The sequence below is a fragment of the Thioclava sp. L04-15 genome (genome assembly GCF_002020275.1).
Classification (GTDB): Bacteria; Pseudomonadota; Alphaproteobacteria; order Rhodobacterales; family Rhodobacteraceae; genus Thioclava; species Thioclava marina.
In genome coordinates this window covers 1-55,980 of the sequence record NZ_MPZW01000006.1, presented here as the reverse complement: position 1 = coordinate 55,980, position 55,980 = coordinate 1, and the positions used below count along the sequence as shown (strand labels likewise).

The 55,980-nt window shown below is 64.3% G+C and carries 52 protein-coding genes (1 of these 52 only partly in view); 34 read left to right on the top strand and 18 right to left on the bottom strand.

Going from position 1 to position 55,980, the window contains the following annotated elements:
• Window positions 1-1,034: the 5' portion of a VPLPA-CTERM-specific exosortase XrtD gene (gene xrtD, locus BMI90_RS13525; protein WP_078530024.1), read on the bottom strand. 547 nt of this gene lie to the left of the window's left edge; 1,034 of the gene's 1,581 nt are visible here — the first part of the coding sequence; its start codon is at window positions 1,032-1,034; its stop codon lies off the left edge, out of view.
• Window positions 1,035-1,178: 144 nt separating this feature from the next.
• Entirely contained in the window at window positions 1,179-3,623 is a 2,445-nt protein-coding gene (locus tag BMI90_RS13520) for a tetratricopeptide repeat protein (protein WP_078530023.1), read from the bottom strand.
• A gap of 232 nt (window positions 3,624-3,855) precedes the next feature.
• Between BMI90_RS13520 and BMI90_RS13515 the strand changes: the two genes are divergently transcribed.
• From BMI90_RS13515 to BMI90_RS13480, 8 genes are all read left to right on the top strand, one after another.
• Window positions 3,856-4,752: an AAA family ATPase gene (locus BMI90_RS13515; protein WP_078530022.1), complete on the top strand. Its 897-nt coding sequence runs from the start codon at window positions 3,856-3,858 to the stop codon at window positions 4,750-4,752.
• Entirely contained in the window at window positions 4,752-6,260 is a 1,509-nt protein-coding gene (locus BMI90_RS13510) for a Wzz/FepE/Etk N-terminal domain-containing protein (RefSeq protein ID WP_078530021.1), read from the top strand. The genes BMI90_RS13515 and BMI90_RS13510 overlap by 1 nt, the downstream gene beginning before the upstream one ends.
• A gap of 16 nt (window positions 6,261-6,276) precedes the next feature.
• Window positions 6,277-7,140, top strand: coding sequence for a CpsD/CapB family tyrosine-protein kinase (locus BMI90_RS13505; protein ID WP_078530020.1), 864 nt, complete (start codon window positions 6,277-6,279; stop codon window positions 7,138-7,140).
• Between the two features lie 136 nt (window positions 7,141-7,276).
• Window positions 7,277-8,155 carry a TIGR01459 family HAD-type hydrolase gene (locus BMI90_RS13500; protein WP_078530190.1) on the top strand — a complete coding sequence of 293 codons (879 nt, stop codon included), beginning with the start codon at window positions 7,277-7,279 and terminating at the stop codon, window positions 8,153-8,155.
• A 135-nt stretch (window positions 8,156-8,290) separates the two neighbouring features.
• Window positions 8,291-8,734: a MaoC family dehydratase gene (locus BMI90_RS13495; protein WP_078530189.1), complete on the top strand. Its 444-nt coding sequence runs from the start codon at window positions 8,291-8,293 to the stop codon at window positions 8,732-8,734.
• Between the two features lie 29 nt (window positions 8,735-8,763).
• A complete protein-coding gene (locus BMI90_RS13490) occupies window positions 8,764-9,699 on the top strand; it encodes a bifunctional riboflavin kinase/FAD synthetase (protein WP_078530019.1) in 936 nt (311 codons plus the stop codon).
• 300 nt (window positions 9,700-9,999) lie between these two features.
• Window positions 10,000-10,449 carry a YcgN family cysteine cluster protein gene (locus tag BMI90_RS13485; protein WP_078530018.1) on the top strand — a complete coding sequence of 150 codons (450 nt, stop codon included), beginning with the start codon at window positions 10,000-10,002 and terminating at the stop codon, window positions 10,447-10,449.
• Window positions 10,446-11,495 carry a low specificity L-threonine aldolase gene (locus BMI90_RS13480; RefSeq protein WP_078530017.1) on the top strand — a complete coding sequence of 350 codons (1,050 nt, stop codon included), beginning with the start codon at window positions 10,446-10,448 and terminating at the stop codon, window positions 11,493-11,495. The genes BMI90_RS13485 and BMI90_RS13480 overlap by 4 nt, the downstream gene beginning before the upstream one ends.
• Window positions 11,496-11,497: 2 nt before the next feature.
• Here the strand turns inward: BMI90_RS13480 and BMI90_RS13475 are convergent, their stop codons facing one another.
• Window positions 11,498-12,040 carry a VOC family protein gene (locus BMI90_RS13475; protein WP_078530016.1) on the bottom strand — a complete coding sequence of 181 codons (543 nt, stop codon included), beginning with the start codon at window positions 12,038-12,040 and terminating at the stop codon, window positions 11,498-11,500.
• A gap of 185 nt (window positions 12,041-12,225) precedes the next feature.
• Here BMI90_RS13475 and BMI90_RS13470 point away from each other — a divergent pair, with 185 nt between their 5' ends.
• A complete protein-coding gene (locus BMI90_RS13470) occupies window positions 12,226-12,657 on the top strand; it encodes a hypothetical protein (protein WP_078530015.1) in 432 nt (143 codons plus the stop codon).
• Between the two features lie 4 nt (window positions 12,658-12,661).
• On the opposite strand, the gene BMI90_RS13465 is transcribed toward BMI90_RS13470, so the two are convergent.
• Complete coding sequence (locus BMI90_RS13465) at window positions 12,662-13,141, bottom strand: RES family NAD+ phosphorylase (protein WP_246831552.1); 480 nt, start codon at window positions 13,139-13,141, stop codon at window positions 12,662-12,664.
• Window positions 13,138-14,088, bottom strand: coding sequence for a thioredoxin-disulfide reductase (gene trxB, locus BMI90_RS13460; protein ID WP_078530013.1), 951 nt, complete (start codon window positions 14,086-14,088; stop codon window positions 13,138-13,140). The genes BMI90_RS13465 and trxB overlap by 4 nt, the downstream gene beginning before the upstream one ends.
• Before the next feature lie 167 nt (window positions 14,089-14,255).
• On the opposite strand from trxB, the gene BMI90_RS13455 reads away from it, so the two are divergent.
• The gene (locus BMI90_RS13455; protein ID WP_078530012.1) at window positions 14,256-14,756 is read left to right on the top strand and encodes an Lrp/AsnC family transcriptional regulator; all 501 of its coding nucleotides are present in this window, start codon (window positions 14,256-14,258) and stop codon (window positions 14,754-14,756) included.
• An 83-nt stretch (window positions 14,757-14,839) separates the two neighbouring features.
• Here BMI90_RS13455 and BMI90_RS13450 read toward each other — a convergent pair whose 3' ends face one another.
• Window positions 14,840-16,066, bottom strand: a complete 1,227-nt coding sequence (locus tag BMI90_RS13450; protein WP_078530011.1) for an MFS transporter — start codon at window positions 16,064-16,066, stop codon at window positions 14,840-14,842.
• Window positions 16,067-16,131: 65 nt separating this feature from the next.
• Here BMI90_RS13450 and BMI90_RS13445 point away from each other — a divergent pair, with 65 nt between their 5' ends.
• The 4 genes from BMI90_RS13445 to BMI90_RS13430 all read left to right on the top strand — a co-directional run bounded on the left by BMI90_RS13445 (window position 16,132) and on the right by BMI90_RS13430 (window position 18,612).
• Window positions 16,132-16,764 (top strand): DNA-3-methyladenine glycosylase, encoded by a 633-nt coding sequence (locus tag BMI90_RS13445; protein ID WP_078530010.1) that lies wholly within the window; start codon window positions 16,132-16,134, stop codon window positions 16,762-16,764.
• The gene (locus tag BMI90_RS13440) at window positions 16,761-17,423 is read left to right on the top strand and encodes an alpha/beta fold hydrolase (protein WP_078530009.1); all 663 of its coding nucleotides are present in this window, start codon (window positions 16,761-16,763) and stop codon (window positions 17,421-17,423) included. Before BMI90_RS13445 ends, BMI90_RS13440 begins: the two co-directional genes overlap by 4 nt.
• A gap of 167 nt (window positions 17,424-17,590) precedes the next feature.
• Window positions 17,591-18,190, top strand: a complete 600-nt coding sequence (locus BMI90_RS13435) for an HNH endonuclease (protein ID WP_078530008.1) — start codon at window positions 17,591-17,593, stop codon at window positions 18,188-18,190.
• An 80-nt stretch (window positions 18,191-18,270) separates the two neighbouring features.
• A complete protein-coding gene (locus BMI90_RS13430; protein ID WP_078530188.1) occupies window positions 18,271-18,612 on the top strand; it encodes a zinc ribbon domain-containing protein YjdM in 342 nt (113 codons plus the stop codon).
• A 63-nt stretch (window positions 18,613-18,675) separates the two neighbouring features.
• Here the strand turns inward: BMI90_RS13430 and BMI90_RS13425 are convergent, their stop codons facing one another.
• Complete coding sequence (locus tag BMI90_RS13425) at window positions 18,676-20,079, bottom strand: oligosaccharide flippase family protein (protein ID WP_168172787.1); 1,404 nt, start codon at window positions 20,077-20,079, stop codon at window positions 18,676-18,678.
• A gap of 211 nt (window positions 20,080-20,290) precedes the next feature.
• On the opposite strand from BMI90_RS13425, the gene BMI90_RS13420 reads away from it, so the two are divergent.
• The 5 genes from BMI90_RS13420 to BMI90_RS13400 all read left to right on the top strand — a co-directional run bounded on the left by BMI90_RS13420 (window position 20,291) and on the right by BMI90_RS13400 (window position 27,262).
• Window positions 20,291-21,529 (top strand): Coenzyme F420 hydrogenase/dehydrogenase, beta subunit C-terminal domain, encoded by a 1,239-nt coding sequence (locus tag BMI90_RS13420; protein ID WP_078530006.1) that lies wholly within the window; start codon window positions 20,291-20,293, stop codon window positions 21,527-21,529.
• Window positions 21,526-22,689, top strand: a complete 1,164-nt coding sequence (locus BMI90_RS13415) for a polysaccharide pyruvyl transferase family protein (RefSeq protein WP_078530005.1) — start codon at window positions 21,526-21,528, stop codon at window positions 22,687-22,689. Before BMI90_RS13420 ends, BMI90_RS13415 begins: the two co-directional genes overlap by 4 nt.
• Complete coding sequence (locus BMI90_RS13410) at window positions 22,689-23,549, top strand: glycosyltransferase family A protein (RefSeq protein ID WP_078530004.1); 861 nt, start codon at window positions 22,689-22,691, stop codon at window positions 23,547-23,549. The genes BMI90_RS13415 and BMI90_RS13410 overlap by 1 nt, the downstream gene beginning before the upstream one ends.
• Window positions 23,550-23,687: 138 nt before the next feature.
• The gene (locus tag BMI90_RS13405) at window positions 23,688-25,832 is read left to right on the top strand and encodes a right-handed parallel beta-helix repeat-containing protein (protein ID WP_078530003.1); all 2,145 of its coding nucleotides are present in this window, start codon (window positions 23,688-23,690) and stop codon (window positions 25,830-25,832) included.
• Window positions 25,832-27,262 carry an O-antigen ligase family protein gene (locus tag BMI90_RS13400; protein ID WP_078530002.1) on the top strand — a complete coding sequence of 477 codons (1,431 nt, stop codon included), beginning with the start codon at window positions 25,832-25,834 and terminating at the stop codon, window positions 27,260-27,262. Before BMI90_RS13405 ends, BMI90_RS13400 begins: the two co-directional genes overlap by 1 nt.
• Here the strand turns inward: BMI90_RS13400 and BMI90_RS13395 are convergent.
• The 3 genes from BMI90_RS13395 to BMI90_RS13385 form a co-directional block, all read right to left on the bottom strand.
• Window positions 27,259-28,230: a glycosyltransferase family 2 protein gene (locus BMI90_RS13395; protein ID WP_078530001.1), complete on the bottom strand. Its 972-nt coding sequence runs from the start codon at window positions 28,228-28,230 to the stop codon at window positions 27,259-27,261. The two genes, BMI90_RS13400 and BMI90_RS13395, sit on opposite strands and share 4 nt — an antisense overlap.
• Before the next feature lie 11 nt (window positions 28,231-28,241).
• The gene (gene ilvN, locus BMI90_RS13390) at window positions 28,242-28,802 is read right to left on the bottom strand and encodes an acetolactate synthase small subunit (protein ID WP_038079091.1); all 561 of its coding nucleotides are present in this window, start codon (window positions 28,800-28,802) and stop codon (window positions 28,242-28,244) included.
• Between the two features lie 86 nt (window positions 28,803-28,888).
• Entirely contained in the window at window positions 28,889-30,634 is a 1,746-nt protein-coding gene (locus tag BMI90_RS13385; protein WP_078530000.1) for an acetolactate synthase 3 large subunit, read from the bottom strand.
• A gap of 530 nt (window positions 30,635-31,164) precedes the next feature.
• On the opposite strand from BMI90_RS13385, the gene BMI90_RS13380 reads away from it, so the two are divergent.
• From BMI90_RS13380 to BMI90_RS18770, 4 genes are all read left to right on the top strand, one after another.
• Window positions 31,165-31,737, top strand: a complete 573-nt coding sequence (locus tag BMI90_RS13380; RefSeq protein ID WP_078529999.1) for a TRAP transporter small permease subunit — start codon at window positions 31,165-31,167, stop codon at window positions 31,735-31,737.
• Window positions 31,737-33,482 (top strand): TRAP transporter large permease subunit, encoded by a 1,746-nt coding sequence (locus tag BMI90_RS13375; RefSeq protein ID WP_078529998.1) that lies wholly within the window; start codon window positions 31,737-31,739, stop codon window positions 33,480-33,482. Before BMI90_RS13380 ends, BMI90_RS13375 begins: the two co-directional genes overlap by 1 nt.
• 38 nt (window positions 33,483-33,520) lie before the next feature.
• A complete protein-coding gene (locus BMI90_RS18595) occupies window positions 33,521-33,709 on the top strand; it encodes a hypothetical protein (RefSeq protein ID WP_146671292.1) in 189 nt (62 codons plus the stop codon).
• 89 nt (window positions 33,710-33,798) lie between these two features.
• Entirely contained in the window at window positions 33,799-33,966 is a 168-nt protein-coding gene (locus BMI90_RS18770; protein ID WP_168172786.1) for a hypothetical protein, read from the top strand.
• Window positions 33,967-34,082: 116 nt separating this feature from the next.
• Here BMI90_RS18770 and BMI90_RS13370 read toward each other — a convergent pair whose 3' ends face one another.
• The 5 genes from BMI90_RS13370 to BMI90_RS13350 form a co-directional block, all read right to left on the bottom strand.
• Complete coding sequence (locus BMI90_RS13370) at window positions 34,083-35,195, bottom strand: TRAP transporter substrate-binding protein (protein WP_078529997.1); 1,113 nt, start codon at window positions 35,193-35,195, stop codon at window positions 34,083-34,085.
• A 288-nt stretch (window positions 35,196-35,483) separates the two neighbouring features.
• Complete coding sequence (locus BMI90_RS13365; RefSeq protein WP_078529996.1) at window positions 35,484-36,581, bottom strand: TRAP transporter substrate-binding protein; 1,098 nt, start codon at window positions 36,579-36,581, stop codon at window positions 35,484-35,486.
• A gap of 243 nt (window positions 36,582-36,824) precedes the next feature.
• A complete protein-coding gene (locus tag BMI90_RS13360) occupies window positions 36,825-37,655 on the bottom strand; it encodes an arginyltransferase (RefSeq protein ID WP_078529995.1) in 831 nt (276 codons plus the stop codon).
• 138 nt (window positions 37,656-37,793) lie between these two features.
• Window positions 37,794-38,249, bottom strand: coding sequence for a DUF2852 domain-containing protein (locus BMI90_RS13355; RefSeq protein WP_078529994.1), 456 nt, complete (start codon window positions 38,247-38,249; stop codon window positions 37,794-37,796).
• Between the two features lie 127 nt (window positions 38,250-38,376).
• On the bottom strand, window positions 38,377-38,844 hold the full coding sequence (locus BMI90_RS13350; protein WP_078529993.1) for a YbaK/EbsC family protein: 468 nt from the start codon (window positions 38,842-38,844) through the stop codon (window positions 38,377-38,379).
• A gap of 144 nt (window positions 38,845-38,988) precedes the next feature.
• Here BMI90_RS13350 and BMI90_RS13345 point away from each other — a divergent pair, with 144 nt between their 5' ends.
• Window positions 38,989-41,763: a glutamine-synthetase adenylyltransferase gene (locus BMI90_RS13345; protein WP_078529992.1), complete on the top strand. Its 2,775-nt coding sequence runs from the start codon at window positions 38,989-38,991 to the stop codon at window positions 41,761-41,763.
• A 15-nt stretch (window positions 41,764-41,778) separates the two neighbouring features.
• Window positions 41,779-42,045 (top strand): hypothetical protein, encoded by a 267-nt coding sequence (locus tag BMI90_RS13340; RefSeq protein WP_078530187.1) that lies wholly within the window; start codon window positions 41,779-41,781, stop codon window positions 42,043-42,045.
• A 6-nt stretch (window positions 42,046-42,051) separates the two neighbouring features.
• Here the strand turns inward: BMI90_RS13340 and eda are convergent, their stop codons facing one another.
• Together eda and edd are read right to left on the bottom strand one after the other, a co-directional pair.
• Entirely contained in the window at window positions 42,052-42,693 is a 642-nt protein-coding gene (gene eda, locus BMI90_RS13335) for a bifunctional 4-hydroxy-2-oxoglutarate aldolase/2-dehydro-3-deoxy-phosphogluconate aldolase (RefSeq protein ID WP_078529991.1), read from the bottom strand.
• Window positions 42,694-42,822: 129 nt separating this feature from the next.
• Window positions 42,823-44,628 carry a phosphogluconate dehydratase gene (gene edd / locus BMI90_RS13330; protein WP_078529990.1) on the bottom strand — a complete coding sequence of 602 codons (1,806 nt, stop codon included), beginning with the start codon at window positions 44,626-44,628 and terminating at the stop codon, window positions 42,823-42,825.
• 213 nt (window positions 44,629-44,841) lie between these two features.
• Between edd and BMI90_RS13325 the strand changes: the two genes are divergently transcribed.
• The 7 genes from BMI90_RS13325 to BMI90_RS13295 all read left to right on the top strand — a co-directional run bounded on the left by BMI90_RS13325 (window position 44,842) and on the right by BMI90_RS13295 (window position 51,552).
• Complete coding sequence (locus BMI90_RS13325; protein ID WP_078529989.1) at window positions 44,842-46,035, top strand: class I SAM-dependent rRNA methyltransferase; 1,194 nt, start codon at window positions 44,842-44,844, stop codon at window positions 46,033-46,035.
• Window positions 46,035-46,580, top strand: a complete 546-nt coding sequence (locus BMI90_RS13320; RefSeq protein ID WP_078529988.1) for a PIN domain-containing protein — start codon at window positions 46,035-46,037, stop codon at window positions 46,578-46,580. Before BMI90_RS13325 ends, BMI90_RS13320 begins: the two co-directional genes overlap by 1 nt.
• A gap of 229 nt (window positions 46,581-46,809) precedes the next feature.
• On the top strand, window positions 46,810-47,310 hold the full coding sequence (locus tag BMI90_RS13315) for a DUF2478 domain-containing protein (RefSeq protein WP_078529987.1): 501 nt from the start codon (window positions 46,810-46,812) through the stop codon (window positions 47,308-47,310).
• Between the two features lie 106 nt (window positions 47,311-47,416).
• Complete coding sequence (zwf, locus tag BMI90_RS13310) at window positions 47,417-48,871, top strand: glucose-6-phosphate dehydrogenase (RefSeq protein WP_078529986.1); 1,455 nt, start codon at window positions 47,417-47,419, stop codon at window positions 48,869-48,871.
• On the top strand, window positions 48,868-49,539 hold the full coding sequence (gene pgl, locus BMI90_RS13305) for a 6-phosphogluconolactonase (RefSeq protein ID WP_078529985.1): 672 nt from the start codon (window positions 48,868-48,870) through the stop codon (window positions 49,537-49,539). Before zwf ends, pgl begins: the two co-directional genes overlap by 4 nt.
• Before the next feature lie 3 nt (window positions 49,540-49,542).
• Window positions 49,543-51,150 carry a glucose-6-phosphate isomerase gene (gene pgi, locus BMI90_RS13300; protein ID WP_078529984.1) on the top strand — a complete coding sequence of 536 codons (1,608 nt, stop codon included), beginning with the start codon at window positions 49,543-49,545 and terminating at the stop codon, window positions 51,148-51,150.
• A gap of 81 nt (window positions 51,151-51,231) precedes the next feature.
• On the top strand, window positions 51,232-51,552 hold the full coding sequence (locus tag BMI90_RS13295) for a hypothetical protein (protein WP_075777173.1): 321 nt from the start codon (window positions 51,232-51,234) through the stop codon (window positions 51,550-51,552).
• On the opposite strand, the gene BMI90_RS13290 is transcribed toward BMI90_RS13295, so the two are convergent.
• Entirely contained in the window at window positions 51,549-51,977 is a 429-nt protein-coding gene (locus tag BMI90_RS13290; protein ID WP_078529983.1) for a DUF1489 domain-containing protein, read from the bottom strand. The two genes, BMI90_RS13295 and BMI90_RS13290, sit on opposite strands and share 4 nt — an antisense overlap.
• A gap of 160 nt (window positions 51,978-52,137) precedes the next feature.
• Here BMI90_RS13290 and BMI90_RS13285 point away from each other — a divergent pair, with 160 nt between their 5' ends.
• Window positions 52,138-54,402: an adenosylcobalamin-dependent ribonucleoside-diphosphate reductase gene (locus BMI90_RS13285; protein ID WP_078529982.1), complete on the top strand. Its 2,265-nt coding sequence runs from the start codon at window positions 52,138-52,140 to the stop codon at window positions 54,400-54,402.
• Window positions 54,403-54,717: 315 nt separating this feature from the next.
• Window positions 54,718-55,809: an AAA family ATPase gene (locus BMI90_RS13280; protein WP_168172785.1), complete on the top strand. Its 1,092-nt coding sequence runs from the start codon at window positions 54,718-54,720 to the stop codon at window positions 55,807-55,809.
• Window positions 55,810-55,980 lie beyond the last annotated feature (171 nt).

The window sequence follows — 55,980 nt, the reverse complement described above, 5'->3', positions numbered from 1 at the left end:
CGATCGGGCAGAGAGCTCCCCATTCGCGGCAGGCTCAACCAGGCGGCGCTTGCCAGCGCGCTAAGTCCGAGCGCCATGATCAGGGCGCGCGAGGGGGCGACGCTCAGCAACCGCCGGGCCTCGGGGGCGAAGCGGCGATAATCGAGATCGAGCGCCTCGGCCAGCGGAAGCGGGCGCGGCGTCAAACGTTGGAGGCCGATCGCGGAGAGGCTCAGGATCGCGATGGCGGCCCCGAAGATCACCCAGCCTTCAAAGACATGAAGGAAGCCCTCCGCCTGTCCGATCCCGTAGGAATTGACGAGGATCGCCACCACTCCGATGCGCAAGCTGTTGAGCGCCACCGTCAGCGGGGCCGCCATCGCGAACAGCACCGCCTTGTGCCAGAAGGGGCCACGATAGAGGATGCCGAAGAGATAGGAAAAACTCAGGATCGGGAACAGGTAGCGCAGCCCCGAACAGGCTTCGGCCACCTGAAGCTTGTAGACGCCCAGGTCGATCACGTTGCCTTCCAGGAAGACCGGAATGTCGACCGCGCGCACCAGCGTGACGCCCAGCTCCGAAGAGACCATCTGCAGCGCGATCGTCAGCCGCCAGTAGAGGATCTGCGGCAAAGGCAGCATGAAGATCAGATGCAGGACGGGCTTCCAGTGCCGCCGTCCCGCGTCCCAGCCCATCACCAGCAGCACCACGCCCATCAGCCAGACGATCAGCGCGTAGGTCACGATATCGGGGATCTGCGCCAGCGTCCCGAAAGCGCCGAGCGCGAGCCCGAGCCCGATCACCACGATCCCTGGCCAACGGCGCGTGGGACCATCGGGCAGGGCGGGGGCATGGCGCAGTTCTCGAGCGAAAAGGTAGAGCGAGATCATCGGGATGATCGGCCCGTGGCTATATTCCGGCGTGGACCAGGCCGCCGCGAGGCTCTCGATCCCTAGGGCAAAGAACGGGGACGAGATCAGCGCAAGGGCGATCAGGCCGAGCGCGCCCCAAGGCAGGGCGCGCACCCGTGCCGGAAAGGTGCTCGTCGTGATCATCTGCTCGCCTCTTGGCCGTCTGATGCGGCGCTTGGTGAAATCCTACCCGCGACGGGGGGAAAGCCAAAGCGCAAAGCGCGTTACAAGCCGGGCTGCGGGGCGCTGCGCCTCTTTTTCTGTGCGAACGGGGCGGTTTGGCAACGCTCAGGGAGCTTCGCGCAGCTTCTCGAGCGTCGCGGGGGCGTCGGCCATCTGCGCGGGCAACCGATCGCCGGCCAGCGCGACTGCCTGCGCCAGCACCCGTGCGGCTTCCTCGCGTTCCCCGGTCGCCGCCAGCGCCATCGCATAGTGATATTGTGCGAGCGCCACTTCGGGCATCCCGGCCGCCGCCGCCGCGAGCAGTGGCATTGCGGTCTTGTAATCGCCCCGCCGAAATTCCGCCCAGCCATAGGTGTCCTTGAAGGCGGGTTCGGGGCGCTCGCGGAAGCGTTTGGCGATGCGCGCGGCGCGCTCGAGGCTCGCCTTGTCGTCTCGATGCTGGCTGAGCAGGCTCGCGAGATTGTTGACTACGATCAGATCGCCGCTGTCGCGTGCGTAAAGATCCTCGTAAGTGGCGATCGCCGCGTCGAAATCGCCCGATTTCTCTTCCGAGCGGGCGCGGTAAAGCAAAAGCACCGGATCGGCCTGCGGCGCGGATTTCAGCGCCTGCGCGATTACATCGGCCGCCTCTGTCTCCTTGCCCTGCGCGGCCAGCAGCCGGTAGAGCTGGCGCGCGGGGGCGGGATCGGCGGGCGCCTCGGACATGAGTGCGCGCAGCCCTGCCTCGGCGCTTTGCGGATCGCCGAGCATCGCGGCGAGATTGGCCGAAAGCATCCGCAGCCCGCGATCTTCAGGGCGGCGCGTGAGCTGTTCATCGAGATAGGCGCGCGCGGCTCCTGCGCGTCCGGCCCCGATCTGCGCCTGAACCACCGCCGCGACGGCCATATCTCCACCGCCATTGGCTGCGGCCAGCGATTTGAGCGTCTCGATTGCGTTGTCGGTGCGTCCGCGCCCCATCAGGATCGCCGCGCGGATCGACTGTGCAAGCGCCTCCGTCTCGGGAAGGCCGAGCGCGGCAAGCTGATCGGCGATCGCATGGGCCTGGGGCCAGTCATTATCCCGAAGCGCGAGATCGGCCTGACGTTGCAGGATGCCCGGCGTGCCGGGATTGCGCTGGGCGGCCTCGGCAAGCAGGTCGCGTGCGGCCTTGCTCCGATCCCGCGAGAGCAGGAAATCGGCATAGCGGATCGCCTCGGGGGCTGCGTGATTGGCGGCTTCGTAGGCTTGCGCGAACCGTGCCCGTGCGAGATCGGGGGCGCCTTCGCGCAGATCCGCCTCGGCCATCAGCGTCAGGGTGTCGGGATTGGTCGGGTCCTGTTGCAGCGCGGTGCGCAGATCGACGATCGCAGCGTCGAAATTGTCCGAGGCGATCGCCCAGCTTGCACGCTGTTGCAGTGCCGGGACATTGAGCGGCGTGGCCTTCAGCACCGTCTCGATTTCGGCGCGCGCCGCATCCGACTGACCTGCGGCCTCGAGCATGCGCGCATAGGCCACGCGCATCCGTCCGCGCTCCTCGCCCTCGGGCAGACGGGTCAGAAGCGCCTTCATCCGGGTGAGCGCATCGTCCTTGCGGCCAGCACGAAACGCGAGATCAGCGCGCATCGCGGAGAAGATCGCCTCGTTGGGTTTGCCCTGCGACTCCGTGATCAGCTTATCGAGTTCGCGCGCGGCGGCGTCAGCGCCACGCGCTCGGGCGAGAAAGCGCACCAGCTCGACATAACCCTCTGTCTGGCTTTGCGGGTCGGTGGCGAGCCTGCGCAGGAAACGCGCCGCGCCCTCGGGATCATCGCGCAGCACATACCAGGCGACAAGCGCGGTGCGTGTCTTGGGATCGTCGGGGAAGAGCGTCTGCATCGTCTCAAGTTGGGCGCCGATCTTGTCGGTTCTGTTCAGTTCACTGAGCAACTCGAGGCGCAGGACTTGCAGGCGATATTGCCTGGGTTCGCGGGTCAGTGCGGCATCGAGCGCGTCGAGCGCGCCTTCGCGATCACCTGCCGCGTTGCGCGCATCGATCAGGACGTGCCAGGCGGTCGGCACATCGGGCGCCTCCTGCGTGAGCCGTTCCGCCGCTTTCGAGATCTCGGCATAGGCGCCACGGTCGGACCGCGCCATCGCCGCACGCAGGGACAGCGCCACCGAAACCGCGCGCGCGCCGGGATCGTCAGGCAAGAGCTCGAGCGTGCGGCGCGTCTGGTCGCGCGCGCCGGTCAGGTTGCCCGAGCGCAGCGACAATTCGGCCAGGATACGGTGAATGTCGGCAAGGTCGGGATATTGCTCGGACAGGCGCAGATACTGGCTATAGGCCTCCTGAAGGCGGCCCTGCTGAAGCAGGATATCGGCATAAAGCCTGCGCGCTTGCTGATGCGAGCTGTCGTAATCGAAGACATTGCGCAGTTCGACCAGCGCGCGCGGGACGTCGCCCTGCGCCAGAAGTTCCTCGGCCGAGCGGTAAAACGCCTCAGCCTTCTCCTCCTTGCTCTTGCAGCCCGAAAGGGCGAGGCCTGCGCAAAGCACGAGTGCTGCGGATCGCACGGAAAAAGGTCGGGACATCTGTTCTGGCCTGCTCGTCGCGCTCTCTCCGGCGCCTTTGGGCACTCTAGCGATTTTGCACGTCCCGATAAAGCCTTTCGCGCTTTGGCATGGGGCGCCGCGAGGGGAGGGGTGTGAAACTTGCGACAGATGTGCCGCAGCACCGGGTTTTGGGCAGGGGAATGTTGCGATTTGCGCAGATTTCCGCTTCACTGCCGGAAATCAGAAAGAGGCCGCAGGCCCGGAAACAGGCATGAACGAGATCTACACCGAATTTTTCGGACTTGCGGAGCGGCCCTTTTCGCTGCTGCCCGATCCCGATTTCATCTTCTGGTCGCCCGAGCACAAGCACGCGGTGACCATGCTCGAATATGGGTTGTTCTCGCGTGCGCCGATCACGCTGATCACCGGGGAGGTCGGCGCAGGCAAGACGACATTGCTGCGCTACTTGATGGCCTCGATCTCGGATGACGTGACGATGGCGCTGGTCTCGAATGCGCGCGGTGGTCGGGAGGACGTGATCCGCTGGATCATGCTCTCGCTTGGTCAGCGGATCGAGCCGGGCGAAGACTACGTGCTCATCTATGACCGTTTCCAGCAATTCCTGATCTCCGAATATGCCGCGGGGCGGCGCGTGGTCGTGGTGATCGACGAGGCGCAGAATCTCGATGCGGGCGTGCTCGAAGAGCTGCGCATGATCACCAATATCAATGCCGACAAGGACGAGCTGGTGCAGCTTATCCTGATGGGCCAGCCCGAACTGCGCGACCTGATCTCAAAACCCGAACTGCGCCAGTTCGCGCAGCGCGTTTCCTCGGGGTTCCATCTTGGACCGATGGCGGCCGATTGCGCGCAGGCCTATGTCGATCATCGCCTCTCAGTCGCCGGGGCGACGCGGCAGATCTTCACGCCGGAGGCTTCGCAGAAGGTTGATGCCTATTGCGGCGGCATCCCGCGTTTGATGAACCAACTCGCCGATCTTGGCATGGTCTATGCTTATTCCGCGCGCTCGGATGAGGTCACCGCCGAGATCATCGACAAGGTGATCGAGGACAATGTCTTCTATCTGCCCGTCGAGAGCCAGCGTCAGCGAATGCAGGCCGTGACGGGCGGTCGCGAGGATGATCTTGCCGCGCGCGGGAGGACGTAATGCGCGATCTGCGCTTCTACGCGATGCTCCTGCTGCGCCGTCTGCACTGGCTGATCCTGCTCACGCTGATCGGGACGATGGCGGGGCTTGTCGTCGCGCGGTTGATCACGCCGATCTATCAGGCGAACGCGCTGTTGGTTGTCGAGGGAGAGCGCATCCCCGATCAGCTCGCTTCCTCGACGGTGCAAACCGACACCAATGCCAAGTTGCAGGTGATCCGCAAACGGGTGCTCGCCCGTGAGAACCTTCTCGACATGGCGCGCCGGATGGACCTCTTTCCCGCCCTGCGCACGGCGTCGGGCGCGCGCGATGTCGACGCCGTCTTCGAGGCGCTGACGGGGTCAATCTCGATCGAGATCAGCAAGCAGGCAAAGTCGAAAACCGCGCCTCAGGAAGCGACCTTCATGACCGTGTCCTACATCGCGGGCTCGCCCACGCGGGCCGCGCAGGTCGCGAATGAACTGGTCACGCGCATCCTCAAGGAAGATGCCGATATCCGAACGAAGGCCGCGCGGGACACGCTCGATTTCTTCTCGCGCGAGGTCGATCGGCTCAATTCCGAGCTTGCGAAATCCTCTGCGTCGATCCTCCAGTTCAAGCAGGAAAATTCCACTGCATTGCCCGAGCGCCTGCCGCTGCTGCGCGACCAGCTTGCGGCGCTCCAGCTTTCCACGCCACAACTGGCCGACAAGATCAGGGAGGTCGAGGACCAGAAGGATCGGCTTGTCCGCCGCCGGGAAGTCTCGGGCGAGACGGTCGATCTCGATGCGATCTACCCACCGGCGCAACGCGATCTGGCCCGGCTGGAGGCGCAACGCGACGCGCTTCGCCAGGTTCTGCCCCCGGACGACCCGCGCATCGCGGCGCTCGGGGCGCAGATCATGGAGCAGGACGCCGGCGCCACGGCACCGCTCGCAAAACCTGCCTCTGCTTTCGAGGAACGCCTGCGCGCGCTCGAAAACGATCTCTTCACCGCTCGCGCGCGTCAGGAAGCGGCCGAAGTGCAGATGGAACAACTCCAGGCCGATATCGCCAAGGTGCCAGCCAATGCGGCCGCGCTCGAAGCGTTGCAGCGCGATTACGCAAACCTGCTCGACCAGTACGATCGCGCGACAAGGGCCCGCGCGGTCGCCGAGACCGGCGACACGATCGAGTCTCTGGCGAAAGGCGAGAAGCTGACCGTGATCGATCAGGCGGTGGCTCCCAACGAACCGGTCAAACCGAACCGCAAAACGATCGCCGTCGCGGGGTTCGGGGCGGGGTTCGTGCTGGGGCTTCTGGTGATCATCGGGCGTGAGCTGCTCAACCCCGGCATTCGCCGCCCCGAGGATCTGCAGCGCCAGTTGGGCATCAGCGCCTTTGCGACCTTGCCCTATATCGCGACGCCTGCCGATCTCGCGCGGCGTCGGCGTCAATTCGTGATCTCCTCCGTGATGGTGTTGGGTGCGCTGATCGCGGTGCTTGCGCTTGTCGGGCTGCTCTACATGCCGCTCGACCGGATCTTCTGAGGGGGGAGGGGCAGCGATGGCCGAGAGAATTCGGGATGCGATTGCCAAGGCCCGGGCGGCTAGGATGGGACAAGGCGGAGCCGATCGCCGCGCGCTCGGCGCGGCGCACCAGACACTGACATTGCGCGCGGGGCCCGCCGGGGCGGCATGGTCCGCGCTGTCGCCACTCGAGCCGAGCCCGGTCGGTCTGCGTACCAACCGGGTCGTCGCGCGCGAGGGTGGAGCCGAGTCTGCCCCCTTCGACATGCTGCGCACCAAGATCCTGCAGCAGATGCGCTCGAATGGCTGGACGCGCCTTGCGATCACCTCGCCTTCGGCAGGCTGCGGTAAATCCACCATCGCGCTCAACCTCGCCTTCAGCCTCGCACGTCAGGAAGAGATCTACCCGATCCTGCTCGAGGCCGATCTGCGCCGCCCCTCGCTGGCAAAGCTGCTCGATATCGAAGCGGGTCCGCAGGTTTCCGAAGTCTTCGCGGGACGTGCCGAATTTTCCGATTACGCTCTGCGGGTGGGGCCGAACCTCGCGCTCGGGCTCAATACCAAGCCCGTCGATCACCCCGCCGAGTTGATCCAGTCGAGAACCTCCGGCGAGGCCCTCAAGCGCATCGAGGCGATCTACCAGCCTGATCTGATCATCTTCGACACCGCCCCGGTTCTCGTCAGCGACGACACGCTGGCGCTTGCGGCCTATGTCGATTGCGTCCTGATCGTCGCCGCGACCGAAGAGACGACGATCAAGGAAATCGACATCTGCGAGCGCGAACTGGCCGAACGCACCAACGTGATGGGCGTCGTCGTCAACAAGTTCCGCTTTTCGGGCCCCGAATACGGATATGGCTACGGGTATGGCTATGGCTATGGCGAGGAGAACGCGGGCTGAGCGCCCCTTTGCCTTCCGTCATGCCCGTGCCATATAGCCTCGATAAGGCGACCCCGGCCGGTCCCGGCTGCGCCGTGACTCATGGCCGTGACGGTTGTACCGCCCCATGCGCCAAACCCAGATCCGAAAGGCCGACATGACCCGCATCATCCAATCGCTCGCCGAGATTTCGAAACCCTATGACGTGCTGTTCTGCGATCTCTGGGGCTGCCTGCACAATGGCGTGGCGCCTTTTCCCGAGGCTGTCGCGGCTCTTCAGGGCTTTCGCGAGCAAGGCGGCAAGGTGGTGCTTCTGACCAACGCGCCGCGCCCGGCGAAATTCGTGATCGCAGCGCTCGACCGGATGGGCTGTCCGCGCGATGCCTACGATCTCGTCGTCTCTTCGGGCGATGCCGCGCAGGATGCGATGTTCGCGGGAGCGGTGGGCAAGAAGGTCTGGCATCTCGGCCCCGACAAGGACAACGGCTTCTTTACCGAGGTTCCCGAGGAATGGCAGGGTCAGGCCGAGATCACCCGAGTCGATTTCGACGAGGCCGACGGGATCGTCTGCACCGGCCCCTTCGACGAGGAAACCGAAGTGCCCGAGGATTACCGGCCGAAATTCCTGCTCGCGAAGACGCGCGAGCTACCGATGCTTTGCGCCAATCCCGATATCGTCGTCGATATGGGCGACAAGCGGATCTACTGTGCGGGCGCGCTCGCCGCGCTTTATGAGGAAATGGGGGGCGAGGCGATGTATTTCGGCAAGCCCCATCCGCCGATCTACGATCTCGCGCGGCGCAAGCTGGCGCGGCTCGGCGGCGTTGATGACGCGCGCATTCTCGCGGTGGGGGACGGGATCAATACCGATGTGCCGGGCGCCGCAGGGGAAGGGATCGATTGCCTCTTCGTCACCGGTGGTCTGGCGCATGACCAGTTCGGCCCCGATCGCGAGAATCCCGACCCGGAGCTGCTGCGCGGCTGGCTCGGCGCGCGCCAACAGGACCCGCTCTATACGATCGGGACCCTGCGCTAGCCTAAAGGCCTAAGGGCAACTTTGTTGCGCCTTTGATCTCATTCGGGTAAAAAAGTTGCGCAGGCATCTTGCCTGCGCGCTTCTGCATATGCTATGCCGCAGCGCAACATGAACTTCCGGCAGGGACTTATGGATATGCTCGACAACATGCCCCGCGGCACGATCTGCATCGAAGATCTGGAAATCGGGATGGTTCGCTATCTGCGCAAGCAGATCACCGACCGTGATATCGAGATGTTCGCCGAGGTATCGACGGACCATAACCCCGTGCACCTGGATGACGATTACGCACGGGACACGATCTTCGAGGGTCGAATCGCCCACGGGATGCTGACCGCTGGCCTGATCTCGGCGGTTATCGGTGAGCAACTGCCCGGTCACGGCACCGTCTATCTGGGTCAGTCGCTCAAGTTCATGGCGCCCGTACGCCCCGGCGACGTGGTCTATGCCGAGGTGAAGGTGATCGCGATCGACCATTCGCGCCGCCGTGTCACGCTTGAAACCCATTGCGCGGTGGGCGATACGGTTGTCGTGAAGGGCGAGGCGCTGGTTCTGGCACCCTCGCGGAAATTCGACTGACCCGGCGGACCCCGCCGGAGGGCGGGGTGATGAAACGCGTAACCTCCTGGACATCGCTTGATAATGCGGCCCGTGGCGCCTCTGTCGCCATGGGCAATTTCGATGGGATCCATCTTGGCCACCAGTCGGTGATCGATCAGGCGCGCGGTCGTGACGCGCCGCTCGGCGTCATCACCTTCGAGCCTCACCCGCGCGAGTTCTTCGCTGCCCGTGCGGGAAAGACCTTGCCGCCCTTTCGCCTGATGAGCCCCGAGTCGCGCGCCAACCGGCTCGCCAAGCTCGGCGTCGATGTTCTTTACGAACTGCCCTTCAACGAGACGCTCGCCGACATGTCCGCCGAGGCTTTTGCCCGCGAGGTTCTGGCCGAGGGGCTGGGCGTTACGCATGTCGCGGTAGGGGATGATTTCCGTTTCGGAAAGGGCCGTGAAGGCGACACCGAAATGCTTGTCGAGCTTGGCCGCAAATACGGTTACGAGGTCACGATCGCGCCGCTTCTGCATGTCGAAGGGGTCGAGGCCTCTTCCACGGCCATTCGCACCGCGCTGGCCGAGGGACGTCCCGAGGACGCCGCGAAGATGCTGGGCCACTTGCACCGCATCGACGGCGCCGTTTTGCATGGCGACAAACGCGGGCGCGACCTTGGTTATCCCACTGCGAACATGTCGGTGGCGGGGCTGCATCTGCCGAAACTCGGCGTCTATGCGGTGAAAATCGACGTGCTGACCGGCAAGCATCAGGGAAATTACCTTGGTGCCGCGAGCCTCGGCGTGCGCCCGATGTTCGGCGAGAACACCCCCAATCTCGAAACCTTCATCTTCGATTTCAAGGGCGATCTCTACGGCGAGCATGTCTCGGTCGCTCTGGTCGAATATCTCCGGCCCGAGATGAAGTTCGACGGGCTCGACGCGCTGGTGGCCCAGATGGACGCAGATTGCGCGAAGGCGCGGGAGATTCTGGCGGAGTAGGCGATCGAGGGCGGCGCCCGACCTCGGGTGGGCGCTTTGTGCCGCTCGTGGATAGGCGCTTTTATCTCAAAAGCCCGCAGGTAGCTCGAACGCGCGCGCCATCGCCAATGCGCCCTCCCGGGGGGAATGAGGAGGGACCGTCGCGCCAGTGGCGCGGCGTAAGCACGACGAATGGGCGCGGCCCGGGGATCGTCGCCCCGCGCCAGTTCTCTTCCCCCCATCATTCCCAAACCAAAGATCCGGTAACGATCTGCCGATCCCCCCTTTCCATTTCCCCGCCGCTGCCCCATTTTCCGCGCCATGACCAAACTGCGCCCCGAATTCTGGAAGCTGCCGCTGAAAAAGCTCACCGCCCCCGAATGGGAGGCGCTGTGCGACGGCTGTGGCAAATGCTGCCTGAACAAGCTCGAATACGAGGATACGGGCGAGGTGGTTTTCACCCGCGTCGCCTGCCGGCTTCTCGATGGCGAGACCTGCCGCTGCACGCAATACGACATTCGCCACCAGTTCGTCCCCGAATGCGTGACGCTGACCCCGAAGACGATCAACAAGATCGCCTACTGGATGCCCGCGACCTGCGCCTATCGGCTGCGCTTCGAAGGCGAGCCGCTGCCCGAGTGGCACTACCTGATTTCGGGCTCGCGCGAGACCGTCCACGAGGCGGGCGTGAGCGTGCGCGGCTGGACCGTGCCCGAATTCGAGGTGCCCGAGGACGAATGGGACCAATACACGATCGAGGACCTCTCATGAATTTCGCCTCCGACAACACCTCCGGCGCACATCCCGCCATTCTCGAAGGCCTCGCCGCCGCCAATGCGGGCCATGTCCATTCCTACGGCGCGGACCCGATCACCGAGGGCGTGCAGGCGAAGATCCGCGAGATTTTCGAGGCGCCCGAAGCGCGCGTCTATCTGGTGGCGACCGGGACCGCGGCCAATGCGCTCTCCTGCGCGATCCTGACCCAGCCTTGGGGGGCGATCTTCTGCCATCGCAACGCCCATATCGAGGAAGACGAGTGCGGCGCGCCCGAGTTCTACACGAATGGCTCGAAGCTGGTTCTGGTCGATGGGCCGGATGCGAAGATGGACCCGGAGCTGCTCGCCCGGACCATTTCCCATACGGGCCGGGGCGGCATCCACAACGTCCAGCGCGGCATGGTCTCGATCACCAACTCGACCGAGGCAGGCGCGGTCTATTCGCCCGCCGAGGTGGCGGCGCTGACCGAGGTCGCGCGGCGTTTCCACCTGCCGGTGCATATGGACGGGGCGCGCTTTGCCAATGCTCTGGTCGCGGCCGGATGCACGCCCGCCGAGATGACGTGGAAAGCGGGCGTCGATGTACTCAGCTTCGGTGGCACCAAGAATGGCTGCATGGGCGTCGAGGCGGTGGTGATTTTTGACCCCAAACGCGCCTGGGAGTTTGAGCTGCGCCGCAAGCGGGGCGGGCATCTGTTCTCGAAGCACCGCTTCCTCGCAGCGCAGATGCAGGCCTATCTGACCGATAACCTGTGGTTGAAGACCGCCCGTCATGCCAATGAAATGGCGCGCAAACTTTCCGAAGGCGTCAGCAAGATCGAAGGCGCAAAACTGATCCACCCCACCGATGCCAACGCGGTCTTCGCGGCTTTCCCGCGCGGCGCCCATAAGCGCGCGCACGAGGCCGGGGCCTATTACTACCTCTGGCCGTTCGATCAATCGCTCGAGGGCCCGGAAGAGGAACTTCTGGCCGCGCGTCTGGTGTGTTCATGGGCGACGACGCCTGAGGAGATCGACGCTTTCCTGTCGCATCTCGCCTGATCTCAGCGCCGGGGCAGGTCGCGAAACGCGAGTTTCTCGGGCGGCCCGTGCCATTCGGGATGCTCCGCCTGCGCGGCCTTCAAGGCCGCGCGAAAGCGTCGAAGCGCGCCAAGCCCGGGGATGCGTGGAATATGCGCGAGCTCCCAGTGGATGCCGTTTATCGGGTCGTCGAAGAACACCGCGTAATAGCCGGGCGCATAAACAGAATATTCCTGTGGCGCCTCGGTGACCGACAAGCCGCGCGGGATCAGGAAGTCACGGTGAAACGCATCCACCTCGGCCCGAGATTTCGCCCAGAGCGCGATATGATGGATGCCCACCGCCCGCGCCTCGTGATCCAGCTTCTCGCCCGATCGCGCGGGCTGGATGCCGATATAGGAATGCGGCATCGGAAAGCGCGCCATGTAATAGGTCGAGCGATACCCGATATCGAGCGTCCAGAAGCTCCGGTATCCAAGCCAGCCGAACATCGCATCGTAGAAGGCGATGGAATTCTCGTAATCGAGCACCGAGAACTCGACGTGATTGACCCCGCGCCAGCGCATGAGCGACCTCCATGTTCCGCTTCTCAGGTAACCGCGCAGCTTTGACAATCAAGGCGCCCTCACGCGATCAGGATCGGAAGAGATCAGTACGCGACTTCAGACGTTGAGTACTTCGTACCCTGAAAGTCGGGAAATCGCCTCATTCGCGCCGCGCGCGCGTCGCCATCGCGCGCGACGCTGTGGTCATGCTGATGCGCCTCGCCAATCCGTTCGTTCTGCCTGCCGCCGGGTCTCTTCCCGCTCTGTCGCGGCGCGTCCTGGCGCTTTCGGCGATGGCGGGGCTCTCGGGGTGCCTCTTCTACAGTCACGTGGCGCTCGCGATCGGCGCGATGCCGCTCTGGCTCTTTGCGGCCTGTCTCTATGCGCTGGGTGTCGGGCTGAGCGCGGCGTTTATCCTGGCGTTTCTGCCGGGACTGAGCCGGTTCATCGCCTTTACCGCGGTGTCGCGACTGGGACTCGCGCTTGTCGCCGTCCAGAGCCCCTCGGTTGCGTCTGTGCTGATCTCCACGCCTGCGCTCAACGCGACCCTGGTGGTCGGCCTTGCTCTCGCGCTTCAACAGCTCGCCCGGGTCCAGCCGCAATTCGCCCGCGGCGTGCACCGGCTGGCTCTGAGCTGATTTCTTACATCTCGGGAACAGGGTAGGGCGGTTGCCATGGGGTCGCCGTTCCGTCCTGCGTGACCGTTTCCGCCGTGATCTCGAAAAGCACCAGATGGCTCAGTTCGGGACGCGAGCGCGAGGCATAGATCAGTCCCTGCGCGCCCGCCGACCGCGCACCATCCGAAAAGACCCAGGTGGGCGAGGGGGCGCCCGCCGCACGCCCATCTTGCCACACGATCGAGGCCGCGGCCTGATCGGGGGTGCCGCGCAGATCGACCATCTTTTCTGCGGTGATCCTCAGGGGCACGATCACGCGAGGTGGATCGCCCGCCCGCACGTAACGCCGAAGCGCCACAGCCGCGCCCTCCGCGCTCAGCGAGGCATAAAGTGCCGGCTGCCCGGAATGATGAAACCGGCCCTCCGGGTGGCGAGCCGGTTCAAGCACTTGAACGACGCGGTCGGCAGAGAGGATCCGCCAGACCGTGCCGTTGAACGAGATCACTCGGCCTCGCCCTGCTCGGCAAGCCATTTCTCGGCGTCGAGCGCGGCCATGCAGCCCATACCCGCCGAAGTCACCGCCTGACGATAGGTGTGATCGGTAAGGTCACCGGCGGCGAAGATGCCGGGCACCGAGCTGCGGGTCGAGCCCGGCTCCACCCAGACATAACCGCCCGCCTGCATCTTCAGGCTGTCCTTGACCAGTTCCGAAGACGGCGCGTGCCCGATTGCCACGAAGAAGCCGTCGCAGGGGATCACTTTTTCCGAACCGTCCACGGTCGATTTCACCCGCACGCCGGTGACGCCGAGGGGCGCTTCGGTGCCGAGGATCTCCTCAACGGTGTGGTTCCATTCGATCTCGACCTTGGGGTTCTTGAACAGGCGATCCTGCAGGATCTTTTCCGAACGCAGGCTGTCGCGGCGATGCACCAGCGTGACCTTCGACGCGAAATTGGTCAGGAACAGCGCCTCTTCGACCGCCGTGTTGCCGCCGCCGATCACCACGACTTCCTTGCCGCGATAGAAGAACCCGTCGCAGGTGGCGCAGGCCGAGACGCCGAAGCCCTTGAATTTCTCTTCCGAGGGGATGCCCAGCCATTTCGCCTGTGCACCGGTGGCAAGGATCACCGCCGAAGCCTCGTAGGTGGTGCCCGAATCGCCTTTCGCGATGAAGGGGCGCTTGGAGGTGTCGAGCTCGGTGATCATGTCCATGATGATCTCGGTGCCCATCGTGCGGGCATGCTCTTCCATCTTCACCATGAGGTCGGGGCCCTGAATCTCTTTCTCGCCGGGCCAGTTTTCCACCTCGGTGGTGATGGTGAGCTGCCCGCCCGGTTGCATGCCCTGCACGAGAACCGGCTCGAGCATCGCTCGCGAGGCATAGACGGCCGCCGTGTAACCCGCCGGGCCGGAGCCGATGATCAGGACCTTGGTTTTCTTCGTCTCGGACATGCCCGCCTCCTTTGAAATCTGCCTGTCGGATATAATCGGAGCACGCCGCGGCGAAAAGCCCCCGCTTGCTGCGGCGAATTGCTCTTGCGGCGACCCGCGCGAAATATTATTGCGCAACACGACGCCCGCAGGTAAGTTCCGCAGCAAGTCACGAAGGAAAGTTTCAAATGCCCACCTCTCGGCTCGACGACATCGACCGCAAGATCCTCGCCGAATTGCAGGCTGATGGTCGGATGACCAATGTCGAACTGGCCAAGCGTGTGGGCATCTCTGCGCCTCCCTGCTTGCGTCGTGTGCGCACGCTGGAAGAGGCGGGTTATATTCGCGGCTACCATGCCGATGTGAACCCGCGCGAGCTGGGATTCGAGGTTCAGGTCTTCGCGATGGTGCGTCTGCATTCGCAGGCCGAGTCGGATCTGTCGGCCTTCGAGGGGCGTTGCCGCGACTGGCCGCTCGTGCGCGAATGCCACATGCTCAACGGCGAGATCGATTTCGTGCTGAAATGCGTGGCTCCTGATCTGTCGAGCTTCCAGAGCTTCCTCACCGGTGAGCTGACCGCAGCCGATAACGTCGCGAGCGTGAAGACGAGCCTCGTGATCCGCTGCGCCAAGGACGATCCCGGCGTGCCCTTCGACGTTCTCGAAGAGCGCATCTCCAAGCTCGCCTGAGCGTTTCCAGTTCCTGATCCGAAAGCAGTGGGGCGCCGCCCCTCTCTTGGTTGCGTGAGATGTCGGCGGGGACAGCGCCCCTTTCAGCGCGTCTCTTTCGGGCGCATCACGAGCCAGATCAGCGCGCCGCCCGCAAGCGTCAGGAAGGGCAGCATCGCGAGGTTGACCGCCTGCCAGCCGGCTTCCGTGTTGCCGCCCTGAGCGCAATTCATCAGGCCGCCCGACGATAGCGATGCGAGGAACACGCCGCCGAAGACGATGAAATCGTTCATCCCCTGCACATGGCCGCGCTCCGAGGGCTCATGGGCCGAGGCGAGCATCGCGGTGGAGCCGATGAAACCGAAATTCCAGCCCAGGCCCAGCAGGATCAGGGCGAGGTAGAATTTCTCGAGTTCCACCCCGGTCAGGGCCACAGCGCCTGAGGTCGCAAGGATCACCAGACCGGCGCCCACGATCGTTTCCTTGCCGAAACGCGCGATCAGGTGGCCGGTGAAGAAGCTGGGCAGATACATCGCGAGAACGTGAGCCGAGACGATATTGGCCGCGTCCCCTTGCTCGAAGCCGCAGCCCACGACTGCGAGCGGGGTCGAGGTCATCACGAGGTTCATCAGCGCGTAGGAGACCATGCCGCAGATCATCGCCACCACGATGACCGGGTCCTTGAGCAACTCGCGCCGGGTGCGGCCTTCGTGATGCTCGTGTTTCTTGCGCCGCCCCGGAGCGGGGATGTCGAGGAAGGCGAAGAGAAAGGGGCCCATCGCGTTGATCGCGATGATCGCGAGATAGGTGGCCATGAAGGGCACGAGCATCGCCTGGCTCGTGACCTTCACCAGTTGGGGGCCGATGATGGCAGCAACCAGCCCGCCCGCGAGCACATAGGAAATCGCCTTGGCCTGGAATTCGGGACGCGCGGTGTCGGTCGCGGCGAAACGGTAGAAGCCCTGGGCCGACATGTAGATGCCGGTCAGGAACGAGCCGCCCAGAAAGACCCAGAACGAGCCGATATAGAGCGCATAGGCCGCAATCGCCGCACCTGTCGCGCCCGCGACATTCGAGAGCAGAAAGCCCGCGCGACGTCCGTAAGCGCTCATGAATTCCGACATCGGTTGCGCCGAGAGCACCGAACCCAGCACGATCAGCGACAGCGGCAGCGTCGCGAAGCAGGGGTTCGGCGCGAGCATCTGCCCCGCCAGCCCTCCCACGGTGAAGATCATCGGCATCTGCGCACCCAGCAGCGCCTGGGCGAGCACGAGGACGATGGTGTTGCGCTTCTCGCGCGGGAAGTCCTGGGGGGAGGTGATATCGCTCATATCCGCTTGCTAGCGCGCGCGAAGAGGGCTGGCAAGCGCGCGCGTGATAGGGCAGGGTGGCGGTCATGGTCGGACGTATCATCACTTGCGAGGCGGATATCGAAGAGGGCACCGCCTGGCTGTGCCGCGCCGAGCCGCGTTTTGCCGAAGTTTGCGAGATGACGGGCCCCTGGCCCCTGCGCCGGCGCGAGGACGGGTTCGCCGCCCTGCGCGATGCGATCATCGGTCAGCAGGTTTCAGTGGCGGCGGCCAATTCGATCCGCGCGAAGGTGCTTGATGCAGGCTTCGCGGATCCCGTCGCGATCGCGGGAGCTTCTGAGGATGATCTGCGCGCCTGTGGCCTCTCGCGCCAGAAGGTGCGCTACCTCCAGGCACTGGCGGGATCCGGCGTCGATTTCGAAGGGCTGCGCGTCCTGCCTGACGAGGAGGTGATCGCCCAGCTTCTGCCGATCCCGGGCATCGGTCGCTGGACGGTCGAGATGTATCTGATCTTCGCTCTGGGCCGCGCGGATGTCTTCGCGGTGGATGATCTGGCGCTGGCCGAGGGCGCGCGTCTTCTCTTCGATCTGCCCGAGCGGCCGAAACGCAAGCAGTTCAACGAGCTTTCCGCCGTCTGGTCGCCCTGGCGCGCGGTTGCGGCGCGCGGGCTCTGGGCCTATTACGCCGCGTGCAAGAGACGTGAAGGAGTGGCGCCATGACGCGCAAGCTGGAAGCCGGTCGCAAGGGGCCGCAATCGGGGCAGGTGAAATCGGCGGTGGTCTTCCTGCACGGCTATGGCGCGGACGGTGCGGACCTGCTGGGACTCGCCGATCCGCTGGGGGGGCATCTGCCCGACACGCTTTTCATAGCCCCCGATGCACCCGAACCCTGTCGCGCGGCGCCTTATGGCCGGCAATGGTTTCCGATCCCCTGGCTCGACAATTCGACCGAGACGGAATCGCTCGAGGGGATGCGCGCGGCGGCCGAGGATCTCAACGCGTTTCTCGACGCGGTGCTGGACGAGCAGGGGCTGAGCCCCGCGCAGCTTGCGGTGATCGGTTTCTCGCAAGGCACGATGATGGCGCTCGAGGTGCTGCCGCGTCGTGCCGAACCTGTGGCTGCTCTGGTGGCGTTCTCGGGCCGCCTGCTGCGTCCCGAGGCTTTGGGGGGCGAGGCGCTCAGCAAACCGCCCGTGCTGCTCGTACATGGCGATCAGGATCCGGTCGTGCCCTTTTCGGACATGGGCAAGGCGGGCGACGCGCTGGTTTCGGCCGGCTTTGATACCTACGCGCATGTGATGAAGGGCACCGGCCATGGCATCGCGCCCGATGGTCTCTCCGTGGCCCTTGCCTTCCTGCGCGACAAGCTGCCCGGCTGATCCGTCACCTGCCTGTCACAGCCTTCTGATAATTCGTGCTGCAGAGCAGCAATTCGCGAGATCAAGAGGCTTGCCAGATCGCGAACGCCATATATAGTTATCGTTAAGGCAGGGGCGGACCCCGCCCCTGGGCCGAGGCAGGCGACAGGGCGAGGACGGAGTCACCCATGCTGGACGAATGCGACAGGATCGATTTTCGAACGCAATTCACCCGCGAGCCAGCGGCGCTGAGGCGACATCCCGCGCTCGTGCTCAACGCTGATTTCAGGCCGCTTTCCTACTACCCGCTATCGCTGTGGCCCTGGCAGGAGGCGATAAAGGCGGTCTTCCTCGACAGGGTCACGATATTGGCCGAATATGACGAGGTGGTGCGCAGCCAGCGCGAGGCCTTCAAGATCCCCTCGGTCGTCGTCCTCAAAGAATATGTCCGACCCCAGAAGCGCGTGGCTTTCACGCGCTTCAATCTTTTTCTGAGGGACGAATTCAAGTGCCAGTATTGCGGCAAGAAGGGCGATCTGACCTTCGATCACGTCATTCCGCGCTCGCGCGGGGGGATCACCAGCTGGGAGAATGTCGTGGCGGCCTGCGCGCCGTGCAATCTCAGGAAGGCGAACAAGCCGCTCGAACGCTCCGGGATGCGCCTTCTCAAGCCCGCGCGTCAGCCACAGCCGGAAGACATGCTGCGTATCGGGCGGCGCTTTCCTCCGGGATACCTGCATGAGAGCTGGATGGATTTCCTCTACTGGGATACCGAGCTCGAAGCCTGAGGTCGTCGCGGGCTGTCGATCATGTCGCAGGCGGGCGATTTGACTGGCGCAAGGCGCGTCCGGCGCTTATGGCTTTTGCCATGACCGAGACTCTGCCCCCGTGCCCCGAATGCGCCTCCGAATTCACGTATCAGGTGGATGCCCTGCTCATTTGCCCGGAATGCGGCCATGAGTGGTCGCCCGGTGCCGAGGCGGAAGGCGAGGCCGTGGTGCGCGATGCGGTCGGCAATGTCCTTTCCGATGGCGATACCGTCACCGTGATCAAGGATCTCAAGGTGAAGGGCTCTTCCTCGGTGGTGAAGGTCGGCACGAAGGTGCGCGGTATCCGGCTCGTCGAGGGTGATCACGACATCGACTGCAAGATCCCCGGCATTGGCCCGATGGGCCTCAAGTCGCAATTCGTGAAGCAGGTCTCGGACTGAGGCAACCCCGCCAAGCGACCCAAGGCGCCTTTCACGGTCTTCCCGAGCGGTCGGAAGGGTGGTTCACGCCAGCGGCATCGGGTCGCGGCTGAAAAAGCTCCTCAGGTTGGTGAGGCCCGCGAATTGCGCCGCGACGAGCACCAGTGCACCGATCCAGGTAACCAGAATGCCCGAGCTGCCCGGGGCGGGCAGGTAAGCAAGCACGAGAACGGACAGGATCGTGAAGACCGTTGCGAGAGCCGCGCGGTTCACCTCGGGAAGTTCCATCACTTTCGACAGGCGCCATAGCGCCAGTGCCAAGCCCGCCAACTCTCCGATAATGCCCAGCCAGATCACGGGGAGCATCGAGCCTGTCTGAACCAACGCCCAATAGCTGAGCGGGAGCACCGCTATCCTCGGCACGTTCCCCCAGAGCCCGTTATCGGTCTGTCCTGCGGAAAGCGCGACCGTGCTCGGCCCGTTCTTGATGGCGCGGATCGTGTTGAGAAGTGCAAAGGGGATCAGGAGCGGTAGGAGGCTCGCATATTTTGCTCCCAAGACTGCGACGACAACGATCGGCCCCACGAGGAGGGTGCCCAGAAGGAGGGTGGAGCCCGTGAGGAACATGCCCTCAAATGTTGCCGCGGCGAACCGGCGATGCTCGGCTGCGTCATCGCGCCCATGTGCGCTCGACAGTTTCGGCAGGAACAAGTTCTGTACCGATTTCGCACCGATCAACGAGGGCGTCAGTGTCAGTGTCATCCCCATCGCGAAGATCGCCAGCTCCTCCATGCCCGCAAGCCGCCCGACGATGATCTTGTCGCCCTGAAAGACCAGATACATCAGCGCTGCATTCGCAAGGAGCGGCATCCCAAAATGCAGGCTCTCGCGCATCACGGGGCCATCGAGGCGCGGCCTGTAGGGGCGCTCGGCGACGAAATGCGAGGTCAACGCGCCGAGGGCCGCATATAGCAAGATCGCCCAGAGCGCCGCGCGCCAGTCGTTGAAGATCAGTGCCAGTGGCCAGACCGCGATGAAGGCCACAAGGGCGGGCAGGGTGCCGGTCAGTATCAGCGGACGATAACGGCCGGCGCGCTGGGCGCGGTGGATGTCGAAATGCTGCAGCGCGTTAAAGAGCGGCACCAGTGCCAGCCAGCGATAGGCCGAAGCTGCCTGCGGAATGCCCAGGAACTGAGCGATCGGTCCGGCCAGCACCAGCAGCGCCAGCGCGCCCAGCCCCCCACGCAGCAGCTGAAAGCCCTGGAGAGCGGCCTGGAAATCGGGTTCATCCCCGCGCTTCGACTGCACGATCTGTTGCTGCAAGCCCAGCGTCGAGGTCATCTCGATCACCGCCATGATCATCGCGAAGGTTGCGGCCACGCCGTAGTCGGCCACCGGGATCAGCCGCGCGAGCAACAGGTTGCGCGCCAGCAGCAACGCCGAAGCGGAGGCGTTTCCGGTCACGATCAGAAGGGCGGTGCGAAGCATCTCTCGTCCGGCAAGGCGCGAGACGTCAGATCCGCGCGGGTTCATCCGCATAATCCTGTGCCGCGACCCGAGAGGTCAAGCGTACTGCCTCATGCCGGTGCGGGAACCTGTGACATGAGCGCCACGCAGCGCGCATCCCGCGCCGCGCCGCAGACTTGTCAGGACTCCGGCTTTGCTGTTCAACTGCGTCGCAAAACGAGAATGATCGAGCATGACCACCCAAGCCCAGACCCCGACGCCGCCGAGCGCCGCGCTTTCTCTCGTGGCGGCTGGTGATCTTTGCGCGGGCTGTGGGCTCTGCGCCGGACTTGCGCCCGAGGCGGTGACGATGGCAGTCGATGCGCGCGGGTTCCTGCGGCCAGTGCAGCGCGGCCCGATCCCGGCCGCGCAGGAGGCTGCGATCGCGGCGAGCTGTCCGGGGCTCGGTCAAAGCGCGCGGCCCGCGAAGCCGGGGCAGGAGGTGCTCTGGGGGCCGTTCGAGCGAATGAAGACCGGCTTTTCCACTGATCCCGCCTTGCGTCATGCGGGAGCCTCGGGTGGGGCGCTCTCGGCACTCGCTGCACATCTTCTGGAGACGGGGCGGGTCGATGCGGTTGTGCAGATCGAAGCCGATCCAGCGAACCCGACCGGCAATCGGACACGGATCAGTACGGCACGTGCTCACATCCTCGCCTCGGCGGGCTCACGCTATGCGCCCTCCGCGCCACTTGCTGGGCTTGCGGCGTTGCGCGCATCGGGGCGGCGTCACGCGTTCATCGGCAAGCCCTGCGATGCGGCGGCGCTGCGCGCGGCTGCCGCGCGAGATCCGGCGATCGCTCATACCTTTCCGGTGATCCTGTCTTTCTTCTGTGCCGGCGTGCCAAGTGCGCGCGGGGCCGAAGAGCTTCTCGCCGCGATGGGGGCGGATGCCGATCGTCTCGAGAGCTTTCGCTATCGCGGCAATGGCTGGCCCGGTCGGGCCGTCGCCAAGCTGAATGACGGAACCGAGCGCGAGATGTCCTATCACGAGGCTTGGGGCGGGGTGCTCTCGGGTCATGTCCAGCATCGTTGCAAGATCTGCGCCGACGGCACGGGGGGCGCGGCTGATCTGGTTTTCGCAGATGCGTGGGAGGCGGATCCGCGTGGATATCCGATCTTTGACGAGGCGCCGGGGCAAAGCCTGATCGTGGCGCGCACGGCACTCGGGGTCGAGCTTCTGTCAGAGGCGGAGGGGGCAGGTGCGCTTGAGACCCAACCTTTCGACGTGGCAGAGCTCGCTGCGATCCAGCCCGGGCAGCGCGAGAGGCGACGGGCGCTTTTCGCGCGCCTTGCAGCGCTGAAGCTGATGCTGCGGCCGGTGCCGCGTTACGAAGGGCTCAACCTGCGTGCCTGTGCGCGCCAGAACCCGCTTTCGCGGAACGCGCGCAATTTTCTGGGCACGCTGCGCCGTGCGTTGCGGAGGCAAGCATGAGACGCCCCCTGCGCATCTGCCTGATCTTTCATTCGACGCGCTCCGACAATCTGGGCGTCGGCGCGTTGACGGTCTCCGAGATTGCCTTGCTGCGCGATCTGGCCGCGAAGGCGGGCCGGGCGCTGGAGATCACCGTGCTCGACTGGAAGGACCGCCGCGCGCCCTATGTCGCGGGCGATGACCTGCGGTTGATTGAGGTCGATGGTGCTTTTCTTAAATCACCCAATGGCTTGCTTGCTGAAGTTAAGGCGGCGGATCTGGTGATCGACGTGGGCGGCGGCGACAGTTTCGCGGATATCTACGGGGCCAATCGGCTCCTGAAGATGTTTTGGATGAAATTCGCGACCCATCTCGGGCGCACCCCTCTGGTGGTCGCGCCCCAGACCGTCGGCCCGTTCTCGAAACGCTGGGCGCGCTGGCTGGCGGCGGCGACGCTGAAACGCTCGGCACTCGTCGCGGTGCGTGACGAACGCTCGCAAGCCGCGCTGCGTGAGCTGGGCAATCGTGGGCCCTCCGTTCTGGCCTCCGATCTCGCATTGCGGCTGCCGTATGACGCCCCTCAGTCGCGGGACAATGGCCCGGTCCGTGTCGGTCTCAACGTTTCGGGGCTGCTGATGGCGGGGGGCTATCACGGGGGCAATGATTTCGGCATGACACTCGATTACCCGGCGCTGATGGCGCGCGCGATCGAGTGGTTCAAGGGGCAGGGGGCGGAGGTCCATCTCGTGCCCCATGTGATCGTCGCGGAAGGGCCGATGGTGATCGAGGATGATTACCGCGCCAGCGCCGCATTGGCCGAGGCGCATGGCGTGATCTGCGCGCCCGCTTTCGCCAGCCCGTCAGAAGCCAAGAGCTATATCGCGGGAATGGATTTCTTCGCGGGCGCGCGGATGCATGCCTGCATCGCGGCGTTTTCCTCGGGCGTGCCGGTCGTGCCGCTCGCCTATAGCCGCAAGTTCGAGGGGCTGTTCGGCGCGCTGGGTTACGCCCATACGATCGATTGCACAAAGGCCGATGCGGATGCGGTGATGACCGCGTTGCAGGACGGATTCACCAATCGAGCGGCGCTTGCCCAAGAGGCGCGCGCGGCTTTGGCGCGCGGGCTGGACCGGCTTTCAGCCTATGACGCGGCGCTGTTGCAGTTGATGGAGGCGCTGTGATGGTCGAGGCCGCTGTCATCATCCCGCATTACAACGATGTCGAGCGGCTGATCCGCTGCCTCGACACGCTCGCGCCGCAGCTTGATGCGCGCTGCGAATTGCTGGTGGTGGACAATAATTCCACCGTCGATCTGGCCCCGATCCGCGCTGCTTACCCCGATCTGCGGATCGTGACCGAGGCGAAGAAAGGCGCGGCCGAGGCGCGCAATCGCGGTGTGGCCGAGACGACAGCGCCGCGGCTTTTCTTCATCGACAGCGATTGCGTGGCCGATCCCGACTGGATCGCGACGGCCTTTGCCGTGGCCGAGAGGGGCGATCTTGTCGGCGGGCATGTCTTCGTCTTCGACGAGACCCCGCCGCCGCGCTCGGGCGCGGAAGCCTTCGAGACCGTCTTCGCCTTCGATTTCCGCCGCTATATCGAGGAGAAGGGGTTTTCCGGCACGGGTAATCTCGTGACCCGTCGCGACGTCTTCGAGGCGACGGGGCCGTTCATCGCGGGGCTGTCGGAGGATCTCGACTGGTGCCGCCGCGCGACCGCGAAAGGGTATCGCCTCGTCTATGCGGAAGAGCTGCGCGTGGGTCATCCCTCTCGGCAGGACTGGGCGGCACTGAGCCGCAAGTGGCGGCGGCTGACCGAGGAGGGCTTTGGCGTGAACGGCTCGGGCGCCATGGACCGGCTGCGTTGGGCGGGCAAGGCGCTCCTGATGCCGGTCTCGATCCTCGCCCATATCCCCAAGGTGCTGCGTCACCCGGGACTGAGCGGCGCGGGCGAGCGGATGCGGGCGATCGGGACGCTGGCTCGGTTGCGGCTTGCGCGGATGGGCTGGATGTTGCGTCAGGCGCTCTTCGGCAAGCTCTAGCGGCGCGAGGGCCACAATCGGACCGCCTCTGCCCTCGGAACGTGAAAATCCTTGCCCGAACGAACGCCCGCGCCCTATTTTTGACGTAAGACAAGGTTAGAGCGGCGTTAACAAAGTCGCCAAGACAGGCAGGAAGCGATGGAGCAGATCGCGACAGAACAAGGGCATCTTGCCCGTGCCTTTCGGCGCGGGCTCCTGGGCTGTGCGCTCGCTTTGGTGCTCGCGGGTCCGGTTTTCGCCAAGGATTGGAAAGTCGGGTCACCGCAGGAGTTGACGGAAGCCCTCTCGCGTATCGCTGCGGGAGATGTGGTTGAAATCGCGCCGGGAAATTATCCTGCGCTGACGCTCTACAAGAAGGCGGGCGAGCCCGAGGCACCGATCGTGATCCGTTCCGCCGATCCGGAAAAGCCAGCCCGGATCGAGACCATGGATCTACGCGAGGTGAGCCATCTCGTGCTCGAAAATCTCACCTTCGATTACACCTATACCCCAGGCGATGCCGCCAATACGCGCCCTTTCCAGGTCTTCACCACGCGGGATTTGCAGATCCGCGACAGTCTCTTCGACGGCGATGTGGCGCCGCCCGATCCTGTCCAGCCCGAGCTTGGCCCCTTGCCGACTGGCTTCGGGTTGGCGCTGCGCTCCTCGACCGAGATAACGCTTTCGCGCAACGAGTTTCGGGGGTTCTATCGCGGAGCGATTATCACCGACTGCACCGATCTGACGCTCGAGGATAACGACATCCACGCGATGCGGATGGACGGGCTCAATTTCGCGCAGGTCGAACGAGTGCGGATTGTCGGCAATCATATCCACGATTTCCGGCGTGCGATCGACACCGGCGATCATGCCGACATGATCCAGTTCTGGACCGCCGGAACAGAGCGCCCGAGCCGCGATATCGTGATTGCGGGCAATGTGCTGAATTCGGGATTGGGCGGGTTTACCCAGTCGATCCTGATGCGCAACGAACTCGTCGATCGCGGCGAGGCGGGCGAGGAGATGTTCTTTCGCAACGTCGAGATCCGCGACAACGTGATCGTCAATGCGCATCTGCACGGGATTACGGTGGGGCAGGCCGATGGCGTTAAGGTCGAAAACAACACGCTGATCCACAACGTTTTTTCCGAAGGTGAGACGCGCGATCCGGTGCTCTGGATTCCGCAGATACGGGTGGCAAAGACGTCGCGCGACGTGATGATCGCGCGCAATGCGGTCAGCGAGATCGCAGGGCCGGTCGGACAGGCTGACTGGCGCGTGAGCGGCAATCTCCTGATTCAGGATACGACGCCGGGGCGGGCAGATTTCTACGATGCACTCTTCGTGGCAGCGCGTACCGGTCTGCCTGACGACCTGACCAATTTCTCCTATCTGCCCGGCGGTGCTCTGGCCGGCTCTGGCGTGGGCGCGCCGATGCTTGATACGCTCGATCGAACGCATGGCTTCCAGCCGGTGATGCGCTTCGATCGCGCGCCCGAGGGCGGGCTCGACATGCTCTTTGACGCGCGCAAGACGCTATTGCCCGACGGGGTGAACCCCGAAGAGGTGCGCTATGACTGGACGATTGCGCAAACCGGAAAGATCGAGGGCGCGGACGTGCCGCTGCGCTTTGCCGAGCCCGGGATCTACAATGTCGCGCTGAAGGTGACGCTGCCCGACGGTCGCGCGGCCTCAAGCTCGGGCCGTATCGCGGTCATCGACGAGCGTGTGGTTAGCTATGATCCGCAACTCGGCCGGATCATCTCGCATGTGGGCGCCGAACCCGAGGCGCTCGACACCTTGCCTCTCAGTCCCGGTGCGATCGAGTTCGGTCGCGGCGATGGGGCGTTGGAAATTCCGCCCGGCATGATCGCTCCCTTCTTCGGGGCCGACCGTTTCAACCTCCATTTGCGGCTTCGGGCGATGGGGGATTACAAATCCGCAGGCGAGCTCCTGCGCGTGCATCAGTCGCTCTTCGTGAAGGCCACGGGGCGAGGCAGTTTCACCGTTGATTTCCGGCCCGAGACTGGACAGCGCCTGTTCTTGCGCACCAAGGCGATCGCGCTCTTCGACGGGGAGTGGCACGACATCACGTTGCGCTATTCCTCGCGCGACAAGCTCTTCGAGGTGCTTGCGGGCGACGAGGTGATCGGAAAGGGCACTGTCTCGGGGCGGGTGCGCAAGATGGAATATTGGGGGCTGGCCTTCGGCAATCCTTTCGGCAACAAGGACAGCTTCCATGGCGAGCTCTCGGCGATCGATCTTGACGCGAGCGGCCCCACGGTGACCGGAGCGATGCGGTGATGCGGGCCGGCGCCCTGGGGCGCGAGGCCTATGGTGCCGCTCGATACGGTTCGCTGGCCGGGGCTCTTCCCGACGCAGCACTGGCAAAGACGAAATTGCCTTTGCCCGTCTTCATCTTCCTGTTGGCGATCCTGTTTCCTTTCAAGTTCAACCTCGGCTCGCTTGCGCTGACCGGTCCGCGTCTCGTCCTGATGGTGATGACGGTGCCGCTTTTCATCCGTCTTTTCACCGGACGCTACGGGCGTATCTTGCCGGTCGACTGGCTTTTCCTGTTTCACACGATCTGGCTGTCGATCGCCCTCGCGGTAAACAATCCGGACCGGGTGATCCAGCAAGCGGGCTCGGTCGGGATCGAGTTCTTCGGCGGGTATCTCATGGGGCGCGCCTTCATTCGCACCCGCGAGGATTTCGCGGCGCTCGGCCGCGTTCTGATCTGGTCGGTCCTGTTGATGACGGTGTTTTCGCTATATGAGACGAAAACCGGCACCACCTTGATCCCGACCCTGATCGACAAGATCCCCGGCATGGGAACGATCACGATCAACTATCAAGATCCCCGTATGGGACTTGAGCGCGTCCAGGGGCCCTTCGCTCATCCAATTCATTTCGGGCTTTATTGTTCGGTGGTTTTCGCCTTCGCCTTCGTGGCCTTCGACGGGATCAAGTCGCTGTCGTGGCGGATCGTGGCGAGCGGGCTTATCCTGCTCAACGGTTTTCTCGCCCTGTCTTCGGGTGCGCTGCTCTCGCTTCTTTTGCAGATCGGACTGATCGGCTGGTACATCGCGCTGCGACGTCTGGAGTGGCGCTGGTGGCTTCTGGTCGGGTTGGTGAGCCTCGCTTACGTGACGGTGGATCTGATCTCGAACCGCTCGGCGATCATGGTTTTCCTGAGTTATGCGACCTTCTCGGCCCATACCGCCTACTGGCGCACCATCATCTTCGAATGGGGCCTCAAGAATGTCTGGGCGAACCCGATCTTCGGCATCGGTCTCAACGACTGGGTGCGGCCCTGGTACATGTATTCGGGGAGCATGGACAATTTCTGGCTGGTGATGGCGGTCCGTTACGGCATTCCGGGGTTCGTGCTGGTAACGGCGGGGTATCTCTGGGGGCTCTTCAAGGTGATGTTCCGCGATTTCAGCGGCGACGTTAGGATGCAGAACTTCCGCAGGTCCTGGGTCTTCACCTTCGCGGGCATGACCTTCACGCTTTGCACCGTCTATGTCTGGGAATCGATTTACGCCTTCACTTTCTTCCTTTTCGGTGCGGGCATGTGGATGCTAACGGAAGAGGTGAAGAAACGCTCCACCGACGACCGCAGCGAGACTGACGCTTCAGCGAATGGAGAAGACGCCGTGGGGCGCAGGTCCGGGCAGCGCAGCGCAGCCTATACGCGCTTTGCCCAGACGCATCGCCGCACCCCCCGCTAACGCCCGATCTTGGCCCGCGCGTCCGGGCTGAGCGCCGCCAGAACGTCCGCAGGCGGGGCCATCCCGAAGAAGCCGCGCAGCAGCGCGCCGGCTTCTGGCCGATGGCCCTTGGCGCCGAGTTGCGCGGCCTTCGCGAGCGACCAGAGCGCGCCGCCGATCAGCCCTTTGGGGAAGTGGCGGCGCAGGAACATCGCCCGGGCGCGGTGCTTGAAATATTGAGAGAAGGGCGAGGCGACCGAGCCCATCCGCTGCGAGCCGATCGCGGTGCCCGCGACATGCCGCACGACCGCGCCTTCACAAAAGGAAATCGGCAGATCGCCCCGGCGCAACGCCCAGTCGACCTCTTCGTAATAAAGGAAATATTCCTCGGTCATCGGCCCCGCGCGCTCGACAAAGGCGCGGGTGGCGACAAGGCTCGCCCCGGTCACGAAATCGATCCGCGATGGGTCGGGGGCAGGGGAACTCGCAGGAGCGAACTGATTGAGGTTATGGGTGATCCCGGTGCGCCGGTCGATCACCCCGCCATCGATCTGGATCTTCTCCGGATCGTCGCCATAGACCACCCGATGTGCGATCATCGCCGCCCCGCGCGGCCCCGGATCGTGGGTTGCGAGCAGATAAGGCGTCTCGGGAGGCACCACGCAATCGGGATTGAGCAGCCAGAAGCGCTCAAGGCCCGGATTTGCCGCCAGCCGGGCCAGTCCGAGGTTGACGCCCGCCGCGAACCCGCCATTGGTTCCGGCCTCGATCAGCGCAATCCCTTCCTGACCCGCCTCCGCCGCTCCCATCAGATCGGGAACCGCGGCACGGATCACATCGACCGTGTCATCGGGCGAGGCATTGTCGACCACGACCACATGCAGCGCGACACCCGTCGCCGCGCGCAGCGAGGCAAGGCACGCCCCGATCACATCGGCAGAGCGATAGGTGACGATGATGACGCCAAGCGCGGGACGGTCCGAGGCCATGATCGGGCCGCTCAGACCCCGCGCGAGAGGGCCGCGACGCCGGTGCGGGCGACCTCGGCCAGACCCAGCGGGCGCATCAGATCGGCGAAAGCGTCGATCTTCTCGGGCGTGCCGGTGATCTCGAAGACGAAGCTCTCAAGCGTCGAGTCCACCACATTGGCGCGGAAGATCTCTGCCAGACGCAGAGCCTCGATACGCTTGTCGCCCGTGCCCGAAACCTTGATCAGCGCCAGTTCGCGCTCGACCGGCGAGCCCTCGACGGTCAGGTCCTTCACCTCGTGCACGGGCACGATCCGCCCGAGCTGCGCCTTGATCTGGTCGATCACGCTCTCGGTGCCGCGGGTGACGACGGTGATCCGGCTCTTGTGACCCTTGTGATCGACCTCGGCCACGGTGAGGCTGTCGATATTGTAGCCGCGCCCCGAGAACAGTCCGATCACGCGGGCCAGAACGCCCGCCTCGTTATCGACGATCACGGCGAGCGTATGCGAGCTCTCGATCTGGCTGTGGCTGTCGCGCAGGTCGTAGGCGGAGTGGCTCGAGGAGCCTTTCTTGATCTTCAGAGCGGCCATTGCCTCTCTCCTTTACGTTGTTCGGACCCGATCTTCGAATTGTTCCAAATATCCCGGGGGTCCGGGGGCAGCGCCCCCGGCCGCGATCACACCAGCGTCGCGCCTTCCTTGAAGGCATCGGCATCGGCGGCCAGCAGCATCTCGTTATGCGGCTTGCCGCTCGGGATCATCGGGAAGCAGTTCTCGTGCTTCTCGACGAGGCAGTCGAACAGCACCGGCCCGTCGTAATTGATCATCTCCATGATCGCATCGTCGAGCTCGGCGGGGTCGGAGACCTGGATCCCCTTCCAGCCGAAGCTTTCGGCGAGCTTCACGAAATCGGGCAGGCTTTCAGACCAGCTCTGCGAGTAGCGTTCTCCATGCAGCAGCTCCTGCCACTGGCGGACCATGCCGAGGCGCTCGTTATTGAGAATGAACTGCTTCACGGGCGTGCGGAACTGCGAGGCGGTGCCCATTTCCTGCATGTTCATCAGCCAGCTCGCTTCGCCCGCCACGTTGATCACGAGCGCGTCGGGATGGGCAATCTGCACGCCGATCGAGGCAGGGAAGCCGTAGCCCATCGTGCCGAGGCCGCCCGAGGTCATCCAGCGGTTCGGATCCTCGAAGCCGAGGAACTGCGCGGCCCACATCTGGTGCTGGCCGACCTCGGTCGTGATGTAGCGATCCATGCCCTTGGTGAGCTCTTCGAGGCGCTGCAAAGCGTATTGCGGTTTGATCGTCTTTTCCGAGTTGGTGTAGGCGAGGCAATTCACCGCACGCCACTCGTCGATCTTCTTCCACCATTTCTCGAGCCCGACCTTGTTGACCTTGCGCCCGCGCGCTTTCCAGACCTTGAGCACATCTTCGAGCACATGGCCGATATCGCCGAGGATCGGCAGTTCGACCGGGATGATCTTGTTGATCGAGGAGGCATCGATATCGACGTGCACCTTGGTCGAGCGCGGCGAGAAATCGGGGATGCGCCCGGTGATCCGGTCGTCGAAGCGCGCGCCGAGGTTGATCATCAGGTCGCAGCCATGCATCGCGAGGTTGGCCTCGTAGAGCCCGTGCATCCCCAGCATGCCGAGCCACGACTTGCCCGAGGCGGGGTAGGCGCCCAGACCCATCAGCGTCGAGGTGATCGGGAAGCCGGTCGCGTCCACGAGTTCACGCAGCAACTGGCTTGCGGCGGGGCCCGAGTTGATCACGCCGCCGCCGGTATAGAAGACCGGGCGCTCGGCCTGTTCGATCAGCTCGACGAGCTGGGTGATCGCCTCGAGATCGCCCTTCACCTGCGGCTGGTAATTGTCGGTGCGCGCGGCCTTCGGCGGGGTATAGGTGCCGGTCGCGAATTGCACATCCTTGGGCATGTCGATCAGCACCGGGCCGGGACGGCCCGAGGTGGCGACGTGGAAGGCCTGATGGATCGTCTCCGAGAGCTTGTCGGTATCCTTCACCAGCCAGTTATGCTTGGTGCAGGGGCGGGTGATGCCCACGGTGTCGGCCTCCTGGAACCCGTCGGTGCCCACCATGAAGGTCGGGACCTGGCCGGTGAACACCACGAGAGGGATCGAGTCCATCAGCGCGTCGGTCAGGCCGGTCACCGCATTGGTCGCGCCCGGGCCCGAGGTCACCAGCACCACGCCGGGTTTGCCCGTCGAGCGCGCATAGCCCTCGGCCATGTGGACGGCGGCCTGCTCGTGGCGGACGAGGATGTGATGAATGTCGTTCTGTTGGAAAATCTCGTCGTAGATCGGAAGAACCGCGCCGCCGGGATAGCCGAAGATCGTATCGACCCCCTGATCCTTCAGCGCCTGCACCACCATCTTCGCGCCGGTCATCTGCCGTGCCATATGCTCACTCCATATTCCCGCCAACGGGTCCAGCCCCGTCTGTCGTCGCCGCATCGTCCTGTCAAGAAAAAGCCCCCGGCTTTGAGGCGGGGGCGCATGGGAACCTTCATGGTCAAACCGTTACCGGCCCATGCGCTTGGCTCCTACGATGACAAGAAGAATCGCATTCATCGCGAATTCCTTTTTCGATGCTTCGCGCGGACATTATGAGCGCTCGGAGGGGGCGTCAATGCCCAAAGCCTGAATAAAGTGTCGCGGGTGGCCAAATTTTTTCCCGAAAATTGCGCAAGCTGCGATTGCCGTCGCAACTTTGCGAAATTCACGGTGGTCCCGTCGCGGGGAATTGAGCATCGCGTGACGCAGGGTGAGGCGAAATGGGCCTGAAATTCGATCGCGTTGGGGTGGGAGCCGTCGGAGGTGGTCAAGTGATTATACCAGATTGCCCTTAATTGCTTGACCTTTCTTGTCCGCTCGGTCAATCACGGGAGCAATGGCCCTGAGGCGGGGCAAGAAACTAGGGAGGAAGTGAGATGGGCGCTTTGCTGGCCCTTTCACGACTGATCGACACCATCAACGAAAGAGTGGGCAAGGCAGTTGCCTGGCTGATCCTCGTGTCGATCCTCGTGAGTGCGACCAACGCCATCGTTCGCAAGTTGTTCGACATGTCGTCGAATGCCTGGCTGGAACTGCAATGGTATCTCTTCGGCGCGGCGTTTCTCGGAGCGGCGGCCTATACGCTCAAGCAGAACGAGCATATCCGGATCGACATCGTCTATGGCGCTTTCTCGCGCCGGGTGCAGCATTGGATCGACCTTCTCGGCCACATCTTCTTCCTGATGCCCTTCGTCATCCTGATGCTGTTCAAGCTGACGCCCTTCGTGATGCTGTCGCTGCACTCGGGCGAGATGTCCACGAACTCGGGCGGCCTGATCCTGTGGCCGGCGAAGATGCTCCTGCTGATCGGCTTCTGGCAGCTCTTCTTCCAGGGTGTGTCCGAGATCATCAAGAAGATCGCGGTGATGCGCGGCCTGATCGAGGATCCCCATGCCGACAGCGCGGGGCATCACGGTCATGATCCGATCGCCGAAGAGGAGGGCCTTTGATGCTTGAGCTTATCGCGCAGAACATGGCCCCGATCATGTTCGTCTCGCTGATCGTCTTCCTGCTGATCGGCTATCCGGCGGCCTTCGCGCTCGCCGCCAACGGTCTTTTGTTCTTCGTCATCGGCGTCGAGCTTTCGGGCTACTCGGGTGGCTCGATCAACCTCAGCTGGCCATTGCTGAACGCGATGCCGGAACGCTTCTGGGGGGTCTTGAGTAACGAGACACTCCTGGCCATTCCATTCTTCACATTCATGGGGATCGTGCTGGAGAAATCCGGCATGGCCGAGGACCTTCTCGACACGATCGGCCAGCTCTTCGGCCCGGTGCGCGGCGGTCTGGCCTATGCGGTGATCATCGTGGGCGCGCTTCTGGCCGCCACCACGGGCGTCGTCGCGGCCTCGGTGATCGCGATGGGTCTGATCTCGCTACCGATCATGCTGCGTTACGGCTATGACCGGAAGGTGGCGACCGGCGTCATCGCGGCGTCAGGCACGCTCGCGCAGATCATCCCGCCCTCGCTCGTCCTGATCGTTCTGGCCGACCAGCTCGGCCGCTCGGTGGGCGATATGTACAAGGGCGCGCTGATCCCGGGTCTGGTGCTGACCGGCATCTACCTTGGTTACGTGCTGGTGATGTCGATCATCAAGCCGCACTCGATGCCCGCGCTGCCGAAAGAGGCGCGCACGCTGGGTTCTGGCGTGATGTCGCTGATCGTGGCGCTTGCGGGCGCCGTGGCCATCTACATCTTCGCCGAGAAGTATTTCGAGGCGAGCGGGTCGAGCGTCAACAACGCCGAGATCATCGCGGCAGGCGTGGCGGTGATCGCGATCTATGTCGTGGCACTGCTCGACAAGGGGCTGAAGACCAACCTGATGAGCCGTCTGGCGCAGCAGGTGGTCATCGTGCTGATCCCGCCGCTGGCGCTGATCTTCCTCGTGCTTGGCACGATCTTCCTCGGCGTGGCTACGCCGACCGAAGGTGGTGCGATGGGTGCGGTGGGTGCGCTCGTGCTCTCGGCAGTGAAGAAACGCCTGTCCTATCAGGTGGTGCGCGACGCGCTGGCCGCGACGACCCGTCTGTCGGCCTTCGTGCTCTTCATCCTGCTGGGGGCGCGGGTTTTCTCGCTCACCTTCTACGGCGTGAACGGGCAGATCTGGGTCGAGCACCTGCTGACCTCGCTTCCGGGCGGCCAGCTGGGCTTCCTGATCGTGGTCTCGCTGCTGGTGTTCTTCCTGGCCTTCTTCCTCGACTTCTTCGAACTGGCGTTCATCATCGTGCCGCTTCTGGCGCCCGCCGCCGAGAAGCTGGGGATCGACCTGATCTGGTTCGGCGTCATCCTGGGCGTGAACATGCAGACCTCGTTCATGCACCCACCCTTCGGCTTCGCGCTATTCTACCTGCGCTCGGTCGCGGCCAAGGTGCCCTATATCGACAAGGTCACCGGCAAGAAGATGGAGCCTGTGAAGACCTCGCAGATCTACTGGGGGGCCATTCCCTTCGTGTTCATCCAGATCGCGATGATCGCCATCGTGATCGCCTTCCCGGGCATGGTGATGCACTACAAGGGCAAGGTCGTGGATCCTTCCACGGTCGAGATCAAGCTGCCGACCATGCCGGGGCTGGATGGTGGCGGTCTTCCCGGGTTCGGTGGCTTGCCGCCGCTCGGGGCGCCGGGTGGAGCGCCCGCTCCGGGTGCGCCCGCTCCGGGCGGCTTGCCGCCGCTGCCGACGCCGGGTGGCAACTAAGAGATCAAGCGGCGGCCCTGCGGGGCCGCCCTTTTCTTGTGACTGGAGAGACTGAGATGCGGATCGTTCGATACTTTCTCGTGGGGGCCGTACTGGCAGGGCTGGCGGCGTGCGGAGACACCACGGAGCAGCGCGCGGCGACGGGCGGTGTGGGTGGCCTGGTCGTGGCGGGGCCCGTGGGCGCGGTCGTCGGGGCCGGGCTTGGCGTCGTCACCAAGACCAACTGACCCCTGAGCCGGGGAACCGGGAGAGGGGATCGCGCGTCTTCCTGATGGCTGGCCGCCTTCGCGGCTGATTGACCGGAGAGGAAAATGAGATGCGTAGTCTAGCACTTTTGATGGCGATGGGCCTCGTGGGCATGCTTGCGGCCTGCGGCGATACCGTGACCGAACGCGCCGCGACCGGTGGCGTGGGCGGGCTTGTCGTGGCGGGTCCCGTGGGTGCGGTGGCCGGGGCAACCGCCGGGGCTGTCACGACGCAGTAACGCGAGGGGCGGTGCGCTGATGCAGGGTCTTCCTGCGCCCCCGACCAAGGCCCCACTGCAGAAACGAAGAAGGCCCCGGAGTGATCCGGGGCCTTCTCGTTGTCTCAGGGGCGCTCTCAGAGCTTGAGGTTGCCCGCGGCCTGCTGGCGCATCATGAAGTAGTCGAAGTTGAACTCCGACAGCTGCCACCAGCCATACGCGTCATTGCGGAAGGCGAAGATGTGGTCATGCACCTTCTTGAACCCGGCATTCGAGGCGCCGATCTCGGCATAGACTTCCTGCGCGGCCTTGAAGCAGGCGTCGAGGATGTCCTGCGAGAACGGACGCAGCTGCGTGCCCTGCGCGAGAAGCGTCTTCAGTGCGGTCGGGTTTTTCGCGTCATAGGACGCCATCATGTCCGAGTTGGCCGCCTGGGTCGCCGCCTGCAGCGCGACCTTGTAGGCCTCGGGGAGTTGGTCATAGGCGTTCTTGTTGAACATGGCGTGCAGGCAAGCGCCGCCTTCCCACCAGCCCGGGTAGTAGTAGTAGGGCGCGACCTTGTAGAAGCCGAGCTTCTCGTCATCGTAGGGGCCGACCCACTCGGTGGCGTCGATTGTCCCCTTCTCGAGCGACGGGTAGATGTCGCCGCCGGCGATCTGCTGCGGCACGACGCCGAGCTTTTCCATGACCTTGCCGCCGAAGCCACCGATGCGCATTTTCACGCCCTTGAGGTCTTCCACGGTGTTGATTTCCTTGCGGAACCAACCGCCCATCTGGGCGCCGGTGTTGCCGCACGGGAAAGCGGTGATGCCGTAGTTCGCGTAGAACTCGTTCATCAGATCATTGCCGCCGCCATAGTAGAACCAGGCGTTCTGCATGCGCGCGTTGAGGCCGAAGGGCACAGCGGTCGCGAAAGCGAAGGTCGGATCCTTGCCCCAGTAGTAGTAGGATGCGGTGTGGCAAGCCTCGACGGTGCCGTTGGAAACCGAGTCCATGGCTTGCAGGCCCGGGACGATCTCGCCAGCCGCGAAGACCTGAATGTTGAATTTGCCGTCCGTCATTCCCTTGACGTAATTCGCCATCGTCTCGGCCGCGCCGTAGATCGTGTCGAGCGATTTGGGGAAGGACGAGGTCATGCGCCAGGTCACGGTCGGGGTTTCTTGCGCAATGGCCGGTGCGGCAAGCGCACTGCCCGCAGCCGCGGCAGCCCCGCCAAGTGCGCCTTTGCGCAGGAAAGAGCGACGATCCATATGGTATTCCTCCCGGTTTTGGTTCTCGTCTTGACAGGTTCCGCCCGCTCCTAGCCCGAAGGCTCCCTCCGCGGGCGTCCATGGCGGTCACTTTACTTGACCGATTGCACCTGTAAACCGGCCTTTTCCGGCTTTTCCCGGTTTTTGGTCAAATCCTCGCGTGCCGAGCCTGCGGCATAAGGTTTCGCACACACATTTCGAATGGTCATAAAAAAGCCCCGGCGCATCGCTGCGCCGGGGCCGGATCATTGGATTGACCAGTCGAGGCGACCGGTCAGGCCGGGACGGTCAGAGCTTGCCCTGGTTCGCCTGGCTCATCATGAAGTAATCGTAGTTGAACTCGGCCAGCTGTTCCCAGGTGAACCAGTCCTTGCGGAAGTCCTTGATGGCCCCCCAGATCTTCGCGAACTCGGCGTTGTTGGCCTCCATTTCCGCATAGACCTCGTTGGCTGCGGTGAAGCAGGCCTGCATGATCTCGGGCGAGAAGGCACGCAGCTGGGTGCCGTTGGCCACCAGCGTCTTCAGCGCGGCCGGGTTCTTCATGTCGTACTTCTGGAGCATGTCCGAGTCAGCCGCCTGCGCCGCGGTGTGCAGCAGCGCCTGGTATTGCTTCGGCAGACCTTCCAGCTTCTCTTTCGAGAAGAAGAAGTGGACCGTCGGGCCACCTTCCCACCAGCCGGGGTAGTAGTAGTAGGGCGCGACCTTGTAGAAGCCGAGCTTCTCGTCATCATAGGGGCCGACCCATTCGGTCGCGTCGATGGTGCCTTTTTCCAGCGCCGGGTAGATGTCGCCGCCGGCGATCTGCTGCGGCACGAGGCCGAGCTTTTCCATCACCTTGCCCGCGAAGCCGCCGACACGCATCTTCAGACCCTTGAGGTCTTCGACCGAGTTGATCTCTTTGCGGAACCAGCCACCCATCTGCGCGCCGGTATTGCCGCCCGGAAGGCCGTAGAGGCCCTGCTTGCCCAGGAACTCGTTATAGAGCTCGATGCCGCCGCCGTGATAGTGCCAGGCATTCATGCCGCGTGCGTTGAGCGAGAAGGGCACCGCCGCGCCGAGCGCCCAGGTCGGGTCTTTGCCCCAGAAGTAGTAGCCCACGGTGTGACAGGCCTCGACGGTGCCATTCATCACGGCATCGGCGACCTGCAGGCCGGGGACGATCTCGCCCGCGGAGAAGACCTGGATCTTGAAATTGCCGTCCGAGGCTTCTTCGACCATCTTCGAGAGCACTTCCGCGCCGCCATAGATCGTGTCGAGCGATTTGGGGAAGGACGAGGCGAGGCGCCAGGTGATCTGAGGGTTGCTCTGTGCGATCGCGGGCGCAGCCAAGGTGCTCGCAGCCGCACCACCCAGCGCAGCTTTCGTCAGAAAGGAACGACGGTCCATGATGGATCCTCCCATGTTTGCTTCGAGATGCGGGGAGCATTGTCCCCGCCGCCCGCGCATCCTCCAATGATATCGCGGGCCTGTGGGGACCGTTTCACCACAGACCGAAACTGTCCAGTGATGGCGCGTGCTCAAACGCTTACGATCACAAAAAAAATTCTCAGAAATGGTTTGACGCGGGAGGGCTGCACAAGGGTTGGGCAGCTGCCTGCGAATCCGGCGACGGGTCCCGGCCCGAAGCCTTCAGCTTCCGCGTGTATCGGGCAATTGGATGCGGGCGACCTGCTCGGCGATCGGGTCGACCGAGAGCGGATGTGTCTCGGTTTCGTGGCTGGCCGGGTCCCCGATATCGATCCAGTTTCCGCCCTTGTAGATCTCGAGCGCACTGAAATTCGCCTTGTAGCCCATCTTGCGCGAGCCCGGTACCCAATAGCCCAGGTAGACATAGGGCAGGCCGACGCGGCGCGCGATCTCGACATGATCGAGGATCAGATAGGTGCCAAGGCTGTCCTTGATCCGTTCGGGCTCGTAGAAGGAATAGACCATGGACAGCCCGTCATCGAGCACATCGGTGAGGCAGGTCGCGATCAGCGCGCGCATCGAGCCCGGCGTCTCGGCGCTCTCGCGATATTCGATCACGCGCGATTTGACCGGCGTCTCCTCGATCATCGCGGCAAACTCGAAGATATCCATATCGGCCATGCCGCCATCGGCATGGCGCGTGTCGAGATAGCGGCGGAAGAGGGCGAATTGCTCTTCGGTGGCCCAGGGGCTGGTCGCGGTGCGGCGCAGGTCGGTATTGCGCTTGAGTACGCGGCGCTGCGATTTCGTCGGCACGAAATCCGCGACTCGGATCCGGGCCGAGAGGCAGGCCATGCAATCGGCGCAGGATGGCCGGTACAGCACGTTCTGCGAACGCCGGAATCCCTGCCGCGACAGCGCGTTATTAAGCTTTTCCGCACCTTCCCCTTGCAGGGCCGTGAAAAGTTTACGCTCTGACCTGCCATCCAGATAGGGGCAGGGCTGCGGCGCGGTCACGTAGAACTGCGGAGCGAGCGGAAGCGAATGGCGCATGAATGCCTCGATCGGGGCGGGTTGGCTCGAAGGCTAGCAAAGAGGCTCGCACCCGCCAAGTGTTTCCTTCTCCACACATAGAAGGCGCCCCGGTCAGGTCAACCGGGGCGCCGAGGGAAGTCGGGAAGGGAGGCGCGATCAGGCGCGTTCGCTCACTTCGGCATCGTCCTCCCGAGCAGCCGCCTTGGCGCGTTCGTCCATGTACTGGTCGAACTCGGCCTTGTCGCGGGCCTCGCGCAGGCGGCGCAGGAAGTCTTCGAACTCTTGCTGCTCGCGCTCGAGACGCTCAAGCGTGTCGGCCTTGTAGGCGTCGAAGGCAGCGTTGCCGGTCGTGCGCGAGACATGCAGGCGGGTCGAACCGCAGCAACCGAAAGCGCGGCGCTGGGTGGCCTCGCCCGTGCGCCAGCGGCGCCCGAACCGACCGGTGAAGAGAATGAAGAACAACAGAACCAGGCCCAGCGGGCCGGCGAAGATGAAACCGGCCACCATCAGCGCGATCCACGCGCCGGGGCCGTTCCCATCCATCCACTCGATCGCACGAGTGAACCAATTGCCGCGCGGGGCGGGAATCGTGTTGGTGGAATAGGCGGACATCGGAACCTCCGGGTTGAGTATGTGAATGCTTTTCACATCTCCAAGATCGGAAGCGGGCAAGCGCTTTGCAAGTGGGTATGTGAATGTTTTTTACATCCTTCGCGCAAAGCACCGGAATCACGTGTGTTTATTCGATGAAGTCGGCCCGTTTCGCGCCGCTGATACGCTCCAGATCGAAAGGCGTGATCGAAAAGACATGGCGCGGCGTGCCCGCCGCGGCCCAGACCGTGTCGAAATCGAAAAGCCGCGGATCGAGAAAGGCGGTGATCGGGCTGATATGACCGACCGGGGCGACGCCGCCGATGGCAAAGCCCGTCTCCGCGCGGATCAGGCCGGCATCGGCCTTGCCGAGCGGTTGGCCCGCGACGGCGCTTGCCTTCTCGGCGCTGACCCGGTTCGCGCCCGCGGTGATGAACAAAACGACATGCCCGCTCTCTTCACCGCGGAAGATGATCGACTTGGCGATCTGATCGACCTCGCAGCCCACCGCGTCGGCGGCCATCTGGGCGGTGCGCGCCTCTCCCGGTTCGGAAATCTCGAATTCAGCTCCCGCCGCCTCGAGCGCCGCGCGGACCCGTTTGAGTGATTTGCTCATTCCAACTGCTCCCAATATCCCCGCCGGAGGCATCCGGCATCTCTCTTTCGCACCCCGGCCGGGACATCTAGGACGAGATGCCGCCCCGATCCAATCCCCCCGATCCCCATTGACCCGCGCGCGGGGCACGGTAAGCATGACGCCATGCCTTTCGCCACCCGTCTCACCCGTGCCCCGCTCCCGTTCGAGCCCGAACGTGCCGAGGAAGCGCGCGCGCTCTTTGGCGATCTGGCGCCCGAGCTGCGTGAGCTTCTGGCCGGAACGGCCGGGTGCAGCCCTTATCTCAAGGGCTTGATGGAGAAGGAGGCAGACTGGTTGCGCCCCGCGCTTGCGGGCAACCCCGAGGCCGCGCTGGCCGAGGAATTTGCGCGCCTCGGTCCGGTCGCGCTGTCTGATCTGCCAAACGAGCTGCGCCGCGCCAAGCGCCGGGTGGCGTTGCTTGCGGGGCTGGCCGATCTCGGTGGGGTCTGGTGTCTCGAAGAGGTGACCGGAGCGTTGACGCGGCTGGCTGATCTCGCGGTCGATCTCGCCCTGAAACGGCTCGTCGGCGAAGAGATCCGGCGCGGCAAGATCCCCGGCGCGACCGAAGAGGACGCCGAGACCGCCGCCGGGATGGTCGCGCTTGCCATGGGCAAGATGGGGGCGGGGGAGCTGAATTACTCCTCCGATATCGATCTGATCTGCCTCTTCGATGAGACCCGCTACGACGCGATCGACCAGATGGAGGCTCGCGCGGCGCTGATCCGGGCGACGCGGAAGATGGCGGGAATGCTCAATGACCGCACCGCCGAAGGGTATGTCTTCCGCACCGATCTGCGCCTGCGCCCGGATGCGAGCGTGACGCCGGTCTGCATCTCGATGGGGGCGGCCGAACTCTATTACGAATCCGAGGGGCGGACATGGGAGCGCGCGGCCTATATCAAGGCGCGCCCCTGCGCGGGCGATATCGCGGCCGGAGAACGGTTTCTCGGAACGCTGCGCCCCTTCGTCTGGCGCAAGCATCTCGATTTCGCGGCGATCCAGGACGCGCATGACATGCGGCTGCGCATCCGTGAGCATAAGGGGCTGCACGGGCCGATCGAAGTGCCGGGCCACAACATCAAGCTCGGCCAGGGCGGCATCCGCGAGATCGAGTTCTTCACCCAGACCCGCCAGCTGATCGCGGGCGGGCGTGACGAATCCTTGCGCGATCGCACCACCGTCGGCGGGATGCGCGCGCTTGCCGCGAAGGGCTGGGTGCCGGGTGATGTGGCCGAAGAGTTGATTGCCCATTACCGCGAGCATCGTGAGATCGAGCACCGCATCCAGATGGTCAACGATGCTCAGACCCAGCTCCTGCCCACGAACGAGGACGCGCTTGCGCGGATCGCGGCGATGATGGGCGAGGGGAATGTCGCGCGCTGGTCCGAGCGGCTGCGCGCGCGGCTTGAGCGGGTCGAAGCCCTGACCAATGATTTCTTCGCGCCCGACGAGGCGAGCGAGCGGCCCGAACTGTCCGAGAGTGCGCGCCAGATCGTCGAAGGCTGGAGCAGCTATCCCGCGCTGCGCTCCGAACGCGCGCGCACGATCTTCAAGCGGCTTGAACCGGAATTGCTGGGCCGGATGGCGCGGGCGGCCAATATGGATGAGGCGTTGACCCAGTTCGACGGCTTCCTCAAAGGGCTGCCTGCCGGGGTTCAACTTTTCTCGCTCTTCGAGGCTAGCCCGCAGCTGATTGATCTGATTGTCGACATCTGCGCAACAGCGCCGGGGCTTGCGAGCTATCTCTCGCGCAATGCGGGCGTTCTTGATGCGGTTCTGGGTGGCAGCTTCTTTTCGCCCTGGCCCGGGCGCGATGCGCTGACGGTCGATCTCGAGCGGCTTCTGGCGCAGGCGGGCGATTACGAGGCGGCGCTGATCGCGGCGCGTCGCTGGGCGAAGGAATGGAAGTTCCGCGTTGGCGTTCATCACCTGCGCGGACTGGTTGATGCGTCCGAGGCGGCGGGCCAATATGCGGATGTGGCGGGTGCGGTACTTGCAGCGCTCTGGCCCGCGGTCCAGGAGGAATTCGCGCGCCGTTACGGGCCATGCCCGGGCAAGGGGGCGGTGGTTCTGGGGATGGGCAGCCTCGGGGCGGAGCGGCTTCATGCGCGCTCGGATCTGGATCTCATCGTCATCTACGATCCCGCCGGACAGGACTATTCCGAAGGCAAGAAGCCCCTTGCGACAAGGGCTTACTATGCAAAGCTCACCCAGGCGCTGATCACGGCGCTCTCGGCGCAGATGCCTGAGGGGATGCTTTATGAGGTCGATATGCGGCTGCGCCCGTCCGGGCGCCAAGGGCCGGTCGCGACGGCGCTTTCGAGTTTTGCCGATTACCAGTTGAACGAGGCCTGGACCTGGGAGCATCTCGCGTTGACCCGGGCGCGGCCGGTGGCGGGATGCGCGGATCTGGCCGCCGAGGTCGAGGCGATCCGGCTCGAGGTGCTTGCGGCCAAGGGCAAGGCGGAAAAGGTATTGCCCGATCTCGCCGAAATGCGCGCCCGGATCTTCGCGGCCAAGCCCGTTAAAGGGCGCTGGGAAGCCAAGATCGGAGCGGGGCGGTTGCAGGATATCGAACTTCTTGCGCAATGGTTCGCGCTCCACGAGGGAGCGCCGGCGCGCCGGGTCGAGGCGCAGCTCAGGATCGGACCGCGTGCGGGATTGGTCGACAAGCCGACGGGGGAGGCGCTCGCCTCGGCCTATCGCTTCTTGTGGAGACTGCGCGCGGGCGAGAAACTGCTGAGCGACGACGCGCTCGATCTTGAGGCGTTGGGCGAGGGGGCAACCGCCTTCATGCTGCGCGAGACGGGCATGGAGACGCTCGAAGCGCTAAGCGCGCGGCTCGAGGCTGCGACAGCCGAGGTCGCGGCCATCGTCGATCGGATTTTGGGGGGCTGAATGGGGCGCAAACTGATGGATATGAACGAGGCGGATCCGAAAGGGCTGATCCGCGAGAGCTACAAGATCGACGGGATCGGCGAGGCCGAATGCCGGTCGATCTTCATGGATTGGGCGCTGAGCCTTGCTCCGGGTCTGGATGCGAAAGAGGCGATCCGGACGGTTTTGGTGGGGTATCAAGGGCCGCCCGAGCACCCGATGAGCCGGGTCCTCAGCGAAGGGCTGACCCGCGAGAGCGGAGCGCCCGTGCGGCGCGGCGGCGCGCGCGGACGGCGCTTCTAGGGTCGCTCAGCGTGGCAGGGCGGCCGCCTCGCGCGCGAGCGCTTCGATCCCCGCCCAATCGCCCGCCTGCACCATCGCATCGGGCGCGACCCAGGATCCACCTGCACAAAGAACGTTCGGCAAGCTCAGGTAATCATTGGCATTCTTTATGCTGACCCCACCCGTGGGGCAAAAGCTCACCTGCGGGATCGGCGCGCCGATGGCCTTCAGTGCAGGCGCGCCGCCCGAGGCTTCGGCGGGGAAGAATTTCAGCACGTCGTAGCCGATCTCGTAGAGCTTCATCACCTCGGAGGCGGTGGCAGCGCCGGGCAAAAGGGCCAGCCCCTCATCCTGGCAGGCTTTCACAAGACGATCCGTCGCCCCGGGTGAGACCCCGAATTTCGCACCCGCCGCTTTCGCGGCTTTCACATCCGCAGGCGTGAGCAACGTTCCGGCCCCGACAACGCCCCCCTCGACATCCGCCATCGCGCGGATCGCATCGAGCGCGCAGGGCGTGCGAAGGGTTACTTCCAGCGCGGGCAGGCCACCCGCGATGAGAGCTTTCGCAAGCGGGACCGCATGGGCCACGTCCTTGACCACGATCACCGGCACGATCGGGGCGAGTTCGCAGACCTTGCGGGCGGCGGCGGATTGTTCGGAAGGGGTCATGGGATCACTCCAGTCTTGGACGTCCGCGCGGGCGGAAAGGGCAGAATACCTCCGGCATGGATATCTGAGGCAATTGGACAGAGCGTTCTGAGTTCCAACAGCCCGAGAAGTTCCTCCGGAGGCAAGAAATCAAAGCACCACCGAGGCCCCGGAGGTCGCGGGGCCGACATGGGCACGGAAGGCAGCAAAGAGCTCGCGACCGATGCCGAACTGGTTGGCGCTCAGATCGGGCTGGACGGGGCTGCGGGCGTCGAACCCTTCAGTGAGGCAAGTCAGCTCGCCCGTCACCGCGTCGAGCCGCACGATATCGCCGTCCTGCAGCTTGGCGAGCGGGCCGCCATCAGCCGCCTCGGGCGAGACATGGATCGCGGCGGGCACCTTGCCCGACGCGCCAGACATCCGGCCATCGGTCACCAGCGCCACTTTCAGCCCGCGATCTTGCAGCACCGAGAGAGTGGGGGTGAGCGAGTGGAGCTCCGGCATCCCGTTCGCCTTGGGGCCCTGGAAGCGGACGACGACGATCGTGTCTTGCTTGAACTCGTCGCGCTTGAAGGCTTCCTTGACGTCCGCCTGATCGTGGAAGACCCGCACCGGGGCCTCGATCTGGCGGCGCTCTTCGGCGACGGCGGAGACCTTGATCACGCCGCGCCCGAGATTGCCATTGAGTTGCTTCAAGCCGCCGGTCTTCTGGAACGGATCGGCGGGTTTGCGCAGGATCTTGTCGTTGAGGCTGTCTTCCGGCCCCTCGACCCAGACGAGACCGTCTTCGGTCAGCTTGGCGTCCTGCGTGTAGCGCGTCAGCCCATCGCCCGCGACCGTCTTGGCGTCCTCATGCAGCAGCCCCGATTTCAGCAGGTGGCGGATCATGAATTGCAGCCCGCCGGCGGCATGGAAGTGGTTCACATCGGCCAAACCGTTCGGATAGACCTTCGCCAGAAGGGGCACCACCGAGGACACATCGTCGAAATCCTCGAGGTCGAGAATGATCCCCGCCGCGCGCGCCATCGCGGGCAGGTGCAGGATATGGTTGGTCGAGCCGCCCGTGGCCATCAGCCCCACGAGCCCGTTCACGAAGGCCTTCTCGTCGAGGATTTCCGAGGCCGGGCGGTAATCGTTGCCAAGCGCTGTAATCTCGGCCGCGCGCTTGGCGCCAGCAACCGTCAGCGCCTCGCGCAGTGGGGTGTTCGGGTTCACGAAGGAGCTGCCGGGCAGATGCAGCCCCATGAACTCCATCAGCATCTGGTTGGTGTTCGCGGTGCCGTAGAACGTGCAGGTGCCGGGGCCGTGATAAGAGGCCATCTCGGCTTTCATCAGCTCGTCGCGGCCGATTTCGCCCGCGGCGAATTGCTGGCGCACGCGGGCCTTTTCGTCATTGGGCAGGCCCGAGGTCATCGGCCCGGCGGGAATGAAGATCGCGGGGATGTGGCCGAAGGTGGCCGCCGCCATGATCAGGCCCGGCACGATCTTGTCGCAAACCCCCATATAAAGCGCCGCATCGAAAGTGTTGTGGCTGAGCGCCACACCCGTCGCGAGTGCGATCACATCGCGCGAGAAAAGCGACAGCTCCATCCCCGGCTGGCCCTGCGTGACCCCATCGCACATGGCAGGCACTCCGCCGGCGACCTGCGCGGTGGCGCCAACCTCACGAAGCGCCGCCTTGATCAGCTGCGGATAGGTTTCGTAGGGCTGATGGGCCGAGAGCATGTCGTTATAGGCGGTGACGATCCCGATATTCGGTGAGCGCCCTTCGGCGAGCGCGTCCTTGTCGTCGCCCATCGCGGCATAGGCATGGGCCTGATTGCCGCAGGTCAGGTGGGCGCGGGCGGGTCCGGCCTCTGCCGCTTCGCGCATCCGGGCGAGATACGCGCCGCGCGGGCCTTCCGAGCGGGCACGGATACGATCGGTTACACGGGCGATTGTGGCGTCGAGGGTCATCGGCTTGGGCCTTTCCTTGCTCTGCGGCCGCCTGTGGGGAGGCGTGGCGGACAGCGTGGATCGAAGGGATGCGCGTCCTCTAGCATGTTAGCGCTAACGTCGCAACCCGGAAAGCTACATGTTTATGTGGGGCGGGGCAGGGCGCTGGCAAGGATCGGGGCTTTCGCGCTCAGGCGCTTGGCGCTAGGAAGGCCCAAGATCAAGGAGTGCCCGATGAGCCAGCCCCGTCCCGTTGTCCGCCTGCGTCCCAAAGCCGAAGCCCGCGCGATTCGCCACGGCTTCCCTTGGGTCTATGCCGATGAGCTTGTCGTCGACCGGCGCACCAAGACGATCGCGCCCGGAACGATCGCCACACTCGAGGACGCCGATCGTCGCCCGCTGGCCACGGTCACGGTGAACCCGAACTCGAAAATCATCGCGCGGGTGATGAGCCGCGATGCGGAGGCACAGATCGACCGCGCCTGGATCGCGGCGAAACTGAGCCGGGCGCAGGAGATGCGCGCGCGGTTGTTCGCGACGCCTTTCTACCGGCTGATCCATGCCGAGGCGGATGGGCTGCCAGGCGTCATCATCGACCGCTTCGGGGACGCGGCGGTGATTCAGCCCAACGCCGCCTGGTCCGAGGTGATGATCGCGGATCTGGAGGCTGCGCTGGCCGAGGTCACGGGCGTCACGACGATCATCAAGAATGGCTCGGGCCGGGCGCGCAACCTTGAAGGCCTTACCGAGGAGACGCTCGTGCTGCGTGGTGGTGTCGATGCCCCGGTCGAGGTGCCGATGAACGGCGCGATCTACATGGCGGACCTGCTGGGCGGGCAGAAAACGGGGCTCTTCTACGACCAGCGTCCGAACCACGCCTTTGCCGCTCGACTGGCGCAGGGCGTGCGGGTGCTCGACGTCTTTTCCCACGTTGGCGGTTTTGCTCTGGCGGCGCTGGCAGGGGGCGCGCACTCGGCGATCTCGGTCGATGCATCGGCGCCGGCGCTCGACCTCGCGACCAAGGGTGCGCAGGCGATGGGGGCGGGCGATCGCTTCTCGACCCGTCAGGGCGATGCCTTCGATCAGCTCGACGCGTTGGGCCAGGAAGGCGCGCGCTTCGATCTCGTGATCTGCGATCCTCCTGCCTTCGCGCCTGCCAAGCCCGCGCTGCAAGCCGGACTGCGCGCCTATGAGCGCATCGCGCGGATGGCCGCGCCCCTCGTGGAAAGCGGTGGCTATCTCGTGCTGTGCTCATGTTCGCACGCCGCCGATCTGGCGCAGTTCCGCGCCGCCTGTACGCGCGGCATCGGCAAGGCGGGCCGTAGCGCGCAGCTGATCCATACCGGTTATGCCGGACCCGATCATCCGATGCTGCCTCAACTGGCCGAGTCGGGCTATCTCAAGTCGCTTTTCTTCCGGCTCGACTGATGCAGAAGATCCTGCTCGACGCCTGCGTTCTCTATCCGACGGTTCTGCGGGAAATTCTGATCGGGGCGGCGAAGGCGGGGCTCTACCACCCGCTCTGGTCGGCCCGCATTCTGGAGGAATGGGCCCGGGCCGCCGCGCGCCGTGCGCCCGCCGACGAGGCCATTGCACGCGGCGAAATCGCACTGCTTCGGGCATCCTTCCCCAAAGCGGAGATCGCACCGCAACCGGGGATCGAGCAACGCCTTGTCCTGCCCGACGACAACGACATCCATGTGCTTGCGGCGGCCATCGCGGGGAGTGCCGATGCCATCGTCACCTTCAACGCGCAGGACTTCCCGCGCGGTACCTTGGCCGGCGAAGGTCTGGACCGGCGCGATCCGGACGGCTTCTTGTGGCAACTCCTCTCCGAACATCCCGAGGAAATGCGGCAAGTGACCGAGGTCGTGCGTGCCGAAGCCGAGCGGCTGTCCGGCGAACCCCAGCCGATCCGTGCCCTGATGAAACGTGCGCGCCTTCCTCGCTTCGGCAAGGCTCTGGCGGGCTGAAGAGGGGGCGCTGCCCCCGTCGCCGGAGGGCGACAAATTGTGACCTGGCTGGGGGCGCTGCCCCCGTCCTCTTCGAGGACTCCCCCGAGATATTTCGATCAAGAAGAAGGCGGTTTCTTTTCTTCTTCTTGATGCAAATATCTCGGGGGTGAATTTCCGCAAGGAAAGAGGGGGCGGCGCCCCCTTTCGCCCTCTTGACCGGCTGCGATGGCGGGGTCATTGAAGGGTCATGATCGGTTTCATCACTTGCCAGACCCGTGGCACGGCGGATCGCCTGCTCGCTGACCTCGCTGACCGGCTCGTGCAAGCGGGGCGACCGGTGATCGGCATGGTGCGGGCGCAAGCTCCGCAGAGCTTCGAATGCGAAATGCATCTTCGGCTGCTGCCGGGGGGCGAAATCCGCGCGATCTCGCAGGACCTGGGCAAGGGCGCTTCGGGGTGCTCGCTCGACGCTGGTGCGCTCGAAGAGGTGGTCGCGCGGGTGGCCGCAGCCTTGGAACGTGCAGGGCCGGAGACTGTGGTCGTGCTCAACAAGTTTGGCAAGCAGGAGGCTGCCGGTCGGGGGTGCCGTGAACTGATTGCGCAGGCCATGGTGTCGGATCTGCCGGTGCTCCTGTCGGTCCCGCCGGAGACGAGAGCGGAATTCGACGCCTTCGCAGAGGGGCTCGCCGAAGAAATCGTGCCGGATATTCAGGCGCTTGAGGCGTTTCTCTCCCGCGAGGCCGCTTAATCGCAGCTGTGACATTGTTTGAGAGGCTGGCAATGCTAGACTCGAAGGGCGAAGGTGAGTAGAAGGGGCGCGTTAGCGCTAACGGATCTCAAACACGGAGCAGCCCATGGTTTCGCGCGTCATTCCCGTCGACCGGTTCGATTTGGTGATCTTCGGCGCAACCGGCGATCTCGCCAACCGCAAGATCCTGCCTGGTCTCTTCCGTCGCTTCTGCGCGGGCCAGATCCCCGAAGGCTCACAGATCATCGGGGCCGCGCGCTCCGAGATGAGCCCCGAGGAATTCCGCGAGCAGACCGCGGCGGCGATCGCCGAGTTCGGCGGCAAGCAGTCGGGGGATCGGGAAAGCCTCAAGGGGTTCCTCGCGCTTCTTGATTACGTGCCGATCGACGCGAAGGGGGAGGAGGGCTGGGAGGCCCTGAAATCCAAGGTGCGCCCCGAAGAGATCAATGCCTTCTATTTCTCGGTGGCGCCTGCGCTTTTCGGGGATCTCGCCGAGCGGCTGCACAAGCGCGGGATCGCCGGCAAGGACTCGCGGATCGTCGTCGAGAAGCCTTTCGGCCGCGATCTCGCGTCGGCCAGGGCGCTCAACGCGACGCTGGCCAAGCATTTCGATGAAACGCAGATCTATCGGATCGACCACTATCTCGGGAAAGAGACGGTTCAGAACCTGATGGCCGTGCGTTTCGCCAACATCCTCTTCGAGCCGCTCTGGAACAGCCAGTTCGTCGACCATGTGCAAATCACCGTGGCCGAAACGGTCGGCGTGGGGGGGCGCGGATCGTATTACGACAAGTCGGGCGCAATGCGTGACATGGTGCAAAACCACCTCATGCAACTTCTATGCCTGATCGCGATGGAGCCGCCTTATCACTTCGACCCGGACGCGGTGCGCGACGAGAAGCTCAAGGTGATCCGCGCGCTTCAACCCGTCGCGCCGGCCGATATGGTGCGCGGGCAATACCAGGCGAGCAAGGATGCGCCGGGGTATCTCGAGGATGCCGAGAACCCGGCTTCCAAGACCGAGAGCTATATCGCGATGAAATGCCATATCGCGAACTGGCGCTGGGTGAATACGCCATTCTATCTGCGAACCGGCAAACGCCTGCGCGCGCGAACGTCCGAGATCGCGATCACCTTCAAGGAGCCGCCGCATCTGATCTTCGACGAGGCCGAGGGCGAATGGCGCGAGAATGTGCTGGTGATCCGGCTCCAGCCCAACGAGGGGATGAACCTCAAGATGATGATCAAGGAGCCGGGACCGGGCGGGATGCGCCTCGTGCAGGTTCCGCTCGATATGTCCTTCGCCGAAGCCCTCGGCGAGGAGGCGGACATTACCGATGCTTATGAGCGCCTGATCATGGATGTGATCCGGGGCAACCAGACGCTGTTCATGCGTGGCGACGAGGTCGAGGCCGCCTGGGCCTGGACCGATCCGATCATCGAGGGCTGGGAAGAGCGGGGCGACAAGCCGCAGCCTTATGACAGTGGCTCCTCCGGGCCCGATGACGCGCTGATGCTGATGCATCGAGACGGGCGCCGCTGGCGGGAGATCCGCGAATGATTTTCAAGAGTTACCCCGATCGCGAGTTCCTGATGATGGGGCTCGCCGATCGCATCGCGAGCCAGCTGCGCGAGACGATCCAGACGCAGGGGCATGCCACGTTTTCGGTGCCCGGCGGGACCACGCCGGGGCCGATCTTCGATATTCTCTCGGGTGTCGATCTCGATTGGGGGTCGGTCGCTGTGCTGCTCAATGACGAGCGCTGGGTTCCCGAAAGTTCCGAGCGCTCGAACACCCGGCTGATCCGCGAACGTCTGTTGACCGGGCGCGCGGCCAAGGCGACGCTTGTGCCGCTTTATGCCGACGCGCCGCGGCCCGAAGACCGGATGGAAGAACTGGCCGAGGGTATCAAGCCGCATCTGCCGATTTCGGTCCTGCTTCTGGGCATGGGCGCGGATATGCACACCGCGAGCCTTTTTCCCGGCGCGGACCGGTTGGCCGAGGCACTGTCGGACGATGCGCCGATCCTGCTGCCAATGCGGGCCGAGGCCGCGGGCGAGCCGCGCATCACGCTCTCGGCGCCCGTGCTGCGCGACGCGATGCACACCCATATCCTGATCACCGGTAACGAGAAGCGCAAAGCCATCGAAGCCGCCGAGAAACTTCCCGTGGAACAGGCGCCGGTGCGCGCCGTTCTCAAAGACGCGACCGTTCACTGGGCTGAGTAAACGATGACCATCTGGCAAGACCTCCTCGACAAGGCGCAATCCGTACAAAACCGCCAGATCGCGGAATTGTTCGAAAATGAAAACCGCGCGGCAGGGTTCAGTCGCGAGAGCGGGCCGTTCCTGTTCGATTTCTCCAAGACGAATATCGACGCGGAGACCTTGGATCTGCTGGTGGAACTGGCCGAGGAAAAGGACGTGGCCGCCCGCGCCGAAGCGATGTTCTCGGGCGCGAAGATCAACGAGACCGAAGGCCGCGCTGTGCTGCACACGGCGCTGCGTAACCTCGACACGGACGTTTTCGTCGATGGCGAAAACGTCATGCCGGAGGTCCGCGCGACCTATGCGCGGATGGTGGATTTCGCCCGCGATGTGCGCGAGGGCAAGTTCACGGGGCAAGGGGGTGCGATCACCGATGTGGTCAATATCGGTATCGGGGGCTCCGATCTCGGCCCGGCGATGGCCACGCTCGCGCTCGCGCCCTATCACGACGGGCCGCGCTGCCATTTCGTCTCGAATGTCGATGGCGCGCATATCCATGACACGCTGGCCGATTTGGACCCCGAGACGACGCTGGTGATCGTGGCCTCGAAGACCTTCACCACAATCGAGACGATGACCAATGCCGAGACGGCGAAGCGCTGGATGGCCGTGAAGGTCGCGGACCCGGCACAGCAATTCGCGGCGCTCTCGACCTCGGCTGAGAAAACCGCCGCCTTCGGGATCGACGCGTCGCGCGTCTTCGGCTTCGCCGATTGGGTCGGTGGTCGTTATTCGATGTGGGGGCCGATCGGGCTGTCGCTGATGATCGCGATCGGGCCGGAGGATTTCGCCGATTTCCTCAAGGGCGCGGCTGTGATGGATGCGCATTTCCGCGCAGCGCCCTACGCCGAGAACCTGCCGGTGCTGCTCGCGCTGGTGGGCATCTGGCATAACCAGTTTTGTGACTACGCCACGCGCGCCGTTCTGCCCTACGATCAGCGGCTCGCACGGCTGCCCGCCTATCTCCAGCAACTCGAAATGGAGAGCAACGGCAAGCGCGTCAGCATGGATGGCAAGGATCTACCCTATAACTCTGGTCCCGTCGTCTGGGGCGAGCCGGGCACAAATGGTCAGCACGCTTTCTACCAGCTGATCCATCAGGGCACGCGGGTGATCCCGTGCGAATTCATGGTCGCCGCCGAAGGGCACGAACCCGATCTGGCGCATCAGCATCTTCTGCTCGTGGCCAACTGTCTTGCCCAATCCGAGGCGTTGATGCGCGGGCGTTCGCTCGACGAGGCTACCGCGATCATGCGCAAGAAAGGGCTCGATGGGGCCGAGCTCGACCGTCAGGCGCGCCACCGTGTTTTCCCCGGCTCGCGGCCATCGACGACTCTGCTTTATCCCAAACTGACGCCGGAGGTCTTCGGCGGGATTGTTGCGCTTTATGAGCACCGCGTCTTCGTCGAGGGCGTGATCCTCGGGATCAACAGCTTCGACCAATGGGGGGTCGAGCTTGGCAAGGAACTGGCGCTTGCACTGGCCCCTGTGCTGAGCGGCGAGGATTCCGGGGAGGGCAAGGACGGCTCGACCCGTCAGCTCGTCGCCCGCATCCGTGCCTTGCGGGGCTGAGATCCCGCGCTTGTGACGGAACGGTCCCTCTGCTCGGGCGTTTTTCCTGACTGGACTGTAATCTGTTGAAGGAGAGGGCCGATGATCGAGAAGATGGACAACAGCCCTGCGGGCGTCGCGGGACTCGATGTCTCCGGCACGGTTCTGGCGCGCGATGTGACCGAGGCATTGCGCATGGTCGCGCCAACCGAAAGCCTGCTGGTTGAGGTTGCGCCGCGCTTCGATGGCTATATGGCCGAGCTTGTAGGCGGGATGCGCCGCGCGTGCCGCGACGGGCAGGCACAACGCTGCGCGCTGGTCGTGCCGGAAGACATGCGCGACGAGGCGACGATGCAGGGCGAGGGCGACGGTCTGCGCATTTTCACCGCACGCGAAGCCGCAGAAAGCTGGCTTGCCTCTTAACGCAGACCGATCTCGGCGAGCGCCACGGCAAGCTCGCGGGGCAGCGCGTCTTCTCGGGCACGCCCTTGGGGCAGATCGCGCGGGGCGTCCTCGGGTTTGAGATAGCGCCAGCCCTGGAAGGGACGGCGCATCAGTGCCTCGGTGCGCACCACTTCCCGGTCGAGAACGATCGCGCAACGGGCGATCCCGTCTGCGCCCATCACTTCCGACAGTTCCAGCACGCGTTGTCGCGCCAGCACGGCCCCCTTGAACACCCAGTAGAGCGAGCCGCCGTTCAGGATCTCATCCGCGCGTTTCGGCCACATCCGCGTGACATGCATCGCCGGGCCCTTGCCGTAGCGACTGGCCTGCCACGCGATCAGGTCCTCGACCTTCTCGGCGCCCACGCAAAGTTTGATCAGATTGACGGTGTCATTCTCTCCCATGGTTTCTAGTTAGGATTTTGATCCCGTCGCGGCAATGTCCGATTTGCGTCTGGTCAGGACGAGGGGCCTTAGGTATAGTGTTTATCCGCCCCCGGCGCACGATATGCGGCGGGGGCGTCTGATTTCTGAGCATATCCGCACCGACCGTCGAGAGGACCGAATGAGCCGTTTTGCCGCCCCCATCGCCGAGCAGATCTGGGACATGAAATACCGCCTGAAAGAACAGGACGGCACGCCCATCGACGCGACGGTGGAAGATAGCTGGCGACGCATCGCGCGGGCACTGGCCGAGGTCGAGGACGAACCTGCGGAGTGGGAAGAGAAGTTCTACAACGCGCTGGAAGATTTCAAATATCTTCCGGCTGGACGGATCACCGCAGGTGCGGGGACGGGCCGCGCGGTGACACTGTTCAACTGCTTCGTCATGGGGACGATCCCGGACAACATGGGCGGGATCTTCGATATGCTGAAGGAAGCCGCGCTGACGATGCAGCAGGGCGGTGGAATCGGTTATGACTTCTCCACCATCCGGCCCCGCGGCGCCGAGGTGAAGGGCGTGGCCGCCGATGCCTCGGGCCCGCTGTCATTCATGGATGTCTGGGATGCGATGTGCCGCACGATCATGTCGGCGGGCTCGCGCCGCGGTGCGATGATGGCGACGATGCGCTGCGATCACCCCGATATCGAGAATTTCATCACCGCCAAGCAGGATTCGGCGCGGCTGCGCATGTTCAACCTGTCGGTGCTGGTGACCGATCCCTTCATGGAAGCCGTGAAGGCCGACAAGCCGTGGGATCTGCAATTCGGCGGCAAGGTCTATCACACGCTCAACGCCCGTGATCTGTGGAACAAGATCATGCGCGCGACCTACGATTACGCCGAGCCGGGCGTGATCTTCATCGACCGCATCAACAAGATGAACAATCTCAACTATGTCGAGCAGATCGCCGCGACCAACCCCTGCGGCGAGCAGCCCCTGCCGCCCTATGGCGCCTGCCTGCTTGGCTCGATCAACCTCGCACGTCTGGTGACCAACCCGTTCGAAGGCAATGCCGAACTGGATCCGGCCAAGCTCGACGAGTTGGTGCGGCTCGCCGTGCGGATGATGGATAACGTGGTCGACGCCTCGCGCTTCCCGCTGGAACAGCAACGCGAAGAGGCGCAGAACAAGCGTCGTATCGGTCTTGGCGTGACGGGGCTGGCCGATGCGCTTTTGATGCTGGGCCTGCGCTATGGCTCGGAAGAGGCCGCCGCCCAGACCGAGGCCTGGATGAAGCTGATCGCGCGGGCGAGCTATCTCGCCTCGGTCGATCTGGCGAAGGAAAAGGGCGCGTTCCCGCTCTTCGATGCCGAGAAATATCTCAACTCCGGCAATATGTTGCAGATGGATGATGATGTGCGCGAGGCGATCCGCACCCACGGCATCCGCAATGCACTGCTGACCTCGATCGCACCGACCGGGACGATCTCACTTTACGCGGGCAATGTGTCGAGCGGCATCGAGCCGGTCTTCGCCTATGCCTATACCCGCAAGGTGCTGCAGCCCGACGGCTCACGCACCGAGGAAGAGGTGGTCGATTACGCCGTGCAGATGTGGCGCGACAAGTTCGGCGACACCCCGCTGCCCGACTATTTCGTCAACGCCCAGACCCTCGCGCCGCTCGATCACGTCCGGATGCAGGCGGCGGCGCAGAAATGGATCGACTCGAGCATTTCCAAGACCATCAACTGCCCCGAGGATATCGCCTTCGAGGAGTTCAAATCGGTCTATATGGAGGCCTGGGACACGGGCTGCAAAGGCTGCACCACCTACCGCCCGAACGATGTGACGGGCTCGGTTCTCAGCGTCTCCGAGAAAGAGGAGAAGGCGCCGGAAGTCGATCAGGGCGCCGAGGTGGTCTACCTGACCGAGCCGCTCGACCGTCCCGCCGCGCTTGAAGGTTCGACCTACAAGATCAAGTGGCCGGGCTCCGAGCACGCGATCTACATCACCATCAATGACATCGTCCAAGGCGGCCATCGCCGTCCCTTCGAGGTCTTCATCAACTCCAAGAACATGGAGCATTTCGCCTGGACCGTCGCGCTGACCCGCATGGTCTCGGCCGTGTTCCGCCGCGGCGGGGATGTGTCCTTCGTGGTCGAAGAGCTGAAAGCCGTGTTCGACCCGCGCGGCGGCGCTTGGATGCAGGGCAAATACGTCCCCTCGATCCTCGCGGCGATCGGCGGTGTGATCGAGCGCCACATGATCGCGACGGGCTTCATCGAAGGCGAGGGAATGGGCCTGAAATCCGACCCCGAAGCCGAGCGCATGATCGTCGGTGAAGCCCCGCGCGGCAAAGCCTGCCCGTCCTGTGGCAGCTACGCGATGCGGATGGTCGAAGGCTGCATGACCTGCGCCGATTGCGGCCACAGCAAGTGCGGGTGAGACGGGCGAGGGGCGGAAGCTATTGAGCGCCGCATAAAATGTCCATTCCGGTAGGTTTTTGTCCATTCCGGAAAGCATAAAGTGACCATCGAAGGCTCTGCCTTCGGTGGTTTTTCTTTCATTTCAATGCTTTGTCAGATCTCCGGCAAGGGAGCTTTCTGACCCGTTTTCCGGCGCTCCGGCCCGGTTGACGTCGCCTCGCGAAATCGACTTAACCTCCACCCAAACCCGGGTTCCTCATCATCGACGCCTCGCGAACAGCCGTCTCGCGAGGGGCGTCAGCGGCGCATGCCGCCTGACCAGAAGGAGCCTGCCATGTCCGACCATTTCCCGATCTGTGATCTACGCTTCGATCTTGAAACCTCGCCCGCGAAGATCGAGGCCGAACTCACCAGATTCTTGCGCAAACTGCGTTGGGTCGCACAGGGCCACGATCCGGCTGACTTCGACGCGGTGCTCGATGATGAGTGCTGGGACGACGCTATGCGTGCGTGTCGCCCCAGCTTGCACGATGGCGACAGGATCCGGCGTCGGGCCTCTGCCCTCGCCGATCGGCGGCTCCGCGCGTCAGGAATGGCGCATCTGGGCCGTGAGGCACGTGAGGCGCTGGCGGGGCTCAAACACGGCGTGCGCATGGTGCGGCTCGCGAGCGAACACTGCGCCGACGAGATCGCCGCCGCTCTGCACGAGGAGATGCCCTGGATGACCCGCGCGAGCGAGATCGCCTGGCACGCCTTGCGCGAAAGCGTGCGCGAGGGTGCTCCGGCGGTGCGCTTCCCGCCCCTCTTGCTCGACGGACCTCCGGGCATCGGCAAGAGCCATTGGGCGCGTCGCTTGGCGGAGTTGATCGGCATGCCCTCGGAACTGATCGATGCCGCGAACGAACCCGCGGGCTTCGCGGTTGCGGGCAGTCAAAGAGGTTGGGCGACGGCCCAACCCGGCCGACCTGTGGAACTCATTCTGCGCGAGCGTTTCGGTAATCCGGTCATCGTGATCGACGAGGTGGATAAGGTCGGCGATGTGCGTTCAGATCGAGGCTTCAGCTTTGCGCTGAGCAATGCGCTCCTGCCGCTGCTCGAACCCCTCAGCGCCCGGACCTGGAACTGCCCCTATTATCGGGTGCGCTTCGACATGCGCTGGATCAGCTGGATCCTGACATCGAACGATCGCCGGGCCGTGCCTGCGCCGCTGCTGAGCCGCTGTCGCGTGCTCGATATCCCGCCGCTCTCTGGCGCGCATCTGGCGTATTTCGCGCGCCGCGAAGGGGCGGCGCGCGGCCTGCCGGCGGATACGGCCGACGCGCTGGCGGACATGCTGCGAGGCGCCGAGCACGGCTGGGATCTGCGCGCGGTGATCAAGCTGATCGATGGTCTCGTGGCGCACGAGAACCGACCGACTTTGCAGTGAAGAACAGTCGAGCAAATGAACGAGTAAATTGGGAACCGGTCATTTGGTGTGCTCCCCAAAAATAGCGCATTGCTTAGGAATCCTCGACATACCGTGATCCGCACCCCAGAGCTCTACCGCCCTTAGGCAGAGTTTCCCGGCTTTGCTCAGGGTGACGGGCTGGTGACGCCC

Coding starts and splice junctions, on each gene's coding strand:
- BMI90_RS13395 (WP_078530001.1), bottom strand. CDS start 28,230: ATGGCCTCGGACCGTCCCGCGCTTGGCGTCATCATCGTCACCTATCGC.
- BMI90_RS13475 (WP_078530016.1), bottom strand. CDS start 12,040: ATGCGCTGGCGCGGGGTCAATCACGTCGAGTTCTCGGTGCTCGATTAC.
- ilvN (WP_038079091.1), bottom strand. CDS start 28,802: ATGGCCGCTCTGAAGATCAAGAAAGGCTCCTCGAGCCACTCCGCCTAC.
- BMI90_RS13415 (WP_078530005.1), top strand. CDS start 21,526: ATGAGACGCCCCCTGCGCATCTGCCTGATCTTTCATTCGACGCGCTCC.
- BMI90_RS13340 (WP_078530187.1), top strand. CDS start 41,779: ATGGATATGAACGAGGCGGATCCGAAAGGGCTGATCCGCGAGAGCTAC.
- BMI90_RS13515 (WP_078530022.1), top strand. CDS start 3,856: ATGAACGAGATCTACACCGAATTTTTCGGACTTGCGGAGCGGCCCTTT.
- BMI90_RS13520 (WP_078530023.1), bottom strand. CDS start 3,623: ATGTCCCGACCTTTTTCCGTGCGATCCGCAGCACTCGTGCTTTGCGCA.
- BMI90_RS13490 (WP_078530019.1), top strand. CDS start 8,764: ATGAAACGCGTAACCTCCTGGACATCGCTTGATAATGCGGCCCGTGGC.
- BMI90_RS13400 (WP_078530002.1), top strand. CDS start 25,832: ATGCGGGCCGGCGCCCTGGGGCGCGAGGCCTATGGTGCCGCTCGATAC.
- BMI90_RS13420 (WP_078530006.1), top strand. CDS start 20,291: ATGACCACCCAAGCCCAGACCCCGACGCCGCCGAGCGCCGCGCTTTCT.
- BMI90_RS13315 (WP_078529987.1), top strand. CDS start 46,810: ATGATCGGTTTCATCACTTGCCAGACCCGTGGCACGGCGGATCGCCTG.
- BMI90_RS13435 (WP_078530008.1), top strand. CDS start 17,591: ATGCTGGACGAATGCGACAGGATCGATTTTCGAACGCAATTCACCCGC.
- BMI90_RS13365 (WP_078529996.1), bottom strand. CDS start 36,581: ATGGACCGTCGTTCCTTTCTGACGAAAGCTGCGCTGGGTGGTGCGGCT.
- BMI90_RS13510 (WP_078530021.1), top strand. CDS start 4,752: ATGCGCGATCTGCGCTTCTACGCGATGCTCCTGCTGCGCCGTCTGCAC.
- BMI90_RS13350 (WP_078529993.1), bottom strand. CDS start 38,844: ATGAGCAAATCACTCAAACGGGTCCGCGCGGCGCTCGAGGCGGCGGGA.
- BMI90_RS13455 (WP_078530012.1), top strand. CDS start 14,256: ATGCCCACCTCTCGGCTCGACGACATCGACCGCAAGATCCTCGCCGAA.
- BMI90_RS13500 (WP_078530190.1), top strand. CDS start 7,277: ATGACCCGCATCATCCAATCGCTCGCCGAGATTTCGAAACCCTATGAC.
- BMI90_RS13430 (WP_078530188.1), top strand. CDS start 18,271: ATGACCGAGACTCTGCCCCCGTGCCCCGAATGCGCCTCCGAATTCACG.
- BMI90_RS13445 (WP_078530010.1), top strand. CDS start 16,132: ATGGTCGGACGTATCATCACTTGCGAGGCGGATATCGAAGAGGGCACC.
- BMI90_RS13375 (WP_078529998.1), top strand. CDS start 31,737: ATGCTTGAGCTTATCGCGCAGAACATGGCCCCGATCATGTTCGTCTCG.
- BMI90_RS13495 (WP_078530189.1), top strand. CDS start 8,291: ATGCTCGACAACATGCCCCGCGGCACGATCTGCATCGAAGATCTGGAA.
- pgi (WP_078529984.1), top strand. CDS start 49,543: ATGACCATCTGGCAAGACCTCCTCGACAAGGCGCAATCCGTACAAAAC.
- BMI90_RS13440 (WP_078530009.1), top strand. CDS start 16,761: ATGACGCGCAAGCTGGAAGCCGGTCGCAAGGGGCCGCAATCGGGGCAG.
- trxB (WP_078530013.1), bottom strand. CDS start 14,088: ATGTCCGAGACGAAGAAAACCAAGGTCCTGATCATCGGCTCCGGCCCG.
- BMI90_RS13360 (WP_078529995.1), bottom strand. CDS start 37,655: ATGCGCCATTCGCTTCCGCTCGCTCCGCAGTTCTACGTGACCGCGCCG.
- BMI90_RS13320 (WP_078529988.1), top strand. CDS start 46,035: ATGCAGAAGATCCTGCTCGACGCCTGCGTTCTCTATCCGACGGTTCTG.
- BMI90_RS13385 (WP_078530000.1), bottom strand. CDS start 30,634: ATGGCACGGCAGATGACCGGCGCGAAGATGGTGGTGCAGGCGCTGAAG.
- BMI90_RS13410 (WP_078530004.1), top strand. CDS start 22,689: ATGGTCGAGGCCGCTGTCATCATCCCGCATTACAACGATGTCGAGCGG.
- BMI90_RS13450 (WP_078530011.1), bottom strand. CDS start 16,066: ATGAGCGATATCACCTCCCCCCAGGACTTCCCGCGCGAGAAGCGCAAC.
- eda (WP_078529991.1), bottom strand. CDS start 42,693: ATGACCCCTTCCGAACAATCCGCCGCCGCCCGCAAGGTCTGCGAACTC.
- BMI90_RS13505 (WP_078530020.1), top strand. CDS start 6,277: ATGGCCGAGAGAATTCGGGATGCGATTGCCAAGGCCCGGGCGGCTAGG.
- BMI90_RS13290 (WP_078529983.1), bottom strand. CDS start 51,977: ATGGGAGAGAATGACACCGTCAATCTGATCAAACTTTGCGTGGGCGCC.
- BMI90_RS13345 (WP_078529992.1), top strand. CDS start 38,989: ATGCCTTTCGCCACCCGTCTCACCCGTGCCCCGCTCCCGTTCGAGCCC.
- BMI90_RS13295 (WP_075777173.1), top strand. CDS start 51,232: ATGATCGAGAAGATGGACAACAGCCCTGCGGGCGTCGCGGGACTCGAT.
- BMI90_RS13470 (WP_078530015.1), top strand. CDS start 12,226: ATGCTGATGCGCCTCGCCAATCCGTTCGTTCTGCCTGCCGCCGGGTCT.
- pgl (WP_078529985.1), top strand. CDS start 48,868: ATGATTTTCAAGAGTTACCCCGATCGCGAGTTCCTGATGATGGGGCTC.
- BMI90_RS13355 (WP_078529994.1), bottom strand. CDS start 38,249: ATGTCCGCCTATTCCACCAACACGATTCCCGCCCCGCGCGGCAATTGG.
- BMI90_RS13405 (WP_078530003.1), top strand. CDS start 23,688: ATGGAGCAGATCGCGACAGAACAAGGGCATCTTGCCCGTGCCTTTCGG.
- edd (WP_078529990.1), bottom strand. CDS start 44,628: ATGACCCTCGACGCCACAATCGCCCGTGTAACCGATCGTATCCGTGCC.
- BMI90_RS13380 (WP_078529999.1), top strand. CDS start 31,165: ATGGGCGCTTTGCTGGCCCTTTCACGACTGATCGACACCATCAACGAA.
- BMI90_RS18770 (WP_168172786.1), top strand. CDS start 33,799: ATGCGTAGTCTAGCACTTTTGATGGCGATGGGCCTCGTGGGCATGCTT.
- BMI90_RS13280 (WP_168172785.1), top strand. CDS start 54,718: ATGTCCGACCATTTCCCGATCTGTGATCTACGCTTCGATCTTGAAACC.
- BMI90_RS13370 (WP_078529997.1), bottom strand. CDS start 35,195: ATGGATCGTCGCTCTTTCCTGCGCAAAGGCGCACTTGGCGGGGCTGCC.
- BMI90_RS13425 (WP_168172787.1), bottom strand. CDS start 20,079: ATGCTTCGCACCGCCCTTCTGATCGTGACCGGAAACGCCTCCGCTTCG.
- BMI90_RS13485 (WP_078530018.1), top strand. CDS start 10,000: ATGACCAAACTGCGCCCCGAATTCTGGAAGCTGCCGCTGAAAAAGCTC.
- BMI90_RS13480 (WP_078530017.1), top strand. CDS start 10,446: ATGAATTTCGCCTCCGACAACACCTCCGGCGCACATCCCGCCATTCTC.
- BMI90_RS13325 (WP_078529989.1), top strand. CDS start 44,842: ATGAGCCAGCCCCGTCCCGTTGTCCGCCTGCGTCCCAAAGCCGAAGCC.
- BMI90_RS13285 (WP_078529982.1), top strand. CDS start 52,138: ATGAGCCGTTTTGCCGCCCCCATCGCCGAGCAGATCTGGGACATGAAA.
- zwf (WP_078529986.1), top strand. CDS start 47,417: ATGGTTTCGCGCGTCATTCCCGTCGACCGGTTCGATTTGGTGATCTTC.